Below are 57,671 nucleotides of genomic sequence, written 5' to 3'. Positions count from 1 at the left end.
GTCTGCGATGCGGCAGGGATATACCGGGAGGACAGCTTGTGGGACGATATATTGAATGTATGCCGGGCTACCTCCGGCAACCGTTCCTCTATGCTGGCTGATGTGCTGGCCTCAAGGGAGACCGAAATCAGGTGGATAAACGGAGCCCTGGCCGAGCTTGCGCGGCGAACCGGCGTTGATGTTCCTCTGCACAGAGGAATAATCCGGATCATAGAGGGCATGATCGTATAAGGAGAGGTGAAGCCGCTTGGAATGGCTCCGCAATTCGCTGATTGTGTTGAGCGTTATGCCCGTGCTGCCTTTTGTGCTTGTCTATTTCATCGCCGCCCTGTCCGGAATGGACAAGAGACGGGCGCTGCTGCTGGCTATGGACGTAACTACTGTATTTCTGCTGTTTTCAGTATCGGCACTGTTTAACAATCTTTTTCACTCAGGGTTTGGGTTCTATCTCTTTCTTCTGTTCGTCCTTTTGGCCGCAGGCTTCATTGGAGGCGCACAGAACAGGCTAAAGGGTAGATTGGATGGCAAAAGACTGCTTCGGGCCGTATGGAGACTCGGTTTTGTCGTGATGTCGTCGGGCTATGTGCTCTTCATGGTGGTGGGTATGGTCAAATATATCCTACAGAAAATGTAAGGTTGTCTGACGTCAATAATCGGCTTTTGTCACATAACTTTAAAAATTTTAAAAAAAATTGAATTCATCCGACAATAAGCTAGATTTTTTTGACCACTGGTTGTATAATCATAAACCATATACCACATTCTATTTAGGGGGAACTGCTAGATGAAGAAGAGTAAAAGTCTTTTACTCCTGTTCGCACTCGTTCTTGTCATCGGAACTGTGCTTGCAGGATGCGGCGGTGGCAATAATTCTGCCACGGAAAACACCGCGGCGAACACAGGCAACACTGGCAACACTCCTGCAGCTACTGACGGAGCTGCAGCAGGAGAAAAACTTGCTGCTGATCAAACGCTTAAAATCAACCTGAGTTCCGAACCTCCGACATTTGACCCGGCTCTTGCACAAGACAGCCAGGCCAACACTGTCCTGAAGACAATGTATGAAGGCTTGACCCGCATGAATGACGAAACCGGCCAAGCAGAACCGGGCATCGCTGAGAAATGGGATGTTTCCGCTGACGGTCTGGTATATACCTTCCACCTGCGTGACGCTAAATGGAGCAACGGCGACGCTGTAACTTCCGCCGACTTCGTACGCGCTTGGAAACGCGTCCTGGATCCTGCCGCTACAGAACCGGCACCTTACGCTTACCAGCTGTACTACCTGAAGAACGCTCAAGATTACTATGAAAAGAAAATCACCGACTTTAACCAAGTAGGCGTTAAAGCCGTTGACGACAAGACGCTGGAAGTTACTCTTGCAGCTCCTACTCCTTACTTCCTTGGCCTTCTGTCCTTCTACACTTACTATCCGGTTCACCAATCGGTTGAAACTAATCCGAAATGGGCAACCAGCAAAGATACGATGATTGTTGACGGACCTTTCACTCTGACCGAGTGGACGACTGGTCAATCTCTGGAAGTATCCAAGAACGACAACTACTGGGATAAAGATTCCATTAAACTTAGCAAAATCGACTTCTCGCTCGTAAACAGCGGCGCAACTGAACTGTCCGCTTACGAAAGCGGCCAGCTGGACCGCGCAGGCGGCCCGAACGGTGAAATTCCGACTGAACAGCTGCCAATCGTACAGCAGAAATATCCGGACGAGTTCAACAGAAAAGGTATTGCAAGTGTATACTACTATGAATTTAACGTAACTGAAAAACCGTTCAACAATGTTAAGATCCGTAAAGCTCTGGCTATGGCCATTGACCGTCAAACTCTGATCGACAAGGTTACACTGGGCGGACAGCTGCCGGCATTCGGCTTCGTTCCTCCGGGCATCGCAGGCGCTGACGGCGAATACCGTACAGCTGTCAAAGACAGCTACTTCACTGAAGATCTGGAACAAGCTAAGACATTGCTGGCTGAAGGTCTGAAAGAAGAAGGCCTGACTAAGCTGCCTGCATTCACTCTGTCCTACAACACAAGTGAAGGCCACAAGAAGATCGCCCTGGCTATTGGCGACATGTGGAAGAAGAACCTTGGCGTTGACGTGAAGCTGGAAAATCAGGAATGGGCAGTATTTATCGAGAACCGTCAACATCTGCAATACCAGGTTGCCCGCGCAGGCTGGACTGCTGACTACAACGATCCGATGACTTTCCTTGATATGTGGGTAACTAAAGGCGGCAACAACGATACCGGCTACGCTAACCCTGCGTACGACAAGCTGATCGCTGAAGCAAAAGCAACCAGCGACAACAAGGTTCGCCAAGAGAAATTCGCGGCTGCCGAGAAAATGATCATTCAGGATGATCAAATCCTGATCCCGATCTACTACTACACCAACAACTCGCTGACTAAGCCTTACCTGAAAGGCGTTACGCTTGACTTCAGCGGTGCAATCGACCTGACTCGCGCTTATCTGCTCGAACACTAAGATTCAGTTTCTATAAAGGAGACTTACAGTATATTTAATTTAAGATTTCAGTATCTGAAGTAGCATGAACACTTCGGGATATATATGTGGATTTCCATATATATCCCTTTTTTTTGTATGTCTGCCCGCACTCCAAAGTTTGGTTATTTAACAAAATTAGAAAATGGACAAGCGGTCAATAATTTCATAAAATCAATTTAGGTTGTGAAAAATTTGTCGAAGGAGGTGTTGACGGGCATGGTACGTTATGTTGCCAATAAATTTTTCTATATGCTGGTTTCCCTGTTTGTGCTTATCTCAGCTACATTTTTCCTGATGAAAGCCATCCCTGGTGATCCGTTTACATCCGAGAAGAAGATTCCCGATGAAATCCGCCAGCGGCTGTACGAACAGTATGGCTTGGACAAGCCCGTCTACCAGCAGTATTTCAAATATTTGGGCAATATCGTGCAAGGTGATTTTGGTGTGTCCATGAAACGGATGAATCAAGACGTTTCGCATATTATCGGACAGACTTTCTCCGCCTCGCTGAAGCTCGGCCTTGTGGCCATCGTTGTATCCGTCATTGTCGGCGTCTTGCTGGGCATGTTGGCGGCTCTATATCACCGGAAGTTCATCGACTCGGCGGCCATGGTTCTGGCGGTGCTGGGCATAGCGGTTCCAAGCTTCGTGCTGGCAACCGTCCTGCAGTATGTATTTGCTTCGAAGCTCGGCTGGGTCAACGTAATGGGCTTTAAAGAACCGAGGGACTACGTGCTTCCTGTAATGGCGCTATCCGCGCAGCCGATTGCGTTCATTGCAAGACTTACCCGGTCCAGCATGCTTGAGGTGCTGCATGCGGATTATATCAAGACAGCCAAAGCCAAAGGCCTGAACTGGATTGCCATTCTGTTCCGCCACGTACTTCGCAACGGCATTCTGCCGGTCGTTACCTACATGGGACCGATGACGGCGAACATCGTAACGGGATCTGTCGTAATCGAGCAAATCTTCGGTATCGGCGGTATCGGCAAGCAGTTCGTGGAAGCCATCAGCGTCCGCGATTATCCGATCATTATGGGGATTACCATTTTCTACGGCATCCTGCTGATGGTTGCCCGCTTCATTACGGACGTCGCCTATGTATTCGTCGATCCGCGCATTAAATTAACCGGAGAAAAGGAGGGCTAATCAAGTGGCAGCTAAACACCAAATGGTTCCGCCCGGCGTAGAACTGAAGCCCGAAGACTTCCGGAAGATCGGCGTGGACGAGAAGCAGGCTGAAGTCATTCAGCGCGAGAGTCTGTCGGCCTGGCAGGACGCCTGGAAGCGTCTACGCCAGAACAAACTGGCCATGGTTTCGCTCGGCGTACTGGTTCTGATCATTATCGGCGCCATTATCGGCCCGCACATTACTAAGTATGATTATTTTTCCAACGACTATCTGAATACAAATGTACCTCCAAATGGAGAGCATTGGTTCGGCACCGACGATCTGGGCCGCGACATGTTCGTGCGTACCTGGTACGGCGCGCGTATCTCCCTGATCGTAGGCCTGGCGGCTGCTCTGATCGACCTGTGCATCGGTGTTGTATACGGCGGCATTATGGGCTTCTTCGGCGGCCGTACAGACAGCATCATGAACAAGATTTCCGAAGTTCTGTATTCCATTCCTTACCTTCTGGTAGTTATTCTGCTGCTCGTCGTGCTTGAGCCAAGTTTAGGGACGATCATACTGGCGCTGACGATTACCGGCTGGATTACGATGTCATGGATTGTGCGCGGTGAAATTATGCAGCTCAAGAACCGCGAATTCGTCCTTGCTTCCCGCTCCATGGGCGCAGGCTCCAAGCGGCTGCTGTTCAAGCATTTGCTGCCGAACGCCATCGGCCCAATCATTGTTACCGTTACGTTGTCGGTACCGAATGCGATCTTCGCCGAAGCGTTCCTGAGCTTCCTCGGTCTCGGTGTGCAGGCTCCAAAGGCTTCGCTCGGTTCCATGATCAGTGACGCGCTCACTGGCTGGCTGGCATATCCTTGGCGCATGCTGTTCCCGGCTATTCTGATCAGTGTAACGATGCTCGCCTTTAATATTTTCGGCGACGGTCTTCGCGACGCACTTGATCCTAAACTCAAGAAATAGGAGGTGACCATAATGGACCCGATTTTACAGGTTAAAGACTTGCAAGTATCGTTTTTTGTGTCGGGCGGTGAAGTGCAAGCTGTCCGCGGAATGAATTTTGAAATTGGCAAAGGCGAGACAGTAGCGATTGTCGGCGAGTCCGGCAGCGGCAAGAGTGTCACGGCCCAGTCGATCATGCGGCTGATTCCGTCACCTCCTTCCAAGGTGAAGCAGGGCGAGATTATTTTTCAAGGGCAAGACCTTCTGAAGAAGAGCACGAAAGAGATGGAAGCAATTCGCGGCAAAGACATTGGCATGATCTTTCAAGACCCGATGACCTCACTGAACCCCACGATCAAAGTGGGCAAGCAAATCACGGAAGTATTGATCAAACATCAGAAAATGTCAGCGGCCGAAGCGACCAAGCGTGGCATTGAAATGTTGAAGCTTGTCGGTATCAAGAATGCCGAGGCCCGCTTTAACCAATATCCCCATGAGTTCTCCGGCGGTATGCGGCAGCGTGTGATGATTGCGATCGCGCTGGCCTGCCGTCCTGCTCTGTTGATTGCGGACGAGCCGACTACTGCGCTCGACGTAACCATTCAGGCTCAGATCATGGAAGTAATGAAAGATATGCAGAAACAACTAGGTACGTCGATCATTCTGATCACCCATGACCTTGGCGTTGTCGCCGGCATGTGCGACCGTGTCATCGTCATGTACGCGGGTGAAGTGGTCGAGACCGGAACGAGATGGGAAATCTTCAAGAACCCGCAGCACCCATATACGAAGGGACTGCTTCGTTCGATGCCTCGTTTGGACCAGAAGAAAGGCGAGCCGCTGATCCCGATCGTCGGCACGCCGCCGGATCTGATCAAGCCTCCTGTCGGCTGTCCGTTCGCCGCTCGCTGCAGCGAAGCGATGGCGATTTGCGAGAGAATTGATCCGGGCACTACGGAATTCAGCGACACGCATACGGCGCGCTGCTGGAATCTGCATCCGATGGCCAAGGAGGCGCAAAACTCTTGAGCAAACAGCTGATCGAGGTAGAAGGCCTCAAGAAATATTTCAACGTTGGCAAAGGCAAAGTGCTGAAGGCGGTCGATAATCTGAACTTCTCGATTCGCGAAGGCGAAACGCTGGGTATGGTAGGCGAGTCGGGCTGCGGCAAGACGACGGCGGGACGCACGGTCCTCCGTCTGTATGAGCCGACGGCCGGCAGTGTGAAGTTTAACGGAACAGATATTTACAAGCTGTCTCCGGGTAAAATGAAAGCCATGCGCCGCGATATGCAGATGATCTTCCAGGACCCGTATGCATCGCTTAATCCGCGGTTTACGGTTTCGGATATCATCGGTGAGGCGCTGGACATTCATGGCATGGCAGGAAGCCGCGCCGAGCGCAAGAAGCGGATCGAGGAGCTGCTGGATATGGTTGGTCTGAACCATGACCATGCCACCCGCTATCCGCATGAATTCTCCGGCGGCCAACGCCAGCGTATCGGCATTGCCCGCGCGCTTGCGGTCAATCCGAAATTCATCGTCTGCGACGAGCCGATTTCGGCGCTTGACGTATCGATCCAGGCTCAGGTCGTCAACCTACTCAAAGAGCTGCAGACCCGTCTTGGACTGACTTACCTGTTCATCGCTCATGACCTCTCCATGGTTAAGCATATCAGCGACCGTGTCGCCGTTATGTACCTTGGTAAAATGGTTGAGCTGGCAGAGAGCGAAGAGCTGTACGCCAATCCGATTCATCCATACACCAAGGCGCTGCTGTCCGCGATCCCGATTCCCGATCCGGAAATCGAAGTCAACAAGAAGCGTCTGCATATGCATGACGAGCTGGCAAGCCCGATCTATTCGGCTGGCCAGCAGACCAACGAGGATGAAACAAAGCTGGTCGAAGTTTCAAAGGGCCACTTTGTAGCCAAGGCGTATGCCTGATTGCGAAATGCTGCACTAATCGAGGAATGTAACAGGTTTCCCCCGCTTCTGTCCGGAAGCGGGGGAAACCTTATTTTTTGACAAACACCTATCATTCTTGACTTGTTTCCCGGGAAACAATCGTTGGTTAAGAGCGCAGTCAGGCATAATCCTTGCTCAACGCTTTGACGGAACGTTCAGGTTTGGATACAATCAAAAAGGAAGTTTTTACGGACGCCTGACAAGTATCATATAGGGCGCATCAGCAGAACGGGAGGCAACCTGATGAACGTTGTACCGGAGCCTCTGCCGGGCGGACCGGCGCTCGCCCAGGCTTTCTTGAGGGGCGACGAGAAGGTGTCGCATTTATTCGGCGGAAGCTATCAGCATGAAAGTACCAGACAGGAGCGTGCCGCCTGGCTGGACAGCCAAAGTGACAGCCGTGTGGACCGCAGCCGTCTGACGGAAGTTCTGCGCAGCTATAACGCCAAATTCAATCATCATGAAGCGGTTCGGCGCTCGCTGGAATTGCTGGAACAGCCGGAGACGCTGGTGATCTCCGGCGGACAGCAGAGCGGACTGTTCACTGGACCACTGCTCGTCATTTATAAAATCATAACCACGATCACCGCTGCAAGAGAGGCATCGGAGGAACTCGGACGCCCGGTCGTTCCGCTCTTCTGGATCGCGGGCGAGGACCATGATTGGGATGAGGTCAATCATACGTATGTGCTGGACCGGTCCGGAGAAGTGGTCAAGCTGAAGATTGAGGCGGAGGAGACCGGGCGCAGCCCTGTCAGCTACATCCCGGTGGGCGAGGAGAGCTTCGCCAGACCGCTTGAGCAGCTTGGCGAGCTGCTTCAGGAGAGCGAGTTCAAGCAAGAGATCATGGAGCTGGCCTCAAATGCGGCCCGGCAGGGAAGCATGACTTCCGCTTTTGCCGAGATGATCGGTGCTTTGTTCGGCCGATTCGGCTTGATTTTGCTAGACTCGGCAGACCCTGCCCTGCGGGCGCTGGAGAAGCCGCTGTTCCGCGCGCTGATTGAGAAGAACGACGATCTGGAAGCGTCATACCACAAGACGGCGGATGATATCTTCAGCGGCGGTCATGAGCTCCAGGCTGATGTGGCGGCAGGCGGCGCGAACCTTTTTTACATTCATGAAGGAATGCGTCTTCTTCTGGTGAAGAAGGACGGAAGGTTTACGGACCGCAAAGGGCATGTCGCTTTCAGCAAGGAAGAGCTGTTGGAGCTGCTTGAGGGACATCCCGAGCGCTTCAGCAACAACGTGCTGACCCGTCCGCTGATGCATGAGTATCTGCTGCCGGTGCTGGCGACGGTGCTCGGACAGGGAGAGATCTCCTACTGGGGCATTACAGGACGGGCTTTCGCGGAGCTTGGCATGAAGATGCCGCCGATTCTGCCCCGGATGTCTTACACGGTCGTCGAGGGTACGCTGCACAAGCATATGGAGAAATACGGGCTGACCTTTGAAGACGTGCTGGTAGGTCTGGAGGAGAAGAAGCGGAGCTGGCTGGAGGCTCAGGACGAGCTGCAGCTTGGCCGGAAATTTGCCGAAGTCAAAGCCTCTTTTGCGAGCATGTATGACCCGTTAATCGAGGAAATTGGTACTGTCCAGGCCGGATTGCTCAAGCTGGGGGCCGCCAACAAGGAGAAAATCCTGGACCAGATCGATTTCCTGGAGGGCAAGGTCGTGAGCGCGATGGCCAAGCAGAGCGAAGCGGCGCTCCGGCAGTGGGAGCGGATTGAATGCTCGCTGATGCCGCTCGGCAGACTGCAGGAGAGAGTGTACAACGTCACGTATTATTTAAATAAATACGGCTTGTCCTGGCTGGAGCATCTGCTGGAGCTGCCGGCGGATTATTCCGGGACACACCGGGTCCTGTACATGTAATCGGCCGGTAGGACGGTCATGCAAGGCGCAAGTTTAGTCCATCTGAAACAGGAGGTACTTTCATGAGTTCATTATCCCGGCAAAACAGTATTGTAGCCGACATGTCGCTCGCAGCCGAAGGACATCTCAAAATCGACTGGGTTCGCCAGCATATGCCTGTGCTGAACCGGATTCGCGAGCAGTTCGAGGCGGAGCAGCCGTTCAAAGGGCTCAAAGTCTCGATCACTCTTCATCTGGAAGCCAAAACGGCTTATCTGGCCAAGGTTGTTCAGGCGGGCGGCGCGGAAGTGACCATTACTGGCTCCAATCCGCTCTCGACGCAGGACGATGTGTGTGCGGCGCTGGTAGAGGACGGTATTACAGTATTCGCCAAGTACAACCCTTCGCCCGAGGAGTTCAAGGCGCTGAATATCAAGGCGCTGGAGAGCAAGCCGGATCTCATTATTGATGATGGCGGCGATTTCGCGACGTTGCTCCACTCGGAACGCCCGGATTTGATGGAGAATATCCGCGGCGGTGCGGAAGAGACTACTACCGGGATTATCCGGCTTAAGGCGCTGCAGAAGCAGGGCATCCTGAAATTCCCGATGGTAGCTGTGAACGATGCGTACTGCAAGCATCTGTTCGATAACCGGTACGGCACAGGTCAATCCGTCTGGGACGGGATTATCCGGACCACCAACCTGATGGTGGCGGGCAAGACGGTCGTCGTGGTCGGCTACGGCTGGTGCGGCAAAGGCGTGGCCATGCGGGCCAAAGGGCTCGGAGCAGATGTCGTCGTAACAGAAGTCGATGCGATCAAAGCGGTGGAGGCTCATATGGACGGCTTCCATGTCATGCCGATGGTGGAGGCAGCCAAGCTGGGCGATTTCTTCGTTACGGTTACCGGCGATAAATATGTCATCCGCGGCGAGCACTACGATGTCATGAAGGACGGGGCGATTATGTGCAACGCCGGACACTTCGATGTTGAAGTATGCAAGCCGGAGCTGGCCGAGCGCGCGGAATCCATCCGCACCGTTCGCAAGAACATTGAGGAGTACCGGATGAAGGACGGACGCAAGCTGTATCTGCTCGCCGAAGGCCGCCTGGTCAATCTGGGCGCTGCAGACGGCCATCCGGCCGAAATTATGGATATGACCTTCGCACTTCAAGCTATGTCGCTGAAATATGTGAATGACAACTACAAAACAATCGGTGTTAAAGTAGAAAACGTGCCTTACGATCTGGACGAACAGGTTGCCCGCTACAAGCTGGAGAGCATGGGTCTCGGCATCGATACGCTGACGCCCGAGCAGATCGCTTACCTGGACAGCTGGAATCTGAACGACTAATGTAATGATGGCCGCAAGACAATCAGTCAAAAAGTTCCCGCTCCTTGCAGGAAGCGGGAACTTTTTTTGTCCAAATATAAGAAATTACAAGTTTCGTGCCCGATGGTCGCTGCGGTTTCAACACCCAATCTTATCCTAATTATAATGGAAGGAAAAATTGGGAGTCCCAGGAATATGCGCTCATCCCGTGCGAAAGAGAAACTGCATTGAAGCTGACGCCGTCATTTTATGGAAGAGCCGAGAGCCAGGTTTCGTCACCATTTGCGTACGGTCGAGACGTGTCGGGACAATGTATCTGACCCTCTGCATTCAAACGTATACACCGGCACACGCACCGCGTCGTCTTGTCCGTTACGCCTCGCCAAGCACCGGAAAGTAAATGCACTGCGGTTGGAAGATCACACGAGGATATCGTTACTCAACTGAATCGTTACTCAACTGAATCGTTGCCCAACTGAAACGTTACCCATCTGAAACGTACACAGCTGAAATGGGTGGTAATGCTTCCCAGCTCAACCGCCGTTCGCACGTAGAAATAGCTCCTCGAAGAGGCGTTGGACTGTCCGAAACTACGCTTGTTATGCGGATTTCGCAGCGTATGAGGACAATGGGGAGTGAATCCTTTCAGGAAGAATTTTCCTAAAACCGGAAAAAGGTTTTTGATTTTTACCGACGAATCTATTATGCTTAAGTGGTGAAAAGTGGGGTAAAGTGGAGATCAGAGGGAATTAGGGAGTGGGCAGCCTATGTTTATGGGGGAATACCAGCATAGTGTTGACGATAAGGGACGGATCATTATTCCGGCCAAATTTCGTGAACTGCTCGGCACGTCCTTCGTGGCAACCCGGGGTCTTGATTCCTGTCTGTTCGTTTATCCCATGGAAGAATGGGCAATCATGGAACAAAAGCTGAAAAGTCTGCCGCTGATGAAGTCCGACGCCCGTGCGTTCAGCCGCTTCTTTTTCTCAGGAGCGACCGAATGCCAGTGGGACAAGCAGGGACGGGTTACCCTGCCCGCCAATTTGCGAGAGTATGCAAAACTTGATAAGGACTGTGTCATTCTTGGCGTTTCGAACCGGGTGGAAATCTGGAACAAGGAGCTTTGGGAGCAGTACTTCGGGCAGTCGGAGGCGTCTTTTAACGTGATTGCCGAGAAGCTGGTGGATTTCAACTTTGAATTATAGCCTAATAACGATTACTGCCCTGGAGGGATGAAGTTTGTTTCACCACATCACGGTTCTGAAGGAAGAGGCGACAGAAGGACTTAACATCAGGGAGGATGGCATTTATGTGGACTGCACGCTTGGCGGAGCGGGCCACAGCTCCCTGATCGCTTCACGGCTGGGGCACAAGGGCCGGCTGATCGCATTCGATCAGGACGATTGGGCGCTGGATAACGCCAGGGAGAAGCTCGCGGTTTACAAGGACAGGGTCACGCTTGTCAGAAGCAATTTCCGCTTCCTTGAGGAAGAGCTCAAGTCTCTGCCTGAAGTTCCTCAGAAGGACGGATTTCCCCAGGTTGACGGCATCCTGTTTGACCTTGGGGTGTCCTCCCCGCAGTTCGACGAGGCGGAGCGCGGCTTCAGCTACAACCAAGACGCACCGCTTGATATGCGGATGGACAGAGAATCCTCCCTGACTGCTGCTGACATTGTGAACTCGTGGCCGGAGCAGGAAATCGCCCGCGTTCTGTTCCAATACGGCGAGGAGAAGTTCTCCAGACGGATTGCAGGAAGAATTATTGAGCGAAGGGCACAGCGTCCTATTAATAGTACGGGGGAACTAGCCGATATTATCAAAGAGGCAATTCCCGCTGCAACGCGGCGAACCGGCGGTCACCCCGCCAAACGGAGCTTTCAGGGGCTTCGAATCGCCGTGAACGATGAATTGGGCGCTTTTGAAGAGGCTCTGCACGCATCTGTGCGGTGCCTGTCCCCGGGAGGCCGCGTGTCCGTCATTACGTTCCATTCGCTGGAGGACCGGATCTGCAAGCAGATTCTGAACAGCTATGTCAGCCGATGCACCTGCCCGCCGGATTTTCCGGTCTGTGTGTGCGGCGGCGAAGGACAGATGAAGCTGGTCAACCGCAAGCCGATCTCGCCAGGCGAAGAGGAACTGAATGCCAATCCGCGTGCCCGTTCAGCCAAGCTGCGCATTGCTGAAAAATTGTAAAAGACGAAAAGGAGAGTCGAAGGATGGCCTATACCCGCGGCAATTTGGCAGTAGAACAGCAAAGAGAACAGAAACAAAACCCGCGCTACCGCGAAAAGACAAAGGTTGTCACAAGGCGCACCTCGCTTCCGCTTCAGGAGAAGCTGCTGTATCTGCTGACTCTTGGGCTGTTTGTCATCGTGGGGACCGTCCTGGTATGGCGTTACGTCCACATTTATGATTTGAACAAGCAGGCGCAGTTGCTGGACTCGAAAATTTCCGCCGACAAGAAGCAGATCGCAGTCTACCAGAAGCAGAAACAGGATTTGGAGCAGCAGGTGCCCGCCAAGGCGCGCTCCTGGGGCTGGGTGTCTCCAAGCGATGAGAAAACCATCTTCGTCCCGCATAACGTGTCCTATACCGATGACAAGTAGCCGATGAGCCGTCAGTCAAGCGAAAAAAAGTAGTGAGGTTTGCGAATGGTAAAAAGAATAAAGCTTCGATCGCTGTTTATAGGGGGATGTATTACCCTCTTTTTTCTTGTTCTGGTCGGAAGGGTATTCTGGATTCAGGTGCTGCAGGGCGATTTCTGGCAAAAGAAAGCCAGTGATACCTGGGCGCACACATCGATCATCAAGGCCCAGCGCGGAGAGATTACCGACCGCAATGGCACGGTTCTTGCAAGCGACGTGCCTGCCTATACCATCGTCGTCGATCCGGAAGTGATACATACGCAGGGCATCCGGGACGAGGTCGTGCAGGGGCTTCACGAGATTTTGAACAAGCCGGTATCCGAGCTGGAAAAACTGGTTGACGCCAAAGACGAAAAGGGCAACTTTTGGAAAAGCCGCGAGGTTCGTAATGAAGGCTGGAAGGTGGATCAGACCGTTGTCGACAAGGTGATCGCCCTGCGCGACAAGCTCCAGAAGGAGCATGAGATCCGCGAGACGGGGATCGGCTATGTCAGCGACCAGAAGCGTTATTATCCGAAAAATTCGCTGGCCGCGCATGTGCTTGGCTACACTGACCGGGAGGGCAAGGCCGTGGCGGGCCTGGAGGCTTTTTACGACGAGCAGCTCAAAGGTACGAACGGCTCGCTCAACTACCAGAGTGACGGGAACGGCGTGAAGCTCCCCAATGCGGCTGAGACGTTCAAGCCCGTGGTGAACGGCGACAACCTGAAGCTTACGCTCGACAGCACGATCCAGTATTACATCGAAGACGCGATGAAGGAAGCATACGACGAGTATCATCCCAAGAGTATGACCGTTATTGCTGCCGATCCGAGCACGATGGAGATTCTGGGCATGGCCAACCTGCCAACCTTTAATCCCAATGAGTACTGGGCGACGCAGGATCAGGGCGATTTCTATAATCACGCGGTCAAATCGATTTACGAGCCGGGCTCGACCTTCAAAATCGTAACTTTGGCCGGGACTGTTCAGGAGAAGCTGTTCAATCCGAACGCAACGTTCCAGTCTGGCTCCATCCGGATCAAAGGCTACAGCAAACCGCTGCACGACATCAACCGTTCCGGTTGGGGAACGATCAGCTATCTGGAAGGCGTCAAGCGTTCCTCCAACGTAGCCTTTGTCAAGCTGGGTTATGAGATGCTGGGCAGAGACCGTCTGGTCCAATATATTAGGAACTTTGGCTTCGATACCAAGACTGGCATCGACCTCCCCGGCGAGGCCAAAGGCGTTCTCTCTCCTCAATACAATGTGGAATATGCGACTCTGGCATACGGTCACGGTAAGGTACAGGTCACACCGATCCAGCAGCTTGCTGCGGTATCGGCTATTGCCAACGGCGGGAAGCTGATGAAGCCGTATATCGTCAAGGAAATCGACGATCCCAATACCGGCAAGGCGACCACTACGAAGCCCGAGGTGGTGCGGCAGGTTCTCACCGAGGAGAGCGCCAGGCAGACTGGACTCTATCTGGAGCAGGTTGTAGCCGACCAGGATATCGGAACCGGACGCCATGCGTATATTGAAGGCTATCGGGTAGCCGGCAAGACCGGTACGACGATCAAGCCTGACGGGAAGGGCGGGTATGACTACACGAAGAATGTGGTGTCATTCATCGGTTACGCGCCGGTTAACGATCCGAAGATCGCCGTCATCGTTATTGTCGACGATCCGAAGACGGAAGGCGGCGGCGGCGCCGTTGCGGCGCCGATCTTCAAGAAGATCGTGTCCCAGTCGCTGGAATACATGGGCGTTCCCAAGACATACACCGATCAGGATAAGAAGACCAAGACTCAGACGGAAGCGGCCGTAGCGCGCAAAGCTCCGGATCTGACCGGCCAGACGATGAAATCGGCCAGACAGTTGTTGCTGAATCAAGGCTACGATTTCGAGACCGTCGGCAACGGCGATAAGGTGATCAGCCAGTATCCGGTTGCCGGCACGGCGCTTGCGACGGGCCAGAAGGTGTATTTGCTCAGTGAGCAGACTGGCAACCCTTCGATTCCGGACTTGAAGGGTGCATCGCTCCGCGATGCTCTGGAGATTCTGAGCTTGCTTAAGGTCGGGATTCAGGTGAGCGGCGAAGGTTACGTAACCGAGCAGTCCGTTGCCCAGAAGAACGGCAAGGCGGAGGTAACTCTTACACTGAAGCCTAACGAACAGAAAGACGGTGCTGAGGCTTCGGGAGATGATGCCGAGGCAAGCGGCGGTGAGGGCAAGAGAAGCGCAGGCGCTGCGGATAATGGGTCATCTGCGTCAGATGATGGTGCTGCCGCCGGTCCGGCTTCCGGAGACAGCTCAGTCGATAGGGAGGCCGCCAGCGCTCCCGTTACGACAACGAACTAGGCTTGTTCTAACCTCGGTTTGTCCCGAATAGCATGGAGACAAGGATAAACGCCTGAAGACGTCTATTCAGGAAGCCATGTCTATTTGCGGGAAAGCGGGGTTGACGTATGAGAGTGTCGAAAATCTTGTCGCGGCGGCGCATGCTGTGGACGCTGATCGGGCTTGCCGTGCTGTTCGTGGCCCTGGCTCTGCGCCTGGCTTACGTTCAGCTGGCCGAAGGCGAAAAGTTGACTGCAAGGGCGGAGGATTCATGGCGCCGGAACATCCCGTTCACGGCGAAGCGGGGCGAGGTTCTGGACCGGAACGGGACGAAGCTTGCCTACAATGTCAGCTCGCCCACCATTTATGCCATCCCGGTCCAGGTCAAGGACAAGGAAGGGACGGCGGAGAAGCTGGCCCCCCTGCTCGGAATGACGCAGGAGAAGCTGGCGACCCTGTTATCCAAGAGAGAATCCACGGTGAGACTGCAGCCCGGCGGACGCAAAATTACGATGGAGCTTGCCGGAAGCATTCGTGATTTGCAGCTGCCGGGCATCGTTGTTGCCGAAGACAGCAAGCGGTTCTATCCCTATGGGGATCTTGCCGCACATATTTTGGGATTCACGGGGATCGACAACCAGGGAATAACCGGGATCGAGACCGTCTACGACAAGCTGCTGAAAGGGATTGGCGGGAATATCTCGTATCTATCCGATGCCGGCGGCGGGCTGATGCCCGGTTCTTCGGAGAAATATGCGGAGCCGCAGGACGGCCTGAATCTGGAGCTGACGATCGACAAGCAGATTCAATCGATCATGGAGCGCGAGCTCGACCAGGCTATGGTGAAATATCAGGCCAACGCCAGCTGGGCGATTGCGATGAACCCGAAGAACGGGGAGATTCTGGCGATGGCCAGCCGTCCGGGCTATGAGCCGGGACAGTACAAGGAATACGATTCTTCGGTATATAACCGGAATCTGCCGATCTGGATGACGTACGAGCCCGGTTCGACCTTCAAGATAATTACGTTGGCCGCCGCGCTCAACGAGAACAAGGTGGATCTGCAGAACGACCGCTTCTTCGATCCGGGCTACATCGAGGTTGGCGGAGCGAGGCTGCGCTGCTGGAAGAAAGGCGGCCACGGCAGCGAGACATTCCTGCAGGTTGTGGAGAATTCCTGCAATCCCGGCTTTGTCGTACTGGGCCAGCGGCTCGGTAAGGATACGCTGTTCCAGTACATCCGCAACTTCGGCTTCGGCAGTAAAACGGGGATCGACCTGAACGGCGAAGAGAACGGCATCCTGTTCAAACCGTCCAAGGTCGGTCCTGTAGAGCTGGCGACGACCGCTTTCGGCCAAGGCGTCTCGGTGACGCCGATCCAGCAGATTGCAGCGGTGTCGGCTGCCATTAACGGAGGCAAGCTCTATAAGCCGCATGTCGCCAAGGCGTGGATCAACCCGGACACCGGAGCTACGGTGTCGGAGGTCAAGCCGGAGCTTGTGCGGCAGGTCATCTCCGAAGACACCTCCAAGAAGGTGCGCGAAGCGCTGGAGAGCGTCGTTGCCAAAGGTACGGGCCGTCCGGCCTTTATCGACGGCTACCGGGTCGGTGGCAAGACCGGTACCGCGCAGAAGGTCGTGAACGGCCGGTACTCTGCATCGGAGCATATCGTGTCCTTCGTCGGCTTCGCGCCGGCAGATGATCCCCAGATCGTTGTGTACACCGCCGTCGATAACCCGAAGGGCATCCAGTTCGGCGGCGTCGTCGCCGCGCCGATCGTGCAGAACATTCTGGAGGATTCGCTGCATTATATGAAAGTGCCGCAGCGGACCGATCAGCTCTCCAAGGTGTATAAGTACGGCGAGACGCCGATCGACACCGTGCCGGATCTCGTAGGGGCGTCCGTTCAGGATATTTACGAGGATATGAACATGAACTTTAATCTGGTCCGTTCCGGAACCGGCGATACGGTAATCAACCAGGCACCCAAAGCGGGAGCACGGCTGGAGCGAGGTTCAACAATCCGGATTTATATGGGATCATCAAGTCCATAATGATAGAAAGACCATGTGACAGAATGAGTAAAGACGATATCTGATTTGAAATCAGTAGAGCGAGGGATTGAAGATGAAACTTGAGGAACTCTCTTCCTGTCTGGCCGCCGCGCGCCTGTACGGTGACAGCGGCACAGAAATTACCGATCTGCAGGTCGATTCCCGGAAGGTGAAGCCGGGCGACCTGTTCATCTGCCTGCCGGGCTTTACCGTTGACGGGCATGATTATGCGCCGCAGGCGGCTGCGGCCGGTGCGGCGGCGCTTGTGGTCGAGCGCCGGCTGGATCTGGAGCTGCCGCAGATCGTGGTAGGCGACAGCCGCTTCGCCATGGCGCTGCTCTCGAATGTGTTCTTCAGCTCGCCGAGCAGCCGGATGAAGATGATCGGCGTCACCGGAACGAACGGCAAGACGACGACCACGTATTTGATCGAGCGTATTCTGGAAGACCATGGGGTCAAGACGGGATTGATCGGAACGATTCAAATGCGCTACGGCGGGGTTAGCTATCCAATGCCCCGGACGACGCCGGAATCGCTGGAGCTTCAGCGTCATCTGCATGATATGGTCACTCAGGGAGTCGAAAGCTGTGTGATGGAGGTGTCTTCGCACGCATTGGAGCAGGGCCGCGTGAAGGGGACCGATTTCCGGACCGCAATTTTTACCAATTTGACCCAGGATCATCTCGATTACCATCATACGATGGAGGAGTACCGCGCCGCCAAGGGGCTGTTCTTCTCCAGACTCGGCAATGCCCTCTCTCCCCGTAAGGAAGAGCGCAAATACGCCGTGCTGAATGCTGACGATGAAGCGAGCGTCTATTTCGCGGCACAGACTGCGGCAGAGACGATCACCTACGGCATCGACAGCGAAGCGGACGTGCGTGCCTCACAGATTTCCATAACCGGCAAAGGCACCTCCTTCCATGTGGATACCTTTAGGGGTTCAGCTGATATTTCCTTGAAAATGGTCGGCAAGTTCAATGTCTACAATGCGCTGGCCGCTGTTACGGCATGCCTGCTAGAGGATATTTCGCTGGAAGACATCAAACGCAGCCTGGAATCCGTCCCCGGTGTCAGCGGACGCGTGGAGGCGGTGGAGGAAGGCCAGCCGTACACAGTGGTCGTGGATTACGCGCATACGCCTGACGGACTCGAGAACGTACTCAAGACGGTGAACGAATTCGCTGAAGGCAAGGTGCTGACCGTCTTCGGCTGCGGCGGGGACCGTGACAAGACGAAGCGCCCGCTGATGGGCAAGATCGCGGCCAAATACAGCGACCATGTGCTGGTTACCTCCGATAACCCGCGTACCGAGAATCCGGACGCCATTTTGAAGGACATCGAGGCGGGACTGATCGAGGACGGCGTGGAGCGCGGACGGTATGAGCTGATCGTGGACCGGCGCGAAGCGATTGGGAAAGCTGTTGATATGGCAAGCCCCGGAGATGTAGTATTGATTGCGGGGAAAGGTCATGAGACCTACCAGCTAATCGGCGGCGCCGTTCTCGATTTCGACGACCGCATTGTCGCCAAAGAAGCCATAAGGGGTAGAAGCCATTGATTACAAGAACACTGGGGGCCGTCGCCGACATGTGCGGCGGCGAACTTTCGCCAGGCAGCTCGCCGGAGACCCGCATCGGGGGAGTCGTTACCGATTCCCGGAAGATCACGCCCGGCTGCCTGTTCGTGCCATTGTCCGGCGATCATTTCGACGGACATGATTACGCCGCGGGGGCGCTTGAGAGCGGAGCCGCAGCAACGCTGTGGTCGGCCGGTAAGGGACCGGCACCGGCGGGGAATGCCGTCGTAGTCGGCGATACACTGGCCGCGCTGCAGGCGCTAGCCGCCGCTTACTTGAGTGAAGCGGCGCCTCGCGTCGTTGCCGTTACCGGGAGCAACGGCAAGACGACGACCAAGGATATGATCACCGCCCTGCTGGAGACCACATTCAAGGTTCACAAGACGCAGGGCAATTTCAATAATCATATCGGGCTGCCTCTCACCATTCTGAGCATGCCCGAGGATACCGATATCGCGGTGCTGGAGATGGGCATGAGCGCGCGCGGCGAAATTGCGCTGCTCTCGTCGATCGGCCGGCCCGATACAGCCGTCATTACCAATATCGGCGAATCGCATCTTCTCCAGCTCGGTTCCCGGAAGGAAATCGCACGGGCGAAGCTGGAGATCGTAGAAGGGCTGCGCAGCGGCGGGCTGCTGATCTGCAACGGCGATGAGCCTTTGATCGCCGAAGTCATGCAGGAGCCGGGTTTCAAGGCGCCCGAAGGCATGAAGATCTTCCGTTTTGGGCTTGAGGCGGGAAATGACGATTACCCGATCGGCATAATGAATCATCCCGGCGGAACGACCTTTACCTCCAGCCGTCATGACGGCCAGGTGTTCACGCTGCCGCTTCCGGGACGCCATAATGTGGTCAACTGTCTGGCTGCCATGGCGGTCGCCGAGCATTACGGCGTCACCGGCGAGAAGATGGCGGAAGGCCTGGCGGGCCTCAAGCTGACCGGCATGCGGATCGAGCTGATTCAGACGAAAGCCGGCCTAACGCTTCTGAACGATGCCTACAACGCCAGTCCGACCTCGATGAAAGCCGCGATCGACGTCCTTCAATCCATGAAGAGTGCAGGCTCCAAAATCGCGGTGCTGGGGGACATGCTTGAGCTTGGGCCCGATGAGGCAGCCTTTCACGCCGAAGTCGGCTCTTATCTGGATGCCTCCAAGGTCGACCGGGTCTTTACATACGGCCCGTTGTCACTTCATCTGGCCGATGCGGCCAGAGCCTCCTTCGGTCCGGACCGGGTGCATGCCTATGCGGATAAAACCGAACTGACAGCTGCGCTGCTGAATACGGTAGGTGCGAAGGACATCGTGCTGTTCAAGGCGTCGCGGGGCATGAAGCTGGAAGAGACGCTTCAGGCTCTGAGAGTCCGTTTTGATTAATGCTGCAATAGCAAGAGATTTGAGAGGGTGAACCCGTGGATTACCAACTGCTGCTACTGACCATATCCGTATCCTTTATCCTTGCGGTGATCGCCGCTCCGCTGCTGATCCCGCTGCTGCGCCGGATGAAATTCGGCCAGCAGGTCCGCGATGACGGGCCGCAGAGCCATCTGAAAAAAGCAGGGACCCCGACGATGGGCGGCATTATCATCATCGTGGCGTTTACGTTGTCGTACCTGAAATTTTCCGTCGTCAACACGGACTTTTACGTGCTGCTGGTGGCGACGCTCGGTTACGGCCTGATCGGCTTTTTGGACGATTACATCAAAATCGTCTTCAAGCGTTCTCTCGGCCTGACGCCGCGCCAGAAGCTGCTCGGCCAGCTCGTTGTCGGCGCGGTCATGTGCGCGCTGCTGATCTCCGCGGGACACAGCACCGCGATCAGCATTCCCGGAACCTCCGTTAGTTTCGACTGGACGGGATGGTTCTACTATCCGTTCATCGTCATCATGATGATGGCGATCACGAACGCCGTCAACTTCACGGACGGGGTCGACGGGCTGCTGTCCGGCACGGCCGCTATCGCGCTTGCCGCCTATGCGGTTGTAGCGATGCAGGCGACCTCGATCGCCGCGGGCGTCTGCGCCGCCGCGATGATCGGCGCGGTGCTGGGCTTTCTCGTGTTTAACGCCCATCCGGCGAAAGTGTTCATGGGCGATACCGGCTCGCTAGGCATTGGCGGCGCTATCGGCGCCATCGCCATCGTCACCAAGAGCGAGCTGCTGTTTGTTGTTATCGGAGGCATTTTTGTCATTGAAATGCTGTCAGTGGTCCTGCAGGTGGCATCCTTCAAGACCCGGGGCAAGCGCATCTTCAAGATGAGCCCGATCCACCACCATTTTGAGCTGAGCGGCTGGTCGGAATGGCGGGTTGTCATTTCGTTCTGGGCGGTCGGCATCGTACTGGCCGGTCTCGGACTATACATTAGCAAGGGGTTGTAGGCAATGAAACATCCGGATCAATATCGCGGCGAGGAGACGATCGTGCTCGGCCTCGCCAAGAGCGGCGTCCAGGTCGCCAAGGTGCTGCATGAGCGCGGCGCCCTGGTTACAGTCAACGATAAAAAGGATAGAGAACAATGTCCCGAAGCTTCCGAACTGGAGTCTTTGGGAATTTCTGTTATATGTGGAGGGCATCCGGACGGCCTGATTCATGAAGGCGTCAAGCTGGTCGTCAAAAACCCGGGCATCCCTTATTCCGCTGCGCCTGTGCAGAAGGCGCTGGAGCTCGGCATCGAAATCGTTACTGAGGTCGAAGTCGCCTATCATCTGTGCAAGGCTCCGATCATCGGCATTACCGGCTCCAACGGCAAGACCACCACGACAACCTGGGTTGGCAAAATGCTGGAGGCCGCCGGGATGAATCCCATCGTCGCGGGCAATATCGGCACTCCGCTCTGTCAGGCGGCGCAGGAAGCCAGTGAAGACAACTGGATGGTGGTTGAGCTAAGCAGCTTCCAACTGAAGGGCACGCAGGATTTCCGGCCCAAGGTGGGCTGTCTCCTGAACGTAGCCGAGACCCATCTCGACTATCACGGAGATATGCGGGATTATGTCGATTCCAAGGCCAAGCTGTTCGCCAATCAGGAAGCGAGCGATACAGCCGTCCTGAATTGGGACGACCCTTATTGCCGGGAGCTCGTGCCGTACATGAAGGGCATGATTCTTCCCTTCTCCATGACCGAGGAACTTCTTCAGGGCGTGTTCGTCCGGCCGTCCTATGTGCCGGATGTGGAGGATAATCTGAAGCGGACGATTATCTACCGGGATTACACCGAGAGCGAGACAGTAATATCCGAGGTGGACTCCATCGGGCTGCCCGGCCGTTTCAATGTGGAGAACGCGCTGGCGGCCATCGCCATCGCCATCGCGGCTGGCGCCGATCCCGGAGTGCTTGCGGATACGCTGGCCTCGTTCCGGGGCGTGGAGCATCGCCTGGAATATGTCGAAGACAAGAACGGCGCCAGCTATTACAACAACTCCAAAGCGACCAACGCCAAAGCCACGACCATGGCGCTTGTCTCCTTCAAACAGCCGATCGTCCTGATCGCTGGCGGGCTCGACCGCGGCTCCGATTATATGGAGCTCATTCCAATCCTTGAGGGCCGTGTCAAGGCGCTGGTCGCGCTCGGCGAGACCAAGGACAAGCTCGCTTCCGTCGCGAAGCTCGCGGGATTAAAGACGGTGGTCACCGTCGATAATGAAGGCAGCGCCGCCTCGGTGCTGCAGAAGGCTGTTCAGGAAGCCGCCGCTTTGGCGGAAGAAGGGGATGTCGTGCTGCTGTCGCCCGCATGCGCAAGCTGGGACATGTTCAAATCCTATGAAGAGCGCGGGCGTATTTTTAAAGAGGCGGTGCATAATCTGTAAGTAGGGGGGCTTGGATAAGCTTCCACTACGAAGCAAGAGGTGTGCTCCTCATGAACAAGTCAAAGCCTGCTCCTCCCGATATCTGGCTCGTTATTCCGATCCTGGCGCTGCTCGCCATAGGCATGGTCATGGTCTACAGCGCGGGCTCTGTACTGGGCTTCCGCAATTATGGCGACTCCTTTTATTTTGTCAAAAGGCAGCTGCTGTTCGCGGCATTGGGGCTGGCGGCCATGTTCTTCATGGCCAACCTGGATTACCGTGTGCTGAAACGGCTGGCCAAGCCCGCGCTGATCCTGTGCTTCATCTTGCTCGTCATCGTCCTGATTCCCGGCATCGGGGTCGTGCGCGGCGGCGCGCGCAGCTGGCTTGGCATCAGTTCCTTCGGCATACAGCCTTCCGAGTTCATGAAGATGGGGATGATCCTGTTCCTGGCCAAATGGTTGAGCCGCGAGGATTACGACATAACGACGTTCACCAAGGGACTGCTGCCTCCGCTCGCGCTGATTGGCTCCGCCTTCGGCCTGATTATGATGCAGCCCGATCTTGGAACCGGCACGGTGATGACGGGAGCGGCGCTGATGATGGTGTTCACCGCCGGCGCGAGAATGAAGCACCTGTCATTGCTGGGCGCGGCCGGAGCGGCAGGTTTTGCCGGTCTTGTCGCCGCGGCGCCTTACCGGCTGCAGCGGATAACGGCCTTTCTCGATCCATGGTCGGACCCGCTGGGCGCGGGCTATCAGATCATCCAGTCGCTGTATGCGATCGGACCGGGGGGCCTCGGGGGGCTGGGGCTTGGCATGAGCCGCCAGAAGTACAGCTATGTTCCCGAGCCGCAGACGGACTTTATTTTTTCCATCCTGGCTGAGGAGCTGGGTTTTATCGGCGGCATCGCCGTTCTGATCCTCTTTCTGATTTTGATCTGGCGGGGGATGAGGGTGGCAATGAGCCTGCCGGACCGCTTCGGCAGCTATCTGGCTGTCGGCATCGTCTGTATGGTGGCGGTTCAGGTCGTGATCAATATCGGCGTCGTCATCGGTCTTATGCCGGTCACCGGCATCACGCTGCCCCTGATCAGCTATGGGGGGTCGTCGCTGACGCTGATGCTGACGGCGCTCGGCATTTTACTCAATCTATCCCGTTATGCGAGGTGAAGGGCAACATGCGTATCGTATTAAGCGGTGGCGGAACGGGAGGGCATATTTATCCCGCCGTCGCCGTCGCCAGGCAGCTGGAAGCGGAGGAAGAGCCCTCCGCGTTTTTATATATCGGCGGAACAAGAGGGCTGGAGAGCAAGCTGGTCCCCCAGGAGAATCTTCCGTTCCGCGCGATCGACATCACCGGATTCCGCAGAAGTCTGTCCCTGGACAATGTGAAGACCGTCATGCGGTTTCTCAAGGGTGTCCGGGAATCCAAGAAGATGCTGAAGGAGTTCAAGCCTGATGTCGTCGTGGGGACGGGCGGCTACGTGTGCGGGCCCGTCGTCTACGCGGCGTCCAAGCTTGGCATTCCCACGCTTATTCATGAGCAGAATGCGATCCCGGGCCTGACCAACAAGTTCCTGAGCCGGTATGCCAGTACGGTAGCCGTCAGCTTTGAAGGAACGGAGTCGGCTTTTCCGGGAGGCAAGAGAGTCATCTACACCGGCAACCCCCGGGCGACCACAGTCAGCGCGGCCAATCCGAAGCGGGGATACGCTTCATTGGGCATCCCCGAGAACAGTACGGTCGTGCTGGTGGTCGGAGGAAGCCGCGGAGCGAAGGCGATCAACGAGGCGATGATCGGAATGGCGCCCTTGACCAAGAAAGAGCCGAATGTGCATTACGTGTACGTTACTGGCGAGCCTTACTTCGAAGACACGCGCAAGCAGCTGCGGGAGAAGCTGGGCAGCCTGCCGAACTGGCTGCATGTCGTTCCCTACATCCACAATATGCCGGAGGTACTTGCGTGCACGTCGCTTATTGTGAACCGCGCGGGAGCGTCGTTTCTGGCGGAGATTACGGCTCTCGGGATACCTTCCGTGCTGATTCCTTCGCCCAACGTCACGAACAACCACCAGGAAGCCAATGCGCGCCAGCTGGAGAAGGCGGGAGCGTCCGTCGTCATTCTGGAGAAGGATTTGACCGGAGAGTCGCTGTATCGATCGGTCTCTTCCATCACGAGTAACGGAGAGCTTCGCCGGTCAATGTCGGAGGCCTCGCGGAAGCTGGGCAAGCGGGATTCCGCCGGAGTGATTGTGCACGAGCTTCGCCGGTTGGCCGCGCGAAAGTAAGAGCTATTCCACGGTTGGGATTTCGGACTTTTCGGGCTTCACGCAAGCCTGGCCGGTCTTATACGGCCCAAGGCAGCGTCCGCCTGTACGCCGTTCTGTCACACACCTGAGAGCTGCTACATACGATATCTTATAAATCGTGACAATCACCCAGAGCTGCTTGCCGCGGATAGGCAAAAGGCGCGCTCACCGCGCCTGCCGGCCAATTCAGCGCCGCGCGTCTTCCGGCAGGCGGCCGACCCTGACGGCCTGAGCGTCCTGGACCAGGCATCTGTGCACCATGGAGCAGGGGGTGAGCGGTAATCTCGGAGGTGACACATTGGACAAATTGGTGATTGAGGGCGGAATTCCCCTGTCCGGCACCATTCGTATCCATGGAGCAAAGAACGCGGCGCTGCCGATTCTGGCGGCGAGTCTGCTTGCCGAAGGCGTTCACTCGTTGGGGAACGTGCCGAAGCTGCTGGACATTTACACCATGCTGGCGATTTTGGAACGGCTCGGCTGCGTTGCCGAACATGACGGGGATGCCGTAACGGTGGATACGTCAACGGCATGCTCCTCCCATGTGCCGGAGGATCTGATGAAGCAGATGCGGTCTTCCATCTTCCTGATGGGGCCTCTGCTGGCGAGGTTCGGGGAGGTTACGATCTATCAGCCGGGCGGCTGCGCGATCGGCGAGCGCAAGATCGATCTTCATCTGCGCGGACTGCAGTCGCTGGGGGCGGAAATCGAAGAGTCCGGAGGCAAGATCCGCTGCCGGGCCGAACGCTTGAAGGGCGCAGACATTCATCTGGATTATCCGAGCGTCGGCGCGACCGAGAATATCATGATGGCGGCTGCGACCGCAGAGGGCACGACGACGATCACGGGGGCGGCGAGAGAGCCGGAAATTCAGGATCTTCAAAATTTCCTGAATGCGATGGGAGCCTCGATTATCGGCGCGGGCACCGACACGATTACGGTTCAGGGCGTTCAGACCCTGCGGCCCTGCCGGTATGAAGTAATCCCCGACCGCATCGTCGCGGGCACCGTCATGATCGCCGCCGCGGCGACCCGGGGAGACGTGACGCTTACCCATACGAATGCCGGGCACCTGAACGCTCTGATTCATGTACTGAAGCGCGCCGGTGTTCAAATCTCGGTCTGCAATGATATAATTAATATCAGTTGTATGGGACGCCCCCGTGCGGTGGAGCGGATCGTAACCTCGCCCTATCCGTCGTTTCCGACGGATCTGCAGTCGCAGATCATGGTGTTGCTGGCGCTGGCGGACGGCTTCAGCGTTATCAAAGAAACGGTCTTTGAGGGCAGATTCAAGCATGTGGAAGAAATGGTGCGAATGGGAGCCGATATTACGACGGATCTGAACCGTGCATTTATCCGCGGCGTCAAGCGCCTGTACGGTGCAACCGTTGAGGCAACTGATTTGCGGGCCGGCGCCGCGCTTGTCATCGCCGGACTGGCCGCACAGGGAACAACCGTCGTGGAGCAGGCGCATCATATTGACAGAGGCTATGACGGCATCGAGCACTTGTTCCGGAAGCTGGGCGCCCGAATTATCCGCAAGACGCCCGTGCCAGGGCCGATCGATCTGGCCAATTAATCGTCTCTGCCCTCCTCCGGCTTAATTGCTGGCGGAGGGGGCAGAGCTTTAACTACGGAGAAGTGGTCATGACAAATACGAGGATGCCTGTCCTGCAAGAGGACAAGCCCAAGAAGAAAAAGAGCCGAAAACTCACAGTGATCCTGATGCTGCTCTTCGCCGCGCTGCTGGGCGTTGTCTTCTTCCGTTCCCCGGCGAGCCGGATCACGGAGATAGACTTTCTCGGCAGCAAGTATTCCACTCAGGAGGAGCTGCTGAAGCAGAGCGGGCTCAAGAAGGGCGGACAATACTTCGCCGTCTCGAAGGAGAAGGTGGCAGAGTCGCTTCAGAGTCTGAAGACGGTGCAGAAAGCGATGGTTGAGAAGTCTTTTCCGGGCACTATTACCGTCCAGATAACGGAATATCCAGCCGTTGCTTATGAAATCGATACCTCGGGAAGCTTGAAGGCGATTCTGTCCAGCGGAGCTTCGGTGTCGATCGATGATAGCGGAATTGCCGTGGAGAAGCCGATTCTTACCGGGTGGAAGCCGTCCGATCCTTACCGGTCCAAGCTGTGCGCGGCGCTTGCGGACATCCCGAACGAGCTGACCAGCGACATATCGGAGATCGTTCCCTCGCCGACGCCTTCTTTTCCGGACCGGATCAAGCTGTATACCCGCTCAAGGTTTGAGGTCATCACGGCCGTTTCACTGCTGAAGGATAAGGTGGGGTATTTGAACGAGGTCATCGAGACGAACAGCCCCGGAACCATTACCATGCTGGAAGCCGATTCCTATGTTCCTTTCATACCTGAAACAAACAATGAAGAGGAAGAGAATTAGCCCCTACTCATAAGGGATAAAAAATGCTACAATCGGTTTTATGGGCTATAATGTTTTATCCCTCTTTTTTCTTCGGATTTTTTAATAGCGCTGAGACTCCTCGAATTCTTTCTTTCTTGGATTATTTTCCAGTTTAGAGCGCTTCATACCGTTTAAAAAATTTGTAGAAAAAAGAGGGAAAGGATTAGGCATGGTGGAATTAGTAGAAAGACGTATACCGTACCTAATCGAAGATATGGAAACCATTACGTCAAACAGGAGGTGCCATAGGGCTTGAGCAACAATGACATCATTGTTAGTTTGGACATCGGTACATCCAAAGTTCGGGCAATAATCGGGGAAGTAACCAACGGAACCTTGAATATTATCGGTGTAGGATCTGCCGACTCGGAAGGCATTCGCAAGGGCGCGATCGTGGATATTGACCAGACGGTCCAGTCCATCAAGAACGCGATCCAGCACGCCGAGCAAATGGTGGGCATTCAAATATCCGAAGTGTATGTCGGCATTTCCGGCAACCATATCGGTCTGCAATCCAGCCATGGCGTCGTAGCCGTGCAGAATGAAGATCGCGAAATCGGCGAAGAAGACATTCTGCGTGTTCTGAAAGCGGCCGAGGTAATTGCGCTTCCGCCGGAACGCGAGGTGATCGACGTCGTCGCCAAGCAATATATCGTCGATGGTCTTGAAGGCATTCAGGACCCGCGGGGCATGATTGGCGTCCGCCTTGAAGTGGAAGCCACCATCGTGACCGGCGCCAAGACACCCATACATAACCTGCTGCGCTGTGTGGAGAAATCGGGTTTGAAGATCAAAGACCTGGTGCTGATGTCTCTCGGAGCCGGCGGGTTAGCGTTATCCAAAGACGAGAAGTCGATGGGGGCGGTGCTGGTCGATATCGGGGCAGGCGCTACGACGATAGCCGTATATGAAGAAGGTTCCCTGATTGCAACCTCCACTATACCGATCGGCGGAGAATTTGTAACGAATGATATTGCCTACGGTCTGCGCACGTTGACTGACCAGGCTGAGAAGGTCAAGCTGAAATACGGCTGCGCCTGGATCGAGGACGCGGCATCTGATGTCGTCTTCAAGGTGCTGCGCATCGGCAGCAACGTGGAGAAGGAGTTCAACCAGGAGGATCTGGCCGCGATTATCGAGCCGCGCGTGCAGGAGATTTTCCAGCTGATCCGCCAGGAAGTGAAGCGTCTCGGGTTTACCGACCTCCCCGGAGGTTATATACTAACGGGTGGTACTGTATCCATGCCGGGTGTGCTTAAGGCGGCGCAGTCGGAGCTTTCGGCTTCCGTCCGGATCGCGGTTCCCGATTATATCGGGGTTCGGGACCCCGGATATACCGGCGGCGTGGGCATTCTGCATCATGTCGTTCGCAGCTACCGCGGCCGCACTGCAGGCGCCAGCGCGAACAAGAAGACAGTGAACCGCAGCAGCAAGCCAAGCGCAGCTCCGAGCCAGGAAGCGGCTCCGAAGCAGGGATTTGTGGAACGTTTAAAAAATATTTTCAGCGATTTCATATAGCGAACGTCCAGAACTACTTGGACCGGCCATCCAAGCACTTTGAGGGGGAGAGGGAACATTATGTTGGAATTTGATTTTGAAATGGAGAGCTTGGCGCAGATCAAGGTCATCGGCGTTGGCGGCGGCGGCAGCAATGCTGTCAACCGGATGATTGAAAACGGCGTTCAGGGCGTGGAATTCATCACGGTAAATACAGACGCCCAGGCGCTGCATATGGCCAAATCGGAGCATAAATTGCAAATCGGGGACAAGCTGACACGCGGGCTGGGAGCTGGCGCCAACCCTGAAGTCGGCAAGAAGGCGGCCGAAGAGTCCCGCGATTTGATTTCGAACACGCTCAAGGGAGCGGATATGGTATTTGTAACCGCTGGTATGGGCGGCGGCACCGGTACAGGAGCTGCGCCGGTCATCGCAGAAATCGCCAAGGAATGCGGCGCGCTTACCGTAGGCGTCGTGACGCGTCCCTTCACCTTTGAAGGCCGCAAGCGTTCCAACCAGGCAGAACTCGGCATTGAGGCGCTGAAGGAGAAGGTCGATACGCTGATCGTGATCCCGAATGACCGCCTCCTTGAGATTGTCGACAAGAAGACTCCGATGCTGGAAGCGTTCCGCGAAGCGGACAATGTTCTCCGGCAGGCGGTTCAAGGCATCTCGGATCTCATCGCCGTTCCCGGCTTGATCAACCTTGACTTCGCCGACGTCAAGACGATTATGACCGAGCGGGGCTCGGCTCTGATGGGTATCGGTATCGCGACCGGCGAGAACCGCGCCTCCGAAGCTGCACGCAAAGCCATTATGAGCCCGCTCTTGGAAACCTCGATTGAGGGCGCGCGCGGCGTTATCATGAATATTACCGGCGGCTCCAATCTTTCGCTCTATGAAGTGAACGAAGCGGCCGAAATCGTGACCTCTGCCTCCGATCCCGAAGTCAATATGATCTTCGGTGCCATTATCGAGGAGAGCATGAAGGACGAAATCAAGGTTACCGTCATTGCGACAGGCTTCGAGCACAAGGGAGCCCCTGCTGTGCCGGGACGCCGTCCATCCGCGACTCAAAGTGAGCCGGCAGTGGACAAGAATAACAATCTCCGTCCATTCGGCAATCAGACGAGCTCGGATCAGCTCGACATTCCAACCTTCCTCCGCAACCGTTCACGGGGCAATCACGAGTAAGCCTAGACCTTTGCCTCTCCAAACGGCTTTCACCTTAACTTGGGTGAAAGCCGTTTTTTTTAATGCCGTCATCCCATAAATCTCGACAAAAAAACCTTCACTTCCTCCCCTACGTTTAGACAGACTTTGAACCTTGAACTTTCTATACTATTCCTATCGCAGCTAAAGACCGTGAGCCAAGCCTGTGTGCCCGCAGGACATTACATATGGCAGAGGTGAGGAGATGGTCGTTTATATCGATTTGATTTTTGCCGCCAATCTGCTGATCGACGCTGTACTGCTGGGATTGACAGGTTGGATGGTTAAGATCAAGATCCGCTGGTGGAGGCTTTGGCTGTCCGCGCTGGTCGGTGCGTTGTATGTGGTGATGATGTTTGTTCCCGAGCTATCATTTCTGTACACCTTTCTGATCAAATTCGGACTGTCCCTGATCATGCTCTTGACCGCATTCGGATGGAGGAGCCTGCAAAGCTTCATGAGAAATCTTGGCGCGTTCTATATCATCAATTTTGCGGCAGCGGGCGGTGTGATTGGTGTTCACTATTTGCTGCAAAGCTCAGGCGACATCTGGAACGGCATTCTCTATACCGCTGCGGGAGGCTATGCCTACCGGCTAAAAATCGGCTTCTGGTTCATCCTGGCCGTACTGCTGGCTGTGCTTGGCTGCTACAAAGCCGTCCTCTCTTCACGGGCGAAGAGAGAGAAGCTTGAGACCTTTATCGGCTCGGTAAAGGTGGAGATCGGCGGGGTGTCCGTGTGCTGCCCCGGGCTCCTCGATACCGGCAACCGGCTCTATGATCCGCTGACCCGGACACCGGTCATGGTCATGGAGGCATCGCTTTGGGAAGATTATTTGCCGCCAGGCTGGAAAGGGCGAATCTCGCAGGAAGGCGCCGAGCAGCTGGTGCTGGAACTGGACGGGCAGTCCTTTGCCTGGCGCGACCGGCTGAGGCTTGTACCGTACAGGGGAGTCAACCGGTCGGCTTCGTTCATGCTCGCCCTGAAGCCCGATGCGGTGGAGGTCACGCTGGGAGGAGACACCTTCAGCCACCGCAAGGTGCTTATCGGGCTGGATGGCGGAACCCTGTCCTCGGAGGGAGCCTACCAGGCGATTATCCATCCCGATCTGGCGGAGGGAACATCAGCCGAGGACCCGGGAGGCGCTGCCTGACCGGGGAATATGTGCAGCATGGCTTCCGGAACGCCGATGCCATCTTCATTCTCCCGGACAGCGGAGCGAATGTTACAAGCCTGCTTGTCCGAACTTCTGGAAGGAGGAACAACGATGATCAAATGGAGACTGGCCTTTCAGCTCCAGTATTACCGCGTGCTGTTTCTGCTGGGGCTGAAAAGCCAGGAAATCTACTATATCGGCGGCAGCGAGGCGCTGCCCCCGCCACTGACCCGTGAAGAAGAGGATTATTTGCTTCAGCGGCTCCCAAGCGGCGATTCAGCCGTCAGAGCCATGCTGATCGAGCGGAATCTGCGCCTGGTAGTCTACATTGCGCGCAAATTTGAGAATACCGGAATCAATATCGAGGATCTGGTCTCTATCGGTGCGATCGGCCTCATTAAGGCGGTTAATACCTTTGATCCCGAGAAGAAGATCAAGCTGGCCACTTACGCGTCCCGCTGCATCGAGAATGAGATCCTGATGTACCTGCGACGCAACAACAAGACGCGCAGCGAGGTGTCTTTTGACGAACCGCTGAATATCGACTGGGATGGGAATGAGCTGCTGCTATCGGATGTGCTGGGGACGGAGAACGACACCATTTACCGGAATATTGAGGAGCAGGTAGACCGCAAGCTGCTGCAGAAGGCACTGGAGAAGCTGAGCGAGCGGGAACGGCTTATTATGGAGCTGCGCTTCGGGCTTCGGGGCGGAGAGGAGAAGACGCAGAAGGATGTGGCGGATCTTCTCGGTATTTCCCAGTCCTACATTTCCCGTCTTGAGAAAAGAATTATCAAGCGCCTTCGCAAGGAGTTCAACAAGATGGTGTAATCGTCTGAAGGCGAGCCGGTGCCCTGATCAAGGGACGTGCATCCAAGAATCCGGCCGCTCCGCTCAAGGGTACAAGCAAGGAATAAAATGGCCTGCCGGGGAGATAATGTACAGTAATGTTTCTCCTTGGGAGGTTAATCATCATGACCCGAAACAAAGTCGAGATATGCGGAGTGGACACCGCCAAGCTGCCCGTTCTGACGAACGTGGAAATGCGTGAACTGTTCACTTTGCTGCAGCAGCAGGGCGAGAAATCCGCCAGAGAGAAATTGGTGAACGGCAACCTGAGGCTGGTCCTCAGCGTCATTCAGCGGTTCAATAACCGGGGGGAGTATGTGGATGACCTGTTTCAGGTGGGCTGCATCGGGCTGATGAAGGCCATCGATAACTTTGATTTATCGCAGAACGTTAAATTCTCCACTTATGCCGTTCCGATGATTATCGGCGAGATTCGCAGGTACTTAAGAGATAACAATCCGATTCGCGTCTCCCGTTCCCTCAGGGATATCGCCTACAAGGCGCTGCAGGTTCGGGACAGCCTGACCAACCAAAATTCACGGGAACCCACCATTTTCGAAATATCGGAGGCGCTTGGTGTTCCCAAAGAAGATGTGGTCTTCGCGTTGGATGCGATTCAGGATCCTGTGTCCCTCTTCGAGCCGATCTATCATGATGGGGGAGACCCCATTTATGTAATGGACCAGATCAGCGACGACAAGAACAAGGACGTCTCCTGGATTGAGGAAATCGCCCTGCGGGAAGCGATGCGGCGTCTCGGACAGCGCGAGAAACGCATTCTGTCGATGCGTTTCTTTGAGGGGAAGACCCAGATGGAGGTAGCCGAGGAAATCGGCATTTCCCAGGCCCAGGTCTCCCGTCTGGAGAAATCGGCGATCCAGCAGATGCAGAAGCATGTGAAATCCTAAGTAAATACGAAAGCTTACGGCATATTCAATCCCACCCGGGGCATTCCCGAAGGTGGGGTTGTTTTTTTAATGAATGCGTCCAAGCCGCCCGGACATATAGTATGGATATACGCGTGCAAGAGGTGGGGGACATGAATCAGGAAACGGCGGCTGGGGGTAAAAAAATGAGGATATCCGACTTCCAGGCCAAGGACGTCATTAACGTGGTTGACGGACGGCGGCTGGGCCAGATCAGCGATCTGGAGCTTGATCTTCGGCGTGGCGTTATCGAGGCGATCGTTGTGCCAGGCTATACAAGATTTCTCGGACTGTTCGGCGGAGGCGCAGATCTCGTGATCCCGTGGCGGAATATCGTCAAGATCGGCTCCGATGTGGTGCTGGTTAAAATGGAGGAACCGCGTCCTTCCCAGGAAACCGAAGATCGGGAGATTCTGGTGCTGCAGCGCGAGGACCGGAATGAGCGGAATGATCGAAATGAACGGAGTGAACGCCGCGCCTATTAACCAACGTCAGGTCACGAGGAAACCCGCTCTTTCTTTTTCCGTATATACGAAGAAGCTGTATGAAGCCGCATCGTGACTTATGATACACTTAAAGGCGGGGTGAGAGAATGGAACCATTTGTTAGGTTGAAAAAAGAGCCGGCTCTTTATGAACTGCAGCCTTGGAGAGGGCTTTATCCGGGACTTGTAGCGGGCTTCACCGGAAGGAGCGGTGGCATCAGCTCTGAACCGTACACGAGCTTGAACTGTGCCTTTCATGTCGGAGACATTCCGGAGGATGTCATCTCGAACCGGGAGACGGTCGCCGGGACTCTCGGCTTCGCGCTGAAAGACTGGACATGCGGCGAGCAGGTACACGGAGCGGACATTGCGGTCGTAAGAGAGGAAGACAGAGGGAGGGGCAGCCTGGACCGGTCTTCGGCCTTTCAGAACACAGACGGCCTGTTGACCAATGTACCCGGCGTTCTGCTTACCTCCTTCTATGCGGACTGCGTGCCGCTCTATTTCTGCGATCCTGTCTTGGGCGCCGTCGGCCTTGCCCATGCAGGCTGGAAAGGTACGGTGGCTGAAATCGCGCTTGCAATGGTCCGGCAGATGGAGGAGACCTATGGCAGCAGACCGGAGGAAATCCGCGCCGCAATCGGTCCAAGCATCGGCGGCTGCTGCTACGAGGTCGACGACTTCGTTATGGACCGCGTCCGCGCGCTGGAAGGCAGCCTTCCGCCAGTGGAAAAAGGCGCGGAGGTACTGTACCGCCCTTCGGGAGCAAATGCCGGCAAAATGCTGCTTAACTTGAAAGAATTGAACCGACGCATTATGATAAAAGCAGGAATATTGACGACTCATATCGAAACTACATCTTGGTGTACAAGCTGTAATCGCGATTTGTTCTTCTCCTTCCGTAAGGAAAATGGAGTGACGGGACGAATGGCGAGTTTGATCGGAATAAAGGAGAGTTGACCGTTGTCCTCGACATTGCAGGAAAGAATAGCCGAAGTCAGCCGGCGCGTTAAGCGCGCCTGCGAAAGAAGCGGACGCAGCAGCCAGGACGTTACAGTAATCGCCGTGACCAAATATGTGTCGCTCGAGAAGACGTCTGCCGTACTGGATGGCGGGCTTCAGGATATCGGAGAGAGCCGCTGGCAGGATGCGGAGAACAAGTGGAAGGCGCTCGGGAACCGGGGGACCTGGCATTTTATCGGGCATCTGCAGACTAATAAGGTAAAAGACGTTATCGGCAAGTTTCAATATATTCACTCACTGGATCGCTTGTCGCTGGCGAAGGAGCTTCAGCGCAAGGCGGAGGCGGCTGGTATTGACGTCAAGGTGTTTATTCAGGTGAACATCTCCGGCGAGGATACCAAATTCGGGCTGGAACCGGAGAAGATGCCTGATTTTTTGCGGGAGATCGCGGGTTACAACAACCTCAAGGTGATCGGACTGATGACCATGGCGCCGCATGAAGAAGATCCGGAGCTTACGCGGCCCGTCTTCCGCGGTCTTCGCGAGTTGAGGGACAAGCTTAATGGTCTTGAACTGACGCCGGAGCCGATTACGGAGCTGTCGATGGGAATGTCGAACGATTTTGAAGTGGCGATTGAAGAAGGAGCCACCTGGGTTCGCCTGGGTACGGTGTTGGTAGGCCATGAGGAGGGATCGTAATGGGCGTGATGAACCGGTTTATGAGTTTTTTGGGCTTGCAGGAAGAGGAAGAGGTCGTTGAACGCGAGGCGCTAACGCAGCATGAGGAAGAGGAACTGGCGCCGGCTCCGGTCGAGCATCGCAAAAATCAGCGGGCAGGCAATGTGGTCAGTATCCATTCGCAGAAGAACGTGAAGGTTGTGCTGTATGAGCCGCGGTCGTATGACGAAGCCCAGGAAATCGCCGACCATCTCCGCTCGCACCGAACCGTGGTCGTCAATCTCCAGCGGGTCCGCAACGATCAGGCGATGCGGATCATCGATTTCCTGAGCGGAACAGTGTACGCCCTGGGCGGCGGCATTTCCAAGATCGGCGGCAACATTTTCCTCTGCACGCCGGATACAGTGGAAATTCAAGGATCCATTTCGGAAATCCTGGCAGACGACCAAGACTATAACAGAATGAGGTGAATGGGCGTTGCCCCAAATCTATTCAATAATAAACATACTGTACAATATCTATTTCTATATGATTCTCTTCTACGTACTGATGTCCTGGCTCCCCAACGTCCGCGACAATTTTATCGGAGAGCTGCTGGGCAAGCTGGTTGAACCGTATCTCCGGCCTTTCCGGCGGATCATTCCGCCCCTGTTCGGCACGATCGACTTCTCGCCCATTGTCGCACTGTTCGTTCTGGAGCTGGCGATGAGAGGGCTCGTCGCGGTTCTGAACTACCTGATCGCATAGCCTATGAAGAACGATATCAATGGACATTTTCACCCTGATGAACGGCCGTTTGTGGACCAGGCCTATGAGTGGGTGGAGAACGCAGCGCGGTATCATGAAGCCAAGCTGACCGATTTTCTCGATCCCCGTCAGGGTTATATTCTGCATACTCTGGTTAACCGGCATCCGGACGTCCAGGTCAAATGGGACGGCGGACATGAGGAAGCGGAGCGCAGAAGGGCTCTAATCGCGCCGGATTACCGCAGTTTGGACGGCGAAGACTTGGGACTGCAGGTTCTGAACATCGTACCGGAAGAACAGAAGCAGTCTGACCTGGAGCATGGAGATTATATGGGTTCCCTCCTGGGACTCGGAATCAAGCGCAGCAAAATCGGCGATATTCACGTCCTTCCCGGCGGCTGTCATGCCGTAGTGACGTCGGATATCGCCGATTATTTAGCTCTTCATCTGAGCAGCGTCGGCCGCGCTTCGGTAAGCGTAGAGGTCCTTCCCGTCTCGGCACTTAAGACAGCCGAGGTCAAGCTGGACCCGGTGGAGCTAACCGTCTCCTCGCTGCGCCTCGACGGCATTGCCGCCGATGTGGTCCGCCTGAGCCGGAGCAAAATCCTCGCCCCGATTAAGGCGGGACGTGTGCGGGTAAATTGGAAGGTAGAAGAAGATCCGTCCAGTCATTTGAAGGAAGGCGATGTCGTCTCCGTTCAGGGCTTTGGCCGTTTCAAGATGCTTGAGGTCGGAAGCCTGACCAAGAAAGGCCGTTACCGGGTCAAGGTCGGGAAATTTGTATAAATTTCTTGCAGGAATTTCTCATGGCTTGTCGAAATTGATTAACTCTATAGGGCAGCTAACATTTGCGGAGCTGGACGCCGATAATTGTTGGAGAGCAGATTTTCGTGAATCCGGCAGGTGAAGAGGGCCGCTCGTCCTGTCCCGAACTTGGTTGCTCAGACTTACTTCTTCATCCTGAGGGATGAATGGACGGCAGGGCGTAACCGGCCCGAAATTTCTAGGAGGTGCACAGCATGCCATTAACGCCGCTCGATATACATAACAAGGAGTTTGCCCGGCGGCTCCGAGGTTATGATGAAGACGAGGTCAATGAGTTTCTTGATCAGGTTATCAAGGACTACGAGAGTGTCATCCGGGAGAACAAGGAGCTGAACAACCAGCTTCTGGCGCTCCAGGAGCGGCTTGACCATTTCACGAACATCGAGGATACTTTGTCGAAGACGATTATCGTAGCCCAGGAGGCTGCCGATGAAGTGAAGAACAACGCCAAGAAGGAAAGCCAGCTGATCATCAAGGAAGCGGAGAAGAACGCGGACCGGATTATCAACGAGGCGCTGTCCAAATCGCGCAAAATTGCGATTGAGACCGAAGAGCTGCGTAAGCAGGCTTCGATCTACCGCACCCGGTTCCGGACGCTTGTGGAAGCGCAATTGGAGTTGCTGTCCCAGGATGATTGGGACGCGCTGGAGAGCCGCGAGGTCAAAGAAGAGGTATTTTAAGGGGAAATCCAAACCGGGATTCGCCATGAATTTTATATTCAGCATGCGGCAGCGCAGCCGTATGTTATCGGTCATACAGCATATGCCGATCGTTCCCATGAAGGGGACGGTCGGCTTTTTCGCGTTAATTGTGTTAATTAAGCGGATTTCGATCAGAGAGGGGGAGGAACAGGACAAGGATGGGACATCGGAATGGGAAGCCCGATTCAATCTTAAACAGCGCCGGTCGGGGTGAAGACCGGAGTAAAACCGGGAAGACGCAGCACTCTGGGGAATCATCGCAGACACCCCATGATGAAGCGTTCAAAAAGCTGCTGCAGACTTTTTTCGCAGAATTTCTCGAACTGTTTCTGCCAGAACTCGCCTGCCAGTTGGATCACGGTCACACCCGTTTTTTGCAACAGGAACTGCTTGTTGATATTGTGGGCCAGGAAGCGCGGCAACTGGATTTGCTGCTTGAAACCCGGATTCGCGAGGGCGCCGCCTTTGTGCTGGTGCACCTGGAACCTCAATCCTACCGGGACGATACCTTTCATGAGCGGATGTTCATCTATTTCAGCCGTTTGTTCGAAAGGCATCGCAACGAGTATAGACTGATGATTCCGATTGCGGTTTTCACGATGGATGACGAGCGGGAGGAGCGGGACACTCTCGTTATGAAATTGCCTGAACATGATATTTTGCGGTTTCAATTTCTGCAGGTTAAGCTGAGGCGGAACAATTGGCGGGATTTTATCAACTCCGACAACCCGGTAGCTGCTGCGCTGCTGGGGAAGATGAGATATACTAAGAAGGAAGCAAGGGAACTGCGGACGGCATATTTGCGCATGCTGCTCCGGCTCCGCAGAGAATTGGACGATGCCAGGCTAGCCCTTATTATGTCGATTGCGGATTTGTACTACGATCCCTCGCAGGAGGAAGACGAAGCCATTGTCCGCGAGCTGCGTGAGATGGGCGAAGAAGAGGAGGCGAGAGAAATCATGGAATTGATGCCGGCTTGGAAACGCTGGGGTTATGAGGAAGGTATTGAACAAGGCATTGAGCAAGGCATTGAGCAAGGAATCGAACAGGGGATCGAGCAAGGTGTTGAGCAGGGCCGGTTGATGGAAAAAGAAAAGGTGGCCCGGAACCTGATTTCACTCGGGCTCGACACCCCGACAATCGTCAAAGCAACAGGGCTGGATTCCCAGCAGATTGAAGCGATGCGCCAAAAGACAAAATAATTACGGTATCGCCCGCCTGTTGACATTTAACGTCAAAGAAGCTATAACTATAACATATCTGAAACGTATCATATGAATTCGATGACGGGACAAGTACGCCATGGCTGTGATCCCCAGAGAGTCGGCATCCTGCTGCAAGCCGATGTTCATCCCATGCCGGAATATCCTCCCCAAGAAGCGAGTCCGAAGCGGATTTTTCCTCCGTGCGTAAGGCGAGCCGTCAACCGGACGTTACACCGGACCCGCGTGACTTGCGCGGGAGCTGAGATCGCGATTGTCTGTGCCGTTAAGGCAGAGCCAGCGCGGAATTAGGGTGGTATCGCGAGCGTCGCCTCGCCCCTTAGGGGGCGGGGCGTTATTTGTGTTTGCCGGTGGTCATCCCCCTAAATCCCCCTTTGTAAGGGGGACCCCAAGGGCTGCGCCCTCTGGACACCCGCAATTTTTGTTGTTGAGCAGGGTTCGGTGCGTTTGGGGGAGGGGGTTGGTGCAGGGAGCGGCCCTTCTCGCGCATTCCCCTGGCGGGGATTGCGCTCGGGGCCTTTCATGCGCTGTCCGGCTGCGCGCGCCTCTGCCCCGCGCGCAATTGGCCCCTCGCGAAAGCTGCCCCTGCGGGGTTCGCGGCTCGGGTGCCATAGTTGAGCGGCCGCTTGCGGCAAGCGGGCCTACCGCCAACGTAACTCAAACCCCGCCTCTGCCCCGGATATCGACAAACTTTCCGGGTGTCCAGAGGGCGGAGCCCTTGGAGTCCCCTGAAAGTTTCCCATGGAAACTCTCTTCGAAAGCATACGCTTGGCAAGGGGGATTGAGGGGGATCGATTTTATTAAGGAGTTGACTTAGAATGCAAAAAGTAGATATCAAAGAAAAAGCGCGTGACCGTGACGTCCGCATCTTGAAGAAATGGAACGAGGAGAATACGTTCCGGAGATCAATTGATAACCGCGAAGGCAAGCCGAACTATGTCTTCTACGAAGGCCCGCCGACCGCTAACGGCGCGCCGCATATCGGGCATGTGCTGGGCCGCGTAATCAAGGACTTCATCGGCCGCTATCAGACGATGAAGGGCTACCGCGTCGTCCGCAAAGCGGGCTGGGATACGCATGGCCTGCCGGTTGAGCTCGGCGTTGAGAAGCAGCTTGGCATCTCCGGCAAGCAGGAGATCGAAGCTTATGGCGTGGAGAAATTCATCAAGAAGTGTAAGGACAGCGTCTTTAACTACGAGAAGCAGTGGCGCGAATTTACGGAAGCGATCGGGTACTGGACCGATCTCGACAACCCTTATGTGACGCTGAACAACACCTACATCGAGAGTGTATGGAACATCCTGGCGACGGTTCATGACAAAGGTCTGCTGTATCGTGGACACCGCGTCAGCCCGTACTGCCCAAGCTGCCAGACGACGCTGAGCTCGCATGAAGTGGCGCAGGGCTATAAGACGGTCAAGGATCTCAGCGCCACGGCCAAATTCAAGCTTGATGACAGCGGCGAATACGTGCTGGCCTGGACTACGACGCCTTGGACGCTGCCGGCGCATATGGCGCTTGCGGTTAATCCGGACATGGATTATGTGCGCGTTGAGCAGGAAGACGGCGTGTACATCATGGCCAAGAATCTGGTCGAAGAAGTTGCCAAAGGAGATCACAAGGTGCTGTCCGAGCTGAAAGGCTCCGAACTGGTCGGCAAAACATATCAGCCGCCGTTCAGCTATATCAAGGCTGAGCGCAGCAATGTCATCGTCGGCGCTTCGTTCGTAACGGATGCCAGCGGTACCGGTATTGTTCACATGGCGCCGGCACACGGCGAGGATGACTACAAAGCCTGCCGCGAGAACGGCATCAGCTTCGTGAACGTAGTGGACGCTTCGGGCAAGTACACGGATACGGTGACGGATTTTGCCGGGCGCTTCGTGAAGGACTGCGACCTTGACATCGTCAAGGCGCTTTCGGAGAAAGGGCTGCTCTACGGCAAGGAAAAATACGAGCACAGCTATCCGTTCTGCTGGCGCTGCGATACTCCGTTGCTGTACTACGCGACGGACAGCTGGTTTATTGCCACAACGGCCATCAAGGATCAGCTGATCGCCAACAACAATGGCGTAGACTGGTATCCGGGACATGTACGCGAAGGCCGTTTCGGCAAGTTCCTTGACGAGCTTGTGGACTGGAACATCAGCCGCAACCGTTACTGGGGCACTCCGCTGAACGTCTGGGTCTGCCAGGAGACGGGCAAGGAATTCGCGCCGCACAGCATCGCGCAGCTGAGAGAAATGGCGATCGGCGATGTGCCTGAGGACATCGAGCTGCATAAGCCGTATGTGGATGAAATCAAGCTGCGCAGCCCGTTCAAGGAAGGCGCGGAAATGGTCCGCACATCCGAAGTGATCGACGTCTGGTTCGACAGCGGCTCGATGCCGTTCGCGCAGAGCCATTATCCGTTCGAGAACGAGGATAAGCTGGAAGATCAATATCCGGCAGATATGATCTGCGAAGGCATCGACCAGACGCGCGGCTGGTTCTACAGCCTGCTGGCGGTGTCCACGCTGTTCAAGGGCAAGGCGCCTTACAAAGCGGTTATCGCAACCGGCCACATTCTCGACGAGAACGGCCAGAAGATGTCCAAATCCAAGGGTAATGTCATCAACCCGTGGGATATCATGAATGAGTATGGCACCGACGCCTTCCGGTGGGCGATTCTGTCGGACAGCGCGCCGTGGAACAACAAGCGCTTCTCTCGCGGCCTTGTCGGAGAGAGCAAATCCAAAGTCGTCGACACGCTGGTCAACACCCATTCGTTCCTGACCTTGTACGCTGGCATTGACGGTTACGATCCGGCCCAGCATCCGTTCAAGCTCTCGTCCCACAAGCTGGACCGCTGGATTCTGTCCCGTCTGAACAGCCTGATCCTGGTTGTGGACAAAGGACTAGCGATCAATGACTTCGTCAACTCGTCCAAGGCAATCGAGAACTTTATCGACGAGCTGAGCAATTGGTACATCCGCCGTTCGCGCGACCGGTTCTGGGGCAGCGGGCTGGGCGAAGAGAAGCTGGACGCTTACCGTACGCTGACTCATGTCCTGCTGACGACGGCGAAGATTGTGGCGCCGTTCATGCCGATGCTGGCCGAGGATATCTTCGTCAACCTGGGCGGAGGCGAGAGCGTGCATCTGGCCGACTATCCGGCCGCCGACGAGAGTCTGATCGATACGGAACTGGAGCAGAATATGGAGAGCGCCCGTAATATCGTCGAGCTGGCGCGCAACGTGCGGAACGAGACGGGAATCAAGACCCGCCAACCGCTGTCCGAGCTCATCGTTTCGATTGACCAGAGCTTCAGCGTCGCGGATTACGAGGAGATCATCAAGGACGAAATCAACGTCAAGAACATCGTGCTGGAGACGAGCGACAGCGGATTTGTCGATTTCACACTCAAGCTGAATTTGAAGGTCGCCGGTAAAAAATACGGCAAAAACGTCGGCTTCATCCAGGGCTTTCTGAAGTCTATGGACAGCGACGCAACCCGTGAGGTGGTTCAAAGCGGCCAACTGGCGCTCACTTCGACGGAAGGCGAGGAACTGACGATCACTGCGGAAGAGCTGCTGATCGACAAGCAGGCCAAGCCGGGCTTCGCTTCCGCTTCCGGCTACGGCATCACCGTTGCACTGAATACGGAAATCACACCTGAGCTTGAGCAGGAAGGCTGGGTCCGCGAAGTGATCCGCGCTGTGCAAGATTACCGCAAACGGCTTGATCTGCCGATCGACAAGCGCGTAGCACTGTCGCTTAATGTGGACGCCGAGCTGAAAGAGGCGGTTACCGCTTTTGAAAATGTCCTGAGAGATAATGTTCTGGTGACAACTGTCAATTTCATCGACGATTTGGTGCCGGAGACGGTGGATATCGGCGGCAAAACAATCGGCATTCTGATCGGATAAAGGCGGCGAATGACCTGTCCACAAAGCGCATATACTAGGGAAGAAAGGTTCGCAGACGTATAACTTGCGGGTAAGTGACTGAAAGCTTCTGCCCGCAAAGTGACGAGTCCCGGGGGAAGGAGGGCACTCCTTCCCCCGGGCTCGTCTTACGTTGCGGCGCTAAAGGGACGGAGGCAGGAGTCATGAGGAAGCCGAACGGCCAGGAGCCTGGCCGATATCCAAGGTCCGAACAGGACAAAGGAATGAATATGCCGCCCGTGAGGCAGCCCGATCTCCCGGACCCGGAGAAGCTGGATGCGGTATACCGGTTCGCCACAGGCTGGGCGCAGCGCATGGAGAAATCGCGGGTCATGGAATATACGGAGCTGCTGTATTCCCCTTGGCGGCTGATCTGGCTGAACTTGCTCTCGGGAGTTGCGCGAGGGGTTGGAATCGCGATCGGGTTCACCTTTTTCGCGGCAACCATTATCTATGTTCTGCAGGTGCTGGGGGCGCTCAATCTGCCGATCATCGGGGATTATATCGCAGACATCGTGCGCATTGTGCAGCATCAGCTTCAACTGAATACGTACTGACAGGGAGCAGCCGCATGGCTACTCCCTCTGATTTTTGCCGCCATATGGATCGAGGAGGAAGTCTCCTTCTCCGCTGTCCAAATAGCGCTTATACTGCGGACCGCCGATGACGGTTACTTCGGTTCCGGTAATATCGGTGGCGATGAAGTTTTCCCAGGGCTCCACCCAGCCGTCCGGGTCATCCGCTTCGATCTCCATGTCATTGTATGAGTCGATGTTGCTGCTCTCAGCCATTGCCGGGGAGTTGGAGCTGCCGTAGCTTTCAACGATCTGCCAGGCGTCCTCACCATCGAAGCCGCTGTACTCATGCTCATCCATGCTGCTTCGTCCAAAGGGCGGAGCCAAAAATTCCTCTTCCACCGGCCGGGTATGCGGCTTCTCCTGTCTTGGACTATGCTCCTTCAGGTATTTGGCAGTGGGGAGGGCGTTAAGCCGTTCATATGGAATGGGCTTGCCGGTCGCGGCGCAAATGCCGTAGGTTCCGTCTTCCATGGACTTAAGCGCTTCGTCAATCGCGGCCAGCTCCAGCTCCTCGCGCTCCTGGATAGAGATATCCATGGAACGATGATAGAGGTCGGTGGCAGCATCCGCCGGGTGATTATCGATTTCGGTTAAATCGCCGCTCATATCGCGCATGGACTCCTCCAGACCATGGTTGTCAAGGTCATGCAGTCTGGAACGGATATCCTCCCGCTGCGCGATCAGCCGGCTGCGTAGTTCCGATAGCTGCTCGGGGGTCAGGTGATTCATGGGCCCATCTCTCCTTTCCGTCTCGGACGAACGCCGCTGCGAGCGGCCTTGTCTTCTTCGTTTAGGGTAGCCGTTTGACGCTTATTTTACTAAATCAACATTTTCATGCCCTTCCCAAAATAACCTGACAGACAGGCCCAATGGACGGGTTCTAAAGGCCTGTGCTACAATATATAAGCCGCAATATGCATTTGAATCGGCTTTAAAAGGGACAATTAGAACGGAGTGACGAGCTGAAGTGATCTATTATCTGATCGCGCTGATTATGTTTCTGCTTGACCAGGGAACCAAGTATTTGATTTCCACCCGCCTTGCAATCAATGAACAAATTCCGGTGATCGGGAACTTTTTTGTCATTACCTCGCACCGCAACCGCGGCGCCGCGTTCAGCATCCTGCAGAACCAGCGGTGGTTTCTCGTTGTGGTCACGATTGTCGTATTAGCAGGTATCGTATGGTATATGAACAAGTTGAAAAATACGCGGCGCCTGCTGTCCACAGCGCTTGGACTTGTGCTCGGAGGAGCGGTTGGCAATTTTATCGACCGGGCGCTGACTGGCGAGGTTGTCGACTTTCTGATGTTCAACTTCGGCAGCTATACGTTCCCGATCTTTAATGTCGCGGATTCCTGCATTGTGGTCGGGGTTGCTCTGATCATTCTGGACTCTCTGCTTGATATGCGGGGCAGCCAGACGGAAGTCGTTGAAGTGAAGGAAACAAGCGATCCGCAGGGAAAGGAATGAAGATCTTTGGTTAAGGACGACCGCAATGAGCGGATGGAGGACGAGGCTTCGGAATCGGGTGCCGTCGTCTGGACCGTTCAGGAGGAATACGCCCGCGAACGCATCGACAAATATATTACCGAGTCCTGGGAGGAGGAGATCTCCCGGTCTCAGGTGCAGCAGTGGATTGAAGGCGGGTATGTAACGGTTGGAGGACGTCCGGTTAAAGCCAACTACAAACTCGCGGCCGGGGATGAAATCTCCGTTACCGTTCCGGAGCCTGCCGCGTCGGAGCTGACACCGGAATCGATCCCGCTTGACATTACCTATGAGGATTCGGATGTGATTGTTATTAACAAACCGCGCGGAATGGTTGTTCATCCGGCTGCGGGCCATCCCTCGGGCACTCTTGTCAATGCCTTGATGTATCACTGCAAGGACTTGTCGGGAATAGGTGGCGAGATTCGGCCGGGGATTGTGCACCGGATCGACAAGGATACGTCGGGCCTCATCATGGCGGCGAAGAATGATGCCAGCCACAATTCGCTGGCGGCTCAGCTGAAAGCTCATAGCGTGACCCGCCAGTATTTGGCGGTTGTTCAGGGCAATATGGCGCATGATCAGGGAACGGTGGACGCGCCGATCGGCCGTGACCCTCATGACCGCAAGCTGTACACCGTCACGGAGAAGAACAGCAAGCGGGCCGTTACCCATTTTACGGTAGTGGAGCGGTTCGGCGATTGTACACTGTTGCAGCTTCAACTGGAGACCGGAAGAACGCATCAGATTCGCGTTCATATGAAGTTCATCGGCCACCCGCTGGTGGGGGACCCGGTGTACGGGCGCAGCAAAGGCGTCCATATGGAAGGCGGACAGGCTTTGCATGCCGCTGTGCTGGGATTTGTGCATCCATCCTCGGGTGAATATATGGAGTTCTCCGCTCTGCTGCCGGAGGATATGGAGGATCTGCTGGCCCGTCTGCGGAGCAGATAAGTACAAATGAACAGCCGATTTGTCCATTCTATTGACGCGGGGTTTGCGGCATAGTTGATGTACAGGGTTTAAAAGGAAGGCGGTCTGCGTCACACGCGGACTCATCTATATTAAAGGACCAGGAGTGAGGACGTTCTCATGAGTATCGAACAATATCAGAACACGTATATTCAGAACAGCTTTGCCGACCGGATCGGCGGGGCGAACTACGGCAAGGACACCAACATCTATAAATTCGAGAAGATCAAGCGCGCCAAGGCTTCGGCGAAGAAGGATTTTCCGGATATCGAACTGATCGATATGGGTGTAGGTGAACCGGATGAAATGGCGGATGCAGGCATTGTCGCCAAGCTTGCGGAAGAAGCGGCCAAGGAAGAGAACCGCGGATACGCCGACAACGGGATTGCCGACTTCAAGGAAGCGGCCGCCAAATATCTGAAGGAAGTCTTTAATGTAGACGGAATCAATCCGGAGACGGAAGTGCTGCACTCCATCGGTTCCAAGCCCGCTCTGGCGATGCTGCCGTCCGCTTTTATCAATCCGGGCGACATTACGATCATGACGATTCCGGGATACCCGGTTCTTGGCACACATACGAAATATTTGGGCGGCCAAGTGTATACGGTCGAGCTCAAGAAAGAGAACAACTTCCTCCCGGACCTTAGCTCCATTCCGGAAGAGATCGCCTACAAGGCGAAGCTGATCTACCTGAACTATCCGAACAATCCGACGGGCGCAAGCGCGACTCCGGAATTTTTTGCCGAAGTGGTGGCGTGGGCCAAGAAGTATAACGTTGTCGTTATTCATGACGCTCCGTATGCCGCATTGACCTATGACGGTCTGAAGCCGCTCAGCTTCTTGTCCGTTCCGGGTGCGAAGGATGTGGGCGTGGAGCTGCACTCCTTGTCCAAATCGTACAACATGACGGGCTGGAGAATCGGGTTCGTTGCCGGCAACCCGCTGATCGTGAAGGCGTTCGGCGACGTGAAGGACAACAACGACTCCGGTCAGTTTATCGCGATCCAGAAGGCTGCCGCTTACGGTCTGGCTCATCCGGAGATTACCGAAGCAATTGCAGCCAAGTATTCCCGCCGCCACAACCTGCTGGTTGATGCGCTGAACAGCCTGGGCTTCAAGGCTGAGAAGCCGAAGGGCTCCTTCTTCCTGTATGTAGAAGCTCCTAAGGGCGTCAAGAACGGCCGCCGCTTCGAATCCGGCGAAGATTTCTCCCAATATCTGATCCGCGAGAAGCTGATCTCCACGGTGCCGTGGGATGATGCCGGCGCGTTCGTGCGCTTCTCCGTTACCTTCATCGCCAAGGGTGAAGAAGAGGAGCTGCGGGTTATTTCCGAAATCAAACGCCGCCTGAGCGACGTTGAGTTTGAATTCTAAGATTAATATGACAAGGCGCCTTAAGTCCTTTGGACTTGGGCGCTTTTCTTTTTCCCCACAAAACTTCTTCCCAATTAATGATAATCTCCAGGTATATTTTGGACCTGCGGGTAAATATCTCAATATGAAAACGGCATGCATGTAAAATTCCTAGTGGGTTAACCTAATTTTGAACATATTCGAGGGTAATAGTTGACATGTCCCGTTCGCTCTGTCATAATCGTAACGATAAATGAATAGCGCCTTTAAATCAGTCCCGTGAGGCTGGCAAGGTTACGTGAATCGAGGTTCGCGGTTTTATTGAAGGAATCCGTCTGTCTGTACGGAGTTCTTTTGCTGCGCACCCACCATCACTCTACATTCGCGGATTTCACTCCTTGCCCGGTTCGGGCAAGGAGTTTTTTGATTTCCGGGTACATTGGGGACGGGCGCTGAAGTCCTGGAGGCTGGCTAAGCATGATAACCGAGAAGAACGTCATTATGGATGAAACGGCGATCCGCAGAGCGCTGTCGCGCATTGCTCACGAAATCCTGGAGAAGAACAAAGGGATCGAGGACTGTGTGCTGATCGGCATCCGCACCAGGGGCGTCTATCTGGCCCGGCGGATCGCGGACCGGATCAAGGAGATCGAAGGAGCCGATGTTCCCTGCGGCGAGCTCGACGTCACGCCTTATCGCGACGACCTTGAGAAGACCGGCAGCGGAGGAAGCGCCGATGGCCGCGAGGAGCCTGGCAGTCTGCTGATCCCTCCGGGAGTCTTCGGCACCAGGGACAAGAAGATTATCCTGTTCGACGACGTCCTCTACACAGGGCGGACAATCCGGGCTGCGATGGACGCTCTGATGGACTGCGGGCGGCCGCGGATGATCCAACTGGCGGTTCTGGCTGACCGTGGACACCGCGAAGTGCCGATTCGTCCGGATTATGTGGGCAAGAACGTACCGACCTCAAAGCATGAATCGATTGAAGTGGCGCTTAAGGAAGTTGACGGCATTGACGAAGTGCACATCATTTCGAACTGGGAGGCAAAATAACATGATGACAGCGACTACAGTGAAGGAGCGCAGTCTGCTGGGTCTGAAGGGCTTGGACCGGAGCGAGATAACGGCGATTTTGGACAGGGCATCCTACTGGGACAAGCAGACGGAGAAATTGAATCCGGTACTGGCCTCGAAATTTGTATCCAACATGTTCTTTGAGAACAGCACGAGAACCCGGTTCTCGTTCGAGATGGCAGAGAAGCGCCTGGGCGCCCAGGTATTGAACTTCGCGGCGGCCGCCTCAAGCGTCGAGAAGGGCGAATCGATCTACGACACAGTCCGCACCCTGGAATCGATGGGCATCGATGCCGGCGTCGTCCGCCTCAAACCGACCGGTGTGCTGCAGCAGCTCTCCGAGAAGGTATCCATTCCGCTGATCAATGCGGGGGACGGCAACAACGAGCATCCTACACAGGCGCTGCTGGACATGTTCACCATGATCAAAACCTTCGGCGAGATCAAGGGACTGACGGTCTCCATTATCGGAGACATTATGCATAGCCGTGTAGCGAGATCGAATCTGTGGGGGCTGACCGAGATGGGAGCCAAGGTTCAATTCTGCGCGCCCGATAACATGAAGGCGCCGGAGCTTGCGGAGCATGCGCCGTACGTCACGATGGACGAGGCGCTGAAAGCGGACGTCGTCATGATGCTTCGCGTGCAGTTGGAACGTCACGCGGGCGGTATGATCAAATCGGCTGAGGATTACCGGACGCATTTCGGACTGACGGAGGAACGGGCAGCGCGTCTCGGAAGCGGAACGGTGATTATGCACCCGGCTCCGGTTAACCGGAACGTGGAAATCGACGACGCAGTCGTCGAGAGCGCCAAATCGCTGATCTTCCCGCAGATGTCCAACGGCGTTCCGGTACGGATGGCGGTTATCGAGCGGGCGATCCGGTAGGGAAGTTCATAAGGGTTAATAATTATACACATAAATGAATTTTTATTATATAATAACGAAAGAGCCCGGATGAATCCGTCGCGGGCGACAAAGGAGAAGCATGAACGTGATTATCAAAAATGCCAGCGTGTTGAATGCAGAGGGCGGCCTTGAGCGCAAGGCTGTCGTGATCGAGAACGGGACCATCTCCTCCATTGTGGATGACAACGAAGCGGTACAGGGCGGCGAAGTGATTGACGCGGGCGGCAAGCTGCTCATCCCTGGACTGATCGATATGCACGTCCATCTTCGCGAGCCGGGCTTTGAGCATAAGGAGACGATCGAGACGGGCAGCCGCTCTGCGGCGAAGGGCGGCTACACGACGATCGCCTGCATGCCGAACACCAAACCGGTAACGGACTCTCCGGAAATCGTCACATTCATCAAAGACAAGGCACGCGAGGCCGGACTGGTCAAGGTTCTGCCTTATGCCGCGATTACGAAGGAACAAAAGGGCGGGGAGCTGACGGATTTCGCGGCGCTGAAAGCAGCCGGAGCAATCGGCTTTACCGATGACGGAGTAGGCGTACAGACTGCGCAGACGATGAAGGACGCCATGGCCCTTGCGGCCGGAATGAATATGCCGGTTATCGCGCACTGCGAGGACAACTCGCTGGTGGTTGGAGCGCCGGTCGCCGAAGGCAGCTTCGCCCGCAAGCACGGACTCAAGGGCATTCCGAATGAATCGGAAGCCATTCACGTCGGACGGGATATTTTGCTGGCCGAGGCGACGGGCGTGCATTACCATGTCTGCCATGTGAGCACCGAGCAATCGATCCGGCTGATCCGCCAGGCCAAGCAAATCGGCATCAAAGTAACCTCAGAGGTATGCCCGCATCATCTCCTGCTGTCGGAAGAGGACATTCCGGGTCTTGACGCCAACTGGAAAATGAACCCGCCGCTGCGCTCCCGCCGCGATGTGGAGGCGTGTATCGAGGCGCTTCTGGACGGAACGATCGATATGATCGTCACCGACCATGCGCCGCACAGTGCCGAGGAGAAAGCCAAGGGCATGCAGCTCGCTCCGTTCGGCATCGTCGGCTTCGAGACCGCCTTCCCGCTGATGTACACGAAATTCGTGGCAACAGGCCAAATGAGTCTGGCGCTGCTGGTGCAGCGGATGACGGCTGATCCGGCGCGGGTATTCGCCCTGAACGCCGGCGAGTTGAAGCCGGGTGCTCCTGCTGACTTGACACTGATCGATCTGGATGCGGAAAAGGAAGTCGATCCGGAGAGCTTCGCCAGCAAAGGGCGCAACACGCCGTTCACCGGCTGGAAGCTCAAGGGCTGGCCGGTTATGACCGTGAACGAAGGCCGGATCGTATGGAGTGAAGAGGCTGTAGCCGGTCTTAAGGATTAAGCCGGACTGAAGCATGGCTTAGGAGAATGCTCTGGGCACAACCCCGGGCGCCCCATTATGCGATAAATACATTCATGCTGCCTTATCCGGCACACTGGATGAAGGAATATCGAGGAAGAGCCTCAATTTGCTGAGCCAAGTTCGAGGGCTTCCATAATTACTGATGAAGAGGAGTGGGATGAAGAATGCAGGCTAGATTGCTGCTTCAGGACGGAACGCTTTTTACCGGCACCGCATTCGGCGCTGAGGGCGAGAAGACCGGCGAGGTCGTTTTTAATACAGGAATTACAGGCTACCAGGAGGTGCTGTCCGATCCTTCGTACTGCGGACAGATCGTGACGATGACCTATCCGCTGATCGGGAACTATGGGATTACGCGTGACGATTTCGAATCCGTGCGCCCATTCGTTCACGGCTTCGTTGTGCGCCGTCATGAGAGTGTGCCGAGCAACTGGCGTGCTGAATACAGCGTCGACGATCTGCTGAAAGAGTATGGCATTCCGGGCATCAGCGATATTGACACCCGGATGCTGACCCGGATCATCCGCCATTACGGCACGATGAAAGCGATCATCACCACTTCGAACAAGCCGGTTCAAGAGCTTATGGAAATGATGAACGATACGACGATTGCCGAGCTTCGCAACCAGGTGGCCCGCACTTCGACGGCGAGCGCCTACAGCAGCCCGGGCACGAAGGAAAAGATCGTGCTGGTCGACTACGGCGCCAAGACAGGAATTCTGCGCGAGCTCAATAACCGCGGCTGCGACGTGATCGTGGTTCCCCACAATGTAACGGCTGACGAAATCCGCCGGATCAATCCGGACGGCATTCTGCTGTCGAACGGTCCCGGGGACCCCAAAGATGTGCCTTACGCCGCCAAGACGATTGCCGAGCTGCTCGGCAACTATCCGATCTTCGGCATCTGCCTGGGCCATCAGCTGTTCGCCCTGGCTTGCGGCGCCGATACCGAGAAGCTGAAATTCGGACATCGCGGCGGCAACCATCCCGTGAAGGAGCTGGAAAGCGGACGCTGCTACATCACATCCCAGAACCATGGCTACACCGTTAATGAAGAGTCCGTTAAGAGCACTGAGCTTGAAATTACACATATCAACAACAACGACAAGACGATCGAAGGTCTGAAGCACAAGCGGTTCCCTGCCTTCTCGGTGCAGTATCATCCAGAAGCAGCGCCTGGACCGCATGACAGCGGCTATCTGTTCGACCGGTTCCTAGAAATGATTGCACAGCACAAAAAGAACACTCCAGCCGTGTCCCGTCAGGCGCAGCTTGCGGCGGATGCCCGGAACTCGGCCCCTACAACGAAACCGCAGCTTGAAGCCGTGAAAGGAGCCTATTAATCGAATGCCTAAGAACGATAAGCTTAAGAAAATTCTCGTGATCGGCTCTGGTCCGATCGTTATCGGCCAGGCGGCCGAATTCGACTACGCCGGAACTCAGGCCTGCCAGGCGCTGAAGGAAGAAGGCGTAGAGGTTATCCTGATTAACAGCAACCCTGCGACCATCATGACCGACACCAACATGGCGGACAAAGTCTACATCGAGCCGATCACGCTCGACTTTGTGACCGGCATCATCCGCCAGGAGCGTCCGGATGGACTGCTGCCGACCCTCGGGGGACAGACAGGCCTCAACATGGCCGTTGAGCTGGCGCGCGCCGGCGTGCTGGAGCAGGAGAATGTCAAGCTGCTGGGCACCCAGCTTCATTCCATCGAGAAGGCCGAGGACCGCGACCTGTTCCGCGAACTGATGCGTGAGCTGGAGCAGCCGGTGCCGGAGAGCACGATTGTGACGACGCTGGAAGAAGCGCTGGACTTCGCCGGAGAAATCGGCTACCCGGTTATTGTACGTCCGGCCTACACGCTGGGCGGAACAGGCGGCGGCATTTGTGCGGACGAAGACGAGCTGCGCGAGACGGTTAAAGCCGGTATTCGCTACAGCCCGATCGGCCAGTGTCTGATCGAGAAGAGCATCGCCGGCATGAAAGAAGTCGAATATGAAGTCATGCGTGATGCGAACGATAACTGCATCGTGGTCTGCAACATGGAGAACTTCGATCCGGTCGGTGTGCATACGGGCGATAGTATCGTCGTGGCTCCGAGCCAGACGCTGTCCGACCGCGAGTATCAGATGCTGCGCAGCGCTTCCCTGAAGATCATCCGCGCTCTGAACATCGAAGGCGGCTGCAATGTGCAGTTCGCGCTCGATCCGCAGAGTTACCAATACTATGTTATCGAAGTAAATCCCCGTGTCAGCCGCTCTTCGGCGCTGGCTTCCAAAGCGACCGGCTATCCGATCGCCAAGATGGCGGCCAAGATCGCGCTCGGTTACACGCTGGATGAAATCGTCAACCCGGTAACGGGTCAGACCTATGCCTGCTTTGAGCCAACGCTGGATTATATCGTCAGCAAAATTCCGCGCTGGCCGTTCGACAAGTTCATCTACGCCAACCGCAAGCTTGGCACACAGATGAAAGCGACCGGCGAGGTTATGGCGATCGGTCGCACATTCGAGGAATCGATCCACAAGGCGATCCGTTCGCTCGAAATCGGCGTTCACCGTTTCAAGCTGCCGGGCGCCGAGTTGCTGGAGGACGAGGTGCTGAAGACCCGTCTGGCGAAGCCGGACGACGAGCGTCTGTTCCTGATCGCCGAAGCGTTCCGCCGCGGCTACCAGCTGCAGGAAATTCAGGATATCACCCAGGTCGACTGGTGGTTCCTGGACAAAATCGAAGGCATTATCGCCTTCGAGGACCGCATCCGCGAAGAAGAAAGCCTGACGCCGGAGACGCTGTATCAGGCGAAGCGCCGCGGCTTCACAGACCGCGCGATCGCTGAACTGCGGGCGGAAGGCCAGCCGGGAGGCAGTCAGACGAAGGAAGCCGAAGTGCGTGAATTCCGCCTTGGCCAGGGGCTGAAGCCAGTCTACAAGATGGTAGACACCTGCGCAGCCGAATTTGAAGCTACGACGCCTTATTACTACTCGACCTACGAAACCGAGAACGAAGTGCTGGCTTCAGACAAGCAAAAGGTAATTGTACTCGGCTCCGGCCCGATCCGTATCGGCCAGGGCATCGAGTTCGACTACTCCACCGTACATGCGGTCTGGGCGATCCAGAAAGCGGGCTACGAAGCGGTTATCATCAACAATAACCCGGAGACCGTATCGACGGACTTCAACACTTCCGACCGCCTGTATTTCGAGCCGCTCTTCTTCGAGGATGTCATGAACGTCATCGAGCAGGAGAAGCCAATCGGCGTTATCGTTCAGTTCGGCGGACAGACAGCGATCAATCTCGCGGCTCCGCTCAGCGCAGCCGGTGTGAAGATTCTCGGCACAAGCCTGGAGAGCATCGACGAAGCGGAAGACCGCAAGCGGTTCGAAGCGCTGCTGTCCCGCCTTCATATCGCCCAGCCGAAAGGCAGCACGGTAACGACAGTGGACGAAGCGGTAGGCACAGCCCAGTCGCTCGGTTATCCGGTGCTGGTACGTCCTTCGTACGTGCTCGGCGGTCGGGCGATGGAGATCGTCTACTCCGACACTGAACTACTGAGCTACATGAAAGAAGCGGTCAAGGTTAATCCGGAGCATCCGGTTCTGATCGACCGCTACATGCTGGGCAAGGAAGTCGAAGTCGACGCAATCTGCGACGGCGAGACCGTAGTCATTCCGGGCATTATGGAGCATGTGGAACGCGCGGGCGTCCACTCGGGCGACTCCATCGCTGTATATCCTCCGCAGCATCTGGAGGTTGGACTTCAACGCAAGATTGTAGACATCACCGTGAAGATCGCGAAGGAGCTTAAGACGATCGGGCTTGTGAATATCCAGTTCGTCATCTACAAAGGCGAAGTGTATGTCATCGAAGTTAATCCGCGCTCCTCGCGCACCGTACCGTTCCTGAGCAAGGTAACGGGCATCCCGATGGCCCACCTGGCGACCCAGGTTATTCTTGGCGGCAAGCTGAAGGACGAGGGTTATTCGGAAGGACTGTGGCCGGAGAGCGACTACGTATCCGTCAAGGTGCCGGTATTCTCCTTCGCGAAGCTGCGCAGAGTAGAACCGACGCTCGGACCGGAAATGAAATCGACCGGCGAGGTTATGGGACGCGATAGACTGTATGCCAAGGCACTGTATAAGGGCCTCATCGGGGCGGGCATGAAGATCCCGACAACGGGCTCGATCATCGTTACTGTCGCCGACAAAGACAAGGAAGTTGCCGTAGATCTGATGAAGGGCTTCCACCGTCTGGGCTACAAAATCATCGCTACCGGCGGCACGGCGCTGGCGCTGGAGCAGGCTGGCCTGAACGTGATGAACGTCAACAAGATCGGCGAAGGCGAGCCGACGATCATCGATCTCATCCGCGGCGGCCAGGCGAACTTTGTCTTCAACACGCTGACCAAGGGCAAGACGCCGGAGCGTGACGGGTTCCGCATCCGCCGCGAGGCGGTAGAGAACGGCATCGTCTGCATGACATCGCTCGATACCGTAACGGCGCTGCTGCGCATGCTGGAGACGATCAACTTCTCCTCGCAATCGATGCCGGCTTTCGTTGGGCAATAAGCCGCTTGTAACGGAAACTTGATAATCATACACCGATCAACAGGGACGGTTTGCGGGCATCGCAGACCGTTCCGCTGTGCCCGGACCTTTTGCGGGTGCACGTAATGTTATCAGTAAAGGAGCATGGAGATGACCGGAGAGAAGGATACCGCTTCAAGCGCCCCGGCGCACGAACGGAGCAGTGCTAAGGACACGCAGTGGGAGGAGATGGCCGGCCGGCTGATGATTCCGCTGGATTACCCGGATGCGTCGCAGGCGCGGGAGATGATCGGGAAGCTGAGAGGCATTCCATGCTACATGAAGGTTGGCATGCAGCTGTTCTATGCGGCTGGACCGGATTTCGTACGCGAACTGAAGGATAACGGCTATTCCGTCTTCCTGGATGTGAAAATGCATGATATTCCGAACACCGTCAAGGGCGGAGCGCAGAGTGTGACGGCGCTCGGCGTCGACATGTTCAATGTCCATGCAGCCGGTGGCTCAGCCATGATGAAGGCGGCTCTGGAGGGCGTTGAGCTCGCCATCGCGCAGAACCCGGCGCTGAAGCGGCCGCTGGTCATCGCCGTGACCCAACTGACGAGCACCAGCCAGTCCGTGATGAACGGCGAGATCGGCATCCCGGGCGAAGTGCCGGATACCGTAGTGCGCTACGCGCAGCTGGCCGCTGCAGCGGGGCTGGACGGCGTGGTGGCTTCGCCGCAGGAGGCTGCGGCCATATCTGCCGCGTGCGGCAGCGGCTTCCGCACCGTTACACCGGGCATTCGCCCTTCCGGCTCGTCGCTTGATGACCAGAGCCGGGTTATGACGCCGGGACAGGCCATCCGGCAAGGCAGCCATTTTCTCGTCATTGGCCGGCCGATTACCGCTGCACCTGATCCGCGCCAAGCCGCGGAGAACATTATTAAGGAGATGATCCAAGCATGAGCCCATTATTGAACCGAAGCGAACAAATTGCATCCTATCTGCTGAAAATTGAAGCGGTGGCGCTGCGTCCGCAGCAGCCTTTTACCTGGACATCCGGCATCAAGTCTCCCATTTACTGCGATAACCGCCTTACGCTCTCCTACCCTGAAATCCGGAGCTACATCGCCGACGCATTCGCAGAGCTGATCGCCACGCAATATCCCGGCACCGAGGTGATCGCCGGAACGGCGACAGCGGGCATACCGCATGCCGCCTGGGTGGCGGATAAGCTGAACCTGCCGATGGCCTATATCCGCGATAAAGCAAAGGGACATGGCAAGCAGAACCAGATCGAAGGCATCATCTCTCCGGGACAGAAAGTTGTCGTGATCGAGGATCTGATTTCGACAGGCGGCAGTTCGCTGAAGGCTGCGGAAGCCGTCAAGGAAGCCGGAGCCGATCCGGTCGCTGTTCTCGCCATCTTCAGCTACCAGTTGGACCGGGCGGAGAAGGCGTTCCAGGAAGCAGGCATTCCGCTGCAGAGCTTGTCCGACTATGGTACCCTGATCGACGTTGCGCTGGGCCAGGGAAAAATCGCCTCCACCGACGTGGAACTGCTCCAGTCGTGGAGAAAAGATCCGTCTTCGTTCGGCGTCTAAACCATTACATCATTCCAGTCTATCCTGCTTCAAAGCAACAGCCCATCGCCTCTCGGCGTGGGCTGTTGGTGCTGTGTATTGCGCTTTTGCATAAAGACGTGATTCAGGGGCATCCTATACCTGCAGCAGTCGAGACCTTTCATAAAGGAGACATCCTGATGAACTGGATTTACTTCGCCAAGCTCTTCCGGACCCGGTTTCAGGCCGGATGCCTGGCCAAACGGCTGGAGCAGGATGGCTGGATTTACGGCTACCATGATCCCAGCTATGTAGAGATCTACCGCTCCCGCAAAGGTAAGTACGGAGTTCGATTTCTTCCATAATCCATTTAACACTTGACTAATGGCCCTGCTATCCTGTATATTAATTATTGTCGCTGTTTGAATGTTGATCACTGACGCGGGGTGGAGCAGCCCGGTAGCTCGTCGGGCTCATAACCCGAAGGCCGCAGGTTCAAATCCTGCCCCCGCAATAATGCTTCACATAGGCAGTACCCGTCATCATTCATACGGAGACATTAATCAGGGCCCTTAGCTCAGTTGGTTAGAGCGGTCGGCTCATAACCGATTGGTCACAGGTTCGAGTCCTGTAGGGCCCACTACCCTGAAACCCTTGGCTTGCCAAGGGTTTTTTGCTTGTCTTTGTTTATGTTAGTAGGTTGTTGGGTTATGTTAGTGAGTTGTTTCAAATTCATCGATGACAAGGGAAACCGCTTGATCAAGCAGTTCTGAAGATTATGTCCGCTGGGAGCAAAATGCGCAATACGGACAAGTTCTGTTAATTTTTCTCTGGGGACAGGCGTTTTTTTATAGGAGCGAACGGAGCGTCTTGAACGAAGAAAGTTTTCCGCCTCCTCCGGATTTAGTTTTGGATATGTTTTTGAGCTGATTTGATTGGATAAAGGTGTTCTCATATTATCAATGGCTTCCCTTGGACATATCGCTACACAATGGCCGCAGGCAATGCAGTCTTCAGCAGCAACTTCTTCAGGGCCATTTTCTTTAAGTTCTAATACATAAACAGGGCACTCCTTTACGCATAAGCCGCATTTCAGACATTCCTTTACTTGATGAATTGGGGATTCCGGCTGACACCTGTGATTCTGGAGATCTAGCTTATAAATCCGTCCCTGATTTAGAGACATATTCATTCTTGAACCAACATCCAGAGTAAAGGTAATGAAGATAATAATGATGAGACTTGACCAGCCTATGCCTAAGATAATAAAAGAGATGAACATGATAGCCAGAGCAAGCAGGTTCCATGAGCTCACCTTGCTGCTGTCAGCAAGTTTCCCTGCAAATCCGGCCGCTATTGCACCTGCTACACCTAAGAAACCAAAGATTCCAGCTACGGCACTGCCATAATGATAGGGACTGCTTTCTAAAAGGACAAAGAGACCCAAAAAATATTGAATGCACAAATGCGGCAGCACCAAAAACGATGGTTTCTCTTAGTACTTTCTCCTTTTTCAATAATGGAGGCAGGGACAACAGAATATTTTTATATGAATTTTCCTTTGATATTTGATCCTGCGGAAGAGTATAAAATAAGTAAACAGCCAGGGCTAACACAACGATTGCCGCCAATTCATGGACTGCTCTCCATCCCAGTAATTGGCCGACAACTCCTCCTAATACCCGGCCTAACAACACGCCAAGAAATACTCCGGTTAATAAGTGACTGACGATGCTCCCTCG

General features: G+C 55.3%; 53 protein-coding genes and 2 tRNA genes (2 of these 55 only partly in view). 52 read left to right on the top strand and 3 right to left on the bottom strand.

Features of this window, described 5'->3' with window-relative positions; all coding sequences use genetic code 11:
* From PSTEL_RS18780 to PSTEL_RS18595, 39 genes are all read left to right on the top strand, one after another.
* On the top strand, positions 1-231 hold the final stretch of the coding sequence (locus PSTEL_RS18780; protein WP_038697679.1) for a ketopantoate reductase family protein. The gene continues 717 nt to the left of window position 1, outside the view; the window shows 231 of its 948 coding nt (coding positions 718-948); its start codon lies beyond the left edge, outside the window; the stop codon is at positions 229-231.
* Between the two features lie 16 nt (positions 232-247).
* Complete coding sequence (locus tag PSTEL_RS18775) at positions 248-634, top strand: DUF3397 domain-containing protein (protein ID WP_038697677.1); 387 nt, start codon at positions 248-250, stop codon at positions 632-634.
* Between the two features lie 150 nt (positions 635-784).
* On the top strand, positions 785-2,506 hold the full coding sequence (locus tag PSTEL_RS18770) for a peptide ABC transporter substrate-binding protein (RefSeq protein WP_038697675.1): 1,722 nt from the start codon (positions 785-787) through the stop codon (positions 2,504-2,506).
* Between the two features lie 237 nt (positions 2,507-2,743).
* Positions 2,744-3,676 carry an ABC transporter permease gene (locus tag PSTEL_RS18765; protein WP_038697673.1) on the top strand — a complete coding sequence of 311 codons (933 nt, stop codon included), beginning with the start codon at positions 2,744-2,746 and terminating at the stop codon, positions 3,674-3,676.
* Positions 3,677-3,698: 22 nt separating this feature from the next.
* Positions 3,699-4,628, top strand: a complete 930-nt coding sequence (locus tag PSTEL_RS18760) for an ABC transporter permease (protein WP_038697671.1) — start codon at positions 3,699-3,701, stop codon at positions 4,626-4,628.
* A gap of 12 nt (positions 4,629-4,640) precedes the next feature.
* On the top strand, positions 4,641-5,636 hold the full coding sequence (locus PSTEL_RS18755) for an ABC transporter ATP-binding protein (protein WP_038697668.1): 996 nt from the start codon (positions 4,641-4,643) through the stop codon (positions 5,634-5,636).
* The gene (locus PSTEL_RS18750) at positions 5,633-6,553 is read left to right on the top strand and encodes an ABC transporter ATP-binding protein (protein WP_038697660.1); all 921 of its coding nucleotides are present in this window, start codon (positions 5,633-5,635) and stop codon (positions 6,551-6,553) included. Before PSTEL_RS18755 ends, PSTEL_RS18750 begins: the two co-directional genes overlap by 4 nt.
* 264 nt (positions 6,554-6,817) lie before the next feature.
* A complete protein-coding gene (gene bshC, locus PSTEL_RS18745) occupies positions 6,818-8,446 on the top strand; it encodes a bacillithiol biosynthesis cysteine-adding enzyme BshC (protein ID WP_038697658.1) in 1,629 nt (542 codons plus the stop codon).
* A gap of 62 nt (positions 8,447-8,508) precedes the next feature.
* Positions 8,509-9,780, top strand: a complete 1,272-nt coding sequence (locus tag PSTEL_RS18740; protein ID WP_038697656.1) for an adenosylhomocysteinase — start codon at positions 8,509-8,511, stop codon at positions 9,778-9,780.
* 746 nt (positions 9,781-10,526) lie between these two features.
* Entirely contained in the window at positions 10,527-10,964 is a 438-nt protein-coding gene (gene mraZ, locus PSTEL_RS18735; RefSeq protein ID WP_038697654.1) for a division/cell wall cluster transcriptional repressor MraZ, read from the top strand.
* Between the two features lie 34 nt (positions 10,965-10,998).
* Positions 10,999-11,952: a 16S rRNA (cytosine(1402)-N(4))-methyltransferase RsmH gene (rsmH, locus tag PSTEL_RS18730; protein WP_038697652.1), complete on the top strand. Its 954-nt coding sequence runs from the start codon at positions 10,999-11,001 to the stop codon at positions 11,950-11,952.
* A 23-nt stretch (positions 11,953-11,975) separates the two neighbouring features.
* Positions 11,976-12,365 carry a hypothetical protein gene (locus PSTEL_RS18725; protein ID WP_038697650.1) on the top strand — a complete coding sequence of 130 codons (390 nt, stop codon included), beginning with the start codon at positions 11,976-11,978 and terminating at the stop codon, positions 12,363-12,365.
* A gap of 45 nt (positions 12,366-12,410) precedes the next feature.
* Positions 12,411-14,747, top strand: coding sequence for a penicillin-binding protein (locus tag PSTEL_RS18720; protein WP_038697648.1), 2,337 nt, complete (start codon positions 12,411-12,413; stop codon positions 14,745-14,747).
* Between the two features lie 107 nt (positions 14,748-14,854).
* A complete protein-coding gene (locus PSTEL_RS18715; RefSeq protein ID WP_038697646.1) occupies positions 14,855-16,780 on the top strand; it encodes a stage V sporulation protein D in 1,926 nt (641 codons plus the stop codon).
* A 73-nt stretch (positions 16,781-16,853) separates the two neighbouring features.
* Positions 16,854-18,341: a UDP-N-acetylmuramoyl-L-alanyl-D-glutamate--2,6-diaminopimelate ligase gene (locus PSTEL_RS18710; protein ID WP_038697644.1), complete on the top strand. Its 1,488-nt coding sequence runs from the start codon at positions 16,854-16,856 to the stop codon at positions 18,339-18,341.
* Positions 18,338-19,735 carry a UDP-N-acetylmuramoyl-tripeptide--D-alanyl-D-alanine ligase gene (locus PSTEL_RS18705; protein WP_038697642.1) on the top strand — a complete coding sequence of 466 codons (1,398 nt, stop codon included), beginning with the start codon at positions 18,338-18,340 and terminating at the stop codon, positions 19,733-19,735. Before PSTEL_RS18710 ends, PSTEL_RS18705 begins: the two co-directional genes overlap by 4 nt.
* 35 nt (positions 19,736-19,770) lie before the next feature.
* Positions 19,771-20,736 carry a phospho-N-acetylmuramoyl-pentapeptide-transferase gene (mraY, locus tag PSTEL_RS18700; RefSeq protein WP_038697640.1) on the top strand — a complete coding sequence of 322 codons (966 nt, stop codon included), beginning with the start codon at positions 19,771-19,773 and terminating at the stop codon, positions 20,734-20,736.
* Between the two features lie 3 nt (positions 20,737-20,739).
* Positions 20,740-22,161: a UDP-N-acetylmuramoyl-L-alanine--D-glutamate ligase gene (gene murD, locus PSTEL_RS18695; protein WP_038697638.1), complete on the top strand. Its 1,422-nt coding sequence runs from the start codon at positions 20,740-20,742 to the stop codon at positions 22,159-22,161.
* A 50-nt stretch (positions 22,162-22,211) separates the two neighbouring features.
* Entirely contained in the window at positions 22,212-23,312 is a 1,101-nt protein-coding gene (gene spoVE / locus PSTEL_RS18690) for a stage V sporulation protein E (protein WP_038697636.1), read from the top strand.
* A gap of 8 nt (positions 23,313-23,320) precedes the next feature.
* Positions 23,321-24,430, top strand: coding sequence for an undecaprenyldiphospho-muramoylpentapeptide beta-N-acetylglucosaminyltransferase (murG, locus tag PSTEL_RS18685; RefSeq protein ID WP_038697634.1), 1,110 nt, complete (start codon positions 23,321-23,323; stop codon positions 24,428-24,430).
* Between the two features lie 319 nt (positions 24,431-24,749).
* Positions 24,750-26,033 (top strand): UDP-N-acetylglucosamine 1-carboxyvinyltransferase, encoded by a 1,284-nt coding sequence (gene murA, locus PSTEL_RS18680; RefSeq protein ID WP_038697631.1) that lies wholly within the window; start codon positions 24,750-24,752, stop codon positions 26,031-26,033.
* Positions 26,034-26,101: 68 nt separating this feature from the next.
* Positions 26,102-26,854, top strand: a complete 753-nt coding sequence (locus PSTEL_RS18675) for a cell division protein FtsQ/DivIB (RefSeq protein ID WP_038697630.1) — start codon at positions 26,102-26,104, stop codon at positions 26,852-26,854.
* Between the two features lie 273 nt (positions 26,855-27,127).
* Positions 27,128-28,393, top strand: a complete 1,266-nt coding sequence (gene ftsA / locus PSTEL_RS18670) for a cell division protein FtsA (protein ID WP_038697628.1) — start codon at positions 27,128-27,130, stop codon at positions 28,391-28,393.
* A gap of 60 nt (positions 28,394-28,453) precedes the next feature.
* The gene (gene ftsZ / locus PSTEL_RS18665; protein ID WP_038697626.1) at positions 28,454-29,566 is read left to right on the top strand and encodes a cell division protein FtsZ; all 1,113 of its coding nucleotides are present in this window, start codon (positions 28,454-28,456) and stop codon (positions 29,564-29,566) included.
* A 223-nt stretch (positions 29,567-29,789) separates the two neighbouring features.
* Positions 29,790-30,737: a sigma-E processing peptidase SpoIIGA gene (gene spoIIGA / locus PSTEL_RS18660; protein WP_038697624.1), complete on the top strand. Its 948-nt coding sequence runs from the start codon at positions 29,790-29,792 to the stop codon at positions 30,735-30,737.
* A gap of 114 nt (positions 30,738-30,851) precedes the next feature.
* Complete coding sequence (sigE, locus tag PSTEL_RS18655) at positions 30,852-31,571, top strand: RNA polymerase sporulation sigma factor SigE (protein WP_038697622.1); 720 nt, start codon at positions 30,852-30,854, stop codon at positions 31,569-31,571.
* Positions 31,572-31,714: 143 nt separating this feature from the next.
* A complete protein-coding gene (gene sigG, locus PSTEL_RS18650) occupies positions 31,715-32,497 on the top strand; it encodes an RNA polymerase sporulation sigma factor SigG (RefSeq protein ID WP_038697620.1) in 783 nt (260 codons plus the stop codon).
* A gap of 131 nt (positions 32,498-32,628) precedes the next feature.
* Positions 32,629-33,000, top strand: a complete 372-nt coding sequence (locus tag PSTEL_RS18645) for a YlmC/YmxH family sporulation protein (RefSeq protein ID WP_038697618.1) — start codon at positions 32,629-32,631, stop codon at positions 32,998-33,000.
* Between the two features lie 107 nt (positions 33,001-33,107).
* Positions 33,108-33,959, top strand: coding sequence for a peptidoglycan editing factor PgeF (gene pgeF / locus PSTEL_RS28105; RefSeq protein ID WP_038697616.1), 852 nt, complete (start codon positions 33,108-33,110; stop codon positions 33,957-33,959).
* A 3-nt stretch (positions 33,960-33,962) separates the two neighbouring features.
* Positions 33,963-34,661 (top strand): YggS family pyridoxal phosphate-dependent enzyme, encoded by a 699-nt coding sequence (locus PSTEL_RS28100; RefSeq protein ID WP_038697614.1) that lies wholly within the window; start codon positions 33,963-33,965, stop codon positions 34,659-34,661.
* Positions 34,661-35,110 carry a cell division protein SepF gene (locus tag PSTEL_RS18630; protein WP_038697612.1) on the top strand — a complete coding sequence of 150 codons (450 nt, stop codon included), beginning with the start codon at positions 34,661-34,663 and terminating at the stop codon, positions 35,108-35,110. The genes PSTEL_RS28100 and PSTEL_RS18630 overlap by 1 nt, the downstream gene beginning before the upstream one ends.
* Positions 35,111-35,117: 7 nt before the next feature.
* On the top strand, positions 35,118-35,387 hold the full coding sequence (locus tag PSTEL_RS18625; RefSeq protein ID WP_038697610.1) for a YggT family protein: 270 nt from the start codon (positions 35,118-35,120) through the stop codon (positions 35,385-35,387).
* 3 nt (positions 35,388-35,390) lie between these two features.
* Entirely contained in the window at positions 35,391-36,173 is a 783-nt protein-coding gene (locus PSTEL_RS18620) for a YlmH family RNA-binding protein (protein ID WP_038697608.1), read from the top strand.
* 233 nt (positions 36,174-36,406) lie between these two features.
* Positions 36,407-36,892, top strand: coding sequence for a DivIVA domain-containing protein (locus PSTEL_RS18615; RefSeq protein WP_038697606.1), 486 nt, complete (start codon positions 36,407-36,409; stop codon positions 36,890-36,892).
* A 61-nt stretch (positions 36,893-36,953) separates the two neighbouring features.
* Entirely contained in the window at positions 36,954-37,127 is a 174-nt protein-coding gene (locus PSTEL_RS28040; protein ID WP_169744513.1) for a hypothetical protein, read from the top strand.
* Positions 37,072-38,115, top strand: coding sequence for an Rpn family recombination-promoting nuclease/putative transposase (locus tag PSTEL_RS18610; RefSeq protein ID WP_052098680.1), 1,044 nt, complete (start codon positions 37,072-37,074; stop codon positions 38,113-38,115). The genes PSTEL_RS28040 and PSTEL_RS18610 overlap by 56 nt, the downstream gene beginning before the upstream one ends.
* An 81-nt stretch (positions 38,116-38,196) precedes the next feature.
* Complete coding sequence (locus PSTEL_RS28035) at positions 38,197-38,427, top strand: hypothetical protein (RefSeq protein WP_169744606.1); 231 nt, start codon at positions 38,197-38,199, stop codon at positions 38,425-38,427.
* A 527-nt stretch (positions 38,428-38,954) separates the two neighbouring features.
* Positions 38,955-42,044, top strand: coding sequence for an isoleucine--tRNA ligase (gene ileS / locus PSTEL_RS18600; RefSeq protein WP_038697602.1), 3,090 nt, complete (start codon positions 38,955-38,957; stop codon positions 42,042-42,044).
* A 242-nt stretch (positions 42,045-42,286) separates the two neighbouring features.
* Positions 42,287-42,619 carry a DUF5665 domain-containing protein gene (locus PSTEL_RS18595; RefSeq protein WP_052099283.1) on the top strand — a complete coding sequence of 111 codons (333 nt, stop codon included), beginning with the start codon at positions 42,287-42,289 and terminating at the stop codon, positions 42,617-42,619.
* 18 nt (positions 42,620-42,637) lie between these two features.
* On the opposite strand, the gene PSTEL_RS18590 is transcribed toward PSTEL_RS18595, so the two are convergent.
* The gene (locus PSTEL_RS18590; RefSeq protein ID WP_038697600.1) at positions 42,638-43,369 is read right to left on the bottom strand and encodes a TraR/DksA C4-type zinc finger protein; all 732 of its coding nucleotides are present in this window, start codon (positions 43,367-43,369) and stop codon (positions 42,638-42,640) included.
* A gap of 238 nt (positions 43,370-43,607) precedes the next feature.
* Between PSTEL_RS18590 and lspA the strand changes: the two genes are divergently transcribed.
* The 13 genes from lspA to PSTEL_RS18530 all read left to right on the top strand — a co-directional run bounded on the left by lspA (position 43,608) and on the right by PSTEL_RS18530 (position 56,569).
* Complete coding sequence (lspA, locus tag PSTEL_RS18585; protein WP_038697598.1) at positions 43,608-44,111, top strand: signal peptidase II; 504 nt, start codon at positions 43,608-43,610, stop codon at positions 44,109-44,111.
* Between the two features lie 33 nt (positions 44,112-44,144).
* On the top strand, positions 44,145-45,083 hold the full coding sequence (locus PSTEL_RS18580; RefSeq protein WP_052099281.1) for an RluA family pseudouridine synthase: 939 nt from the start codon (positions 44,145-44,147) through the stop codon (positions 45,081-45,083).
* A 138-nt stretch (positions 45,084-45,221) separates the two neighbouring features.
* Positions 45,222-46,475 (top strand): LL-diaminopimelate aminotransferase, encoded by a 1,254-nt coding sequence (locus PSTEL_RS18575; RefSeq protein WP_038697594.1) that lies wholly within the window; start codon positions 45,222-45,224, stop codon positions 46,473-46,475.
* Positions 46,476-46,931: 456 nt separating this feature from the next.
* On the top strand, positions 46,932-47,510 hold the full coding sequence (gene pyrR / locus PSTEL_RS18570; RefSeq protein ID WP_038697592.1) for a bifunctional pyr operon transcriptional regulator/uracil phosphoribosyltransferase PyrR: 579 nt from the start codon (positions 46,932-46,934) through the stop codon (positions 47,508-47,510).
* Position 47,511: 1 nt separating this feature from the next.
* Positions 47,512-48,420, top strand: coding sequence for an aspartate carbamoyltransferase catalytic subunit (locus tag PSTEL_RS18565; RefSeq protein ID WP_038697590.1), 909 nt, complete (start codon positions 47,512-47,514; stop codon positions 48,418-48,420).
* A gap of 100 nt (positions 48,421-48,520) precedes the next feature.
* Entirely contained in the window at positions 48,521-49,819 is a 1,299-nt protein-coding gene (locus tag PSTEL_RS18560) for a dihydroorotase (RefSeq protein ID WP_038697588.1), read from the top strand.
* Positions 49,820-50,004: 185 nt separating this feature from the next.
* On the top strand, positions 50,005-51,183 hold the full coding sequence (gene carA, locus PSTEL_RS18555; RefSeq protein ID WP_052098678.1) for a glutamine-hydrolyzing carbamoyl-phosphate synthase small subunit: 1,179 nt from the start codon (positions 50,005-50,007) through the stop codon (positions 51,181-51,183).
* Between the two features lie 4 nt (positions 51,184-51,187).
* The gene (gene carB / locus PSTEL_RS18550) at positions 51,188-54,409 is read left to right on the top strand and encodes a carbamoyl-phosphate synthase large subunit (protein WP_038697586.1); all 3,222 of its coding nucleotides are present in this window, start codon (positions 51,188-51,190) and stop codon (positions 54,407-54,409) included.
* Positions 54,410-54,616: 207 nt separating this feature from the next.
* The gene (gene pyrF, locus PSTEL_RS18545) at positions 54,617-55,333 is read left to right on the top strand and encodes an orotidine-5'-phosphate decarboxylase (RefSeq protein ID WP_038701260.1); all 717 of its coding nucleotides are present in this window, start codon (positions 54,617-54,619) and stop codon (positions 55,331-55,333) included.
* Positions 55,330-55,971 carry an orotate phosphoribosyltransferase gene (gene pyrE / locus PSTEL_RS18540; protein WP_038697584.1) on the top strand — a complete coding sequence of 214 codons (642 nt, stop codon included), beginning with the start codon at positions 55,330-55,332 and terminating at the stop codon, positions 55,969-55,971. The genes pyrF and pyrE overlap by 4 nt, the downstream gene beginning before the upstream one ends.
* A 158-nt stretch (positions 55,972-56,129) precedes the next feature.
* Entirely contained in the window at positions 56,130-56,294 is a 165-nt protein-coding gene (locus PSTEL_RS28030; protein WP_169744605.1) for a hypothetical protein, read from the top strand.
* Positions 56,295-56,369: 75 nt separating this feature from the next.
* Positions 56,370-56,443, top strand: a tRNA-Met gene (locus tag PSTEL_RS18535).
* Positions 56,444-56,495: 52 nt separating this feature from the next.
* Positions 56,496-56,569 (top strand) — tRNA-Ile (locus PSTEL_RS18530).
* Here PSTEL_RS18530 and PSTEL_RS28200 read toward each other — a convergent pair.
* Both PSTEL_RS28200 and PSTEL_RS18520 read right to left on the bottom strand, forming a co-directional pair.
* On the bottom strand, positions 56,570-57,211 hold the full coding sequence (locus PSTEL_RS28200) for a nitroreductase family protein (RefSeq protein ID WP_218917557.1): 642 nt from the start codon (positions 57,209-57,211) through the stop codon (positions 56,570-56,572). It lies immediately after the preceding tRNA gene.
* Between the two features lie 43 nt (positions 57,212-57,254).
* Positions 57,255-57,671 carry the 3' portion of an MFS transporter gene (locus PSTEL_RS18520; protein ID WP_169744512.1) on the bottom strand. 399 nt of this gene lie beyond the right edge of the window, so 417 of the gene's 816 nt are visible here — the last part of the coding sequence; its start codon lies beyond the right edge, outside the window; the stop codon is at positions 57,255-57,257.

The organism is Paenibacillus stellifer, assembly GCF_000758685.1.
Lineage (GTDB): Bacteria > Bacillota > Bacilli > Paenibacillales > Paenibacillaceae > Paenibacillus_AQ > Paenibacillus_AQ stellifer.
This window is presented reverse-complemented; position numbering and strand designations above follow the sequence as displayed.

Coding starts and splice junctions, on each gene's coding strand:
- PSTEL_RS18770 (WP_038697675.1), top strand. CDS start 785: ATGAAGAAGAGTAAAAGTCTTTTACTCCTGTTCGCACTCGTTCTTGTC.
- PSTEL_RS18765 (WP_038697673.1), top strand. CDS start 2,744: ATGGTACGTTATGTTGCCAATAAATTTTTCTATATGCTGGTTTCCCTG.
- PSTEL_RS18760 (WP_038697671.1), top strand. CDS start 3,699: ATGGTTCCGCCCGGCGTAGAACTGAAGCCCGAAGACTTCCGGAAGATC.
- PSTEL_RS18755 (WP_038697668.1), top strand. CDS start 4,641: ATGGACCCGATTTTACAGGTTAAAGACTTGCAAGTATCGTTTTTTGTG.
- bshC (WP_038697658.1), top strand. CDS start 6,818: ATGAACGTTGTACCGGAGCCTCTGCCGGGCGGACCGGCGCTCGCCCAG.
- PSTEL_RS18740 (WP_038697656.1), top strand. CDS start 8,509: ATGAGTTCATTATCCCGGCAAAACAGTATTGTAGCCGACATGTCGCTC.
- mraZ (WP_038697654.1), top strand. CDS start 10,527: ATGTTTATGGGGGAATACCAGCATAGTGTTGACGATAAGGGACGGATC.
- PSTEL_RS18725 (WP_038697650.1), top strand. CDS start 11,976: ATGGCCTATACCCGCGGCAATTTGGCAGTAGAACAGCAAAGAGAACAG.
- PSTEL_RS18720 (WP_038697648.1), top strand. CDS start 12,411: ATGGTAAAAAGAATAAAGCTTCGATCGCTGTTTATAGGGGGATGTATT.
- PSTEL_RS18715 (WP_038697646.1), top strand. CDS start 14,855: ATGAGAGTGTCGAAAATCTTGTCGCGGCGGCGCATGCTGTGGACGCTG.
- PSTEL_RS18710 (WP_038697644.1), top strand. CDS start 16,854: ATGAAACTTGAGGAACTCTCTTCCTGTCTGGCCGCCGCGCGCCTGTAC.
- murD (WP_038697638.1), top strand. CDS start 20,740: ATGAAACATCCGGATCAATATCGCGGCGAGGAGACGATCGTGCTCGGC.
- spoVE (WP_038697636.1), top strand. CDS start 22,212: ATGAACAAGTCAAAGCCTGCTCCTCCCGATATCTGGCTCGTTATTCCG.
- murG (WP_038697634.1), top strand. CDS start 23,321: ATGCGTATCGTATTAAGCGGTGGCGGAACGGGAGGGCATATTTATCCC.
- PSTEL_RS18675 (WP_038697630.1), top strand. CDS start 26,102: ATGACAAATACGAGGATGCCTGTCCTGCAAGAGGACAAGCCCAAGAAG.
- ftsZ (WP_038697626.1), top strand. CDS start 28,454: ATGTTGGAATTTGATTTTGAAATGGAGAGCTTGGCGCAGATCAAGGTC.
- spoIIGA (WP_038697624.1), top strand. CDS start 29,790: ATGGTCGTTTATATCGATTTGATTTTTGCCGCCAATCTGCTGATCGAC.
- sigE (WP_038697622.1), top strand. CDS start 30,852: ATGATCAAATGGAGACTGGCCTTTCAGCTCCAGTATTACCGCGTGCTG.
- sigG (WP_038697620.1), top strand. CDS start 31,715: ATGACCCGAAACAAAGTCGAGATATGCGGAGTGGACACCGCCAAGCTG.
- PSTEL_RS18645 (WP_038697618.1), top strand. CDS start 32,629: ATGAATCAGGAAACGGCGGCTGGGGGTAAAAAAATGAGGATATCCGAC.
- pgeF (WP_038697616.1), top strand. CDS start 33,108: ATGGAACCATTTGTTAGGTTGAAAAAAGAGCCGGCTCTTTATGAACTG.
- PSTEL_RS18630 (WP_038697612.1), top strand. CDS start 34,661: ATGGGCGTGATGAACCGGTTTATGAGTTTTTTGGGCTTGCAGGAAGAG.
- PSTEL_RS18620 (WP_038697608.1), top strand. CDS start 35,391: ATGAAGAACGATATCAATGGACATTTTCACCCTGATGAACGGCCGTTT.
- PSTEL_RS18615 (WP_038697606.1), top strand. CDS start 36,407: ATGCCATTAACGCCGCTCGATATACATAACAAGGAGTTTGCCCGGCGG.
- PSTEL_RS28040 (WP_169744513.1), top strand. CDS start 36,954: ATGTTATCGGTCATACAGCATATGCCGATCGTTCCCATGAAGGGGACG.
- PSTEL_RS18610 (WP_052098680.1), top strand. CDS start 37,072: ATGGGACATCGGAATGGGAAGCCCGATTCAATCTTAAACAGCGCCGGT.
- PSTEL_RS28035 (WP_169744606.1), top strand. CDS start 38,197: ATGACGGGACAAGTACGCCATGGCTGTGATCCCCAGAGAGTCGGCATC.
- ileS (WP_038697602.1), top strand. CDS start 38,955: ATGCAAAAAGTAGATATCAAAGAAAAAGCGCGTGACCGTGACGTCCGC.
- PSTEL_RS18595 (WP_052099283.1), top strand. CDS start 42,287: ATGAATATGCCGCCCGTGAGGCAGCCCGATCTCCCGGACCCGGAGAAG.
- PSTEL_RS18590 (WP_038697600.1), bottom strand. CDS start 43,369: ATGAATCACCTGACCCCCGAGCAGCTATCGGAACTACGCAGCCGGCTG.
- PSTEL_RS18580 (WP_052099281.1), top strand. CDS start 44,145: ATGGAGGACGAGGCTTCGGAATCGGGTGCCGTCGTCTGGACCGTTCAG.
- PSTEL_RS18575 (WP_038697594.1), top strand. CDS start 45,222: ATGAGTATCGAACAATATCAGAACACGTATATTCAGAACAGCTTTGCC.
- pyrR (WP_038697592.1), top strand. CDS start 46,932: ATGATAACCGAGAAGAACGTCATTATGGATGAAACGGCGATCCGCAGA.
- PSTEL_RS18565 (WP_038697590.1), top strand. CDS start 47,512: ATGATGACAGCGACTACAGTGAAGGAGCGCAGTCTGCTGGGTCTGAAG.
- PSTEL_RS18560 (WP_038697588.1), top strand. CDS start 48,521: ATGAACGTGATTATCAAAAATGCCAGCGTGTTGAATGCAGAGGGCGGC.
- carA (WP_052098678.1), top strand. CDS start 50,005: ATGCAGGCTAGATTGCTGCTTCAGGACGGAACGCTTTTTACCGGCACC.
- carB (WP_038697586.1), top strand. CDS start 51,188: ATGCCTAAGAACGATAAGCTTAAGAAAATTCTCGTGATCGGCTCTGGT.
- pyrF (WP_038701260.1), top strand. CDS start 54,617: ATGGCCGGCCGGCTGATGATTCCGCTGGATTACCCGGATGCGTCGCAG.
- pyrE (WP_038697584.1), top strand. CDS start 55,330: ATGAGCCCATTATTGAACCGAAGCGAACAAATTGCATCCTATCTGCTG.
- PSTEL_RS28030 (WP_169744605.1), top strand. CDS start 56,130: ATGAACTGGATTTACTTCGCCAAGCTCTTCCGGACCCGGTTTCAGGCC.
- PSTEL_RS28200 (WP_218917557.1), bottom strand. CDS start 57,211: ATGTTCATCTCTTTTATTATCTTAGGCATAGGCTGGTCAAGTCTCATC.